Origin of the sequence: Rugosimonospora africana (genome assembly GCF_016862975.1) — a bacterium.
GTDB classification, from domain to species: Bacteria; Actinomycetota; Actinomycetes; order Mycobacteriales; family Micromonosporaceae; genus Rugosimonospora; species Rugosimonospora africana.
Window position 1 is genome coordinate 1 of the sequence record NZ_BONZ01000090.1, and the last position, 57,671, is coordinate 57,671.

At 68.9% G+C, this 57,671-nt stretch carries 51 protein-coding genes and 3 pseudogenes; 20 read left to right on the forward strand and 34 right to left on the reverse strand.

The genetic code is table 11. From position 1 onward, the window contains the following. Positions 1-123: 123 nt before the first annotated feature. Complete coding sequence (locus Raf01_RS41300; protein ID WP_203923592.1) at positions 124-2,808, reverse strand: M14 family zinc carboxypeptidase; 2,685 nt, start codon at positions 2,806-2,808, stop codon at positions 124-126. Between the two features lie 512 nt (positions 2,809-3,320). Between Raf01_RS41300 and Raf01_RS41305 the strand changes: the two genes are divergently transcribed. Further along, entirely contained in the window at positions 3,321-4,244 is a 924-nt protein-coding gene (locus tag Raf01_RS41305; protein WP_239134361.1) for a glycoside hydrolase family protein, read from the forward strand. Positions 4,245-4,267: 23 nt separating this feature from the next. Here Raf01_RS41305 and Raf01_RS41310 read toward each other — a convergent pair whose 3' ends face one another. The 5 genes from Raf01_RS41310 to Raf01_RS41330 all read right to left on the reverse strand — a co-directional run bounded on the left by Raf01_RS41310 (position 4,268) and on the right by Raf01_RS41330 (position 10,488). Then, positions 4,268-5,593 (reverse strand): FAD/NAD(P)-binding protein, encoded by a 1,326-nt coding sequence (locus tag Raf01_RS41310; protein ID WP_203923593.1) that lies wholly within the window; start codon positions 5,591-5,593, stop codon positions 4,268-4,270. Then, complete coding sequence (locus tag Raf01_RS41315; RefSeq protein ID WP_239134362.1) at positions 5,553-6,755, reverse strand: LLM class flavin-dependent oxidoreductase; 1,203 nt, start codon at positions 6,753-6,755, stop codon at positions 5,553-5,555. The genes Raf01_RS41310 and Raf01_RS41315 overlap by 41 nt, the downstream gene beginning before the upstream one ends. 8 nt (positions 6,756-6,763) lie before the next feature. Beyond that, positions 6,764-7,807: an LLM class flavin-dependent oxidoreductase gene (locus Raf01_RS41320; protein WP_239134363.1), complete on the reverse strand. Its 1,044-nt coding sequence runs from the start codon at positions 7,805-7,807 to the stop codon at positions 6,764-6,766. An 84-nt stretch (positions 7,808-7,891) separates the two neighbouring features. Beyond that, positions 7,892-9,268 carry an NtaA/DmoA family FMN-dependent monooxygenase gene (locus Raf01_RS41325; RefSeq protein ID WP_203923594.1) on the reverse strand — a complete coding sequence of 459 codons (1,377 nt, stop codon included), beginning with the start codon at positions 9,266-9,268 and terminating at the stop codon, positions 7,892-7,894. A 14-nt stretch (positions 9,269-9,282) separates the two neighbouring features. Next, positions 9,283-10,488 (reverse strand): LLM class flavin-dependent oxidoreductase, encoded by a 1,206-nt coding sequence (locus Raf01_RS41330; RefSeq protein ID WP_203923595.1) that lies wholly within the window; start codon positions 10,486-10,488, stop codon positions 9,283-9,285. Between the two features lie 243 nt (positions 10,489-10,731). On the opposite strand from Raf01_RS41330, the gene Raf01_RS51050 reads away from it, so the two are divergent. The 10 genes from Raf01_RS51050 (at position 10,732) to Raf01_RS41375 (ending at position 20,621) form a co-directional block, all read left to right on the forward strand. Beyond that, entirely contained in the window at positions 10,732-10,809 is a 78-nt protein-coding gene (locus Raf01_RS51050; RefSeq protein WP_373319741.1) for a putative leader peptide, read from the forward strand. Positions 10,810-10,971: 162 nt separating this feature from the next. Then, complete coding sequence (locus tag Raf01_RS41335; RefSeq protein WP_239134364.1) at positions 10,972-12,606, forward strand: ABC transporter substrate-binding protein; 1,635 nt, start codon at positions 10,972-10,974, stop codon at positions 12,604-12,606. 39 nt (positions 12,607-12,645) lie between these two features. Then, positions 12,646-13,602: an ABC transporter permease gene (locus tag Raf01_RS41340; protein ID WP_203923596.1), complete on the forward strand. Its 957-nt coding sequence runs from the start codon at positions 12,646-12,648 to the stop codon at positions 13,600-13,602. Then, positions 13,599-14,510, forward strand: coding sequence for an ABC transporter permease (locus Raf01_RS41345; protein ID WP_203923597.1), 912 nt, complete (start codon positions 13,599-13,601; stop codon positions 14,508-14,510). Before Raf01_RS41340 ends, Raf01_RS41345 begins: the two co-directional genes overlap by 4 nt. Further along, complete coding sequence (locus Raf01_RS41350) at positions 14,507-16,168, forward strand: dipeptide ABC transporter ATP-binding protein (protein ID WP_203923598.1); 1,662 nt, start codon at positions 14,507-14,509, stop codon at positions 16,166-16,168. The genes Raf01_RS41345 and Raf01_RS41350 overlap by 4 nt, the downstream gene beginning before the upstream one ends. After that, positions 16,165-16,665: a flavin reductase family protein gene (locus Raf01_RS41355; protein ID WP_203923599.1), complete on the forward strand. Its 501-nt coding sequence runs from the start codon at positions 16,165-16,167 to the stop codon at positions 16,663-16,665. Before Raf01_RS41350 ends, Raf01_RS41355 begins: the two co-directional genes overlap by 4 nt. A gap of 23 nt (positions 16,666-16,688) precedes the next feature. After that, positions 16,689-17,492 carry a DUF1684 domain-containing protein gene (locus Raf01_RS41360; protein ID WP_203923600.1) on the forward strand — a complete coding sequence of 268 codons (804 nt, stop codon included), beginning with the start codon at positions 16,689-16,691 and terminating at the stop codon, positions 17,490-17,492. A 51-nt stretch (positions 17,493-17,543) separates the two neighbouring features. Continuing rightward, a complete protein-coding gene (locus Raf01_RS41365; protein WP_203923601.1) occupies positions 17,544-18,089 on the forward strand; it encodes an NADPH-dependent FMN reductase in 546 nt (181 codons plus the stop codon). Beyond that, the gene (locus Raf01_RS41370) at positions 18,086-19,150 is read left to right on the forward strand and encodes a carbohydrate kinase family protein (protein ID WP_239134365.1); all 1,065 of its coding nucleotides are present in this window, start codon (positions 18,086-18,088) and stop codon (positions 19,148-19,150) included. Before Raf01_RS41365 ends, Raf01_RS41370 begins: the two co-directional genes overlap by 4 nt. A gap of 22 nt (positions 19,151-19,172) precedes the next feature. Continuing rightward, positions 19,173-20,621: a 6-phospho-beta-glucosidase gene (locus Raf01_RS41375; RefSeq protein WP_203923602.1), complete on the forward strand. Its 1,449-nt coding sequence runs from the start codon at positions 19,173-19,175 to the stop codon at positions 20,619-20,621. A gap of 121 nt (positions 20,622-20,742) precedes the next feature. Here the strand turns inward: Raf01_RS41375 and Raf01_RS41380 are convergent, their stop codons facing one another. The 11 genes from Raf01_RS41380 to Raf01_RS41430 all read right to left on the reverse strand — a co-directional run bounded on the left by Raf01_RS41380 (position 20,743) and on the right by Raf01_RS41430 (position 35,851). After that, positions 20,743-22,377, reverse strand: a complete 1,635-nt coding sequence (locus Raf01_RS41380) for an ABC transporter family substrate-binding protein (protein WP_203923603.1) — start codon at positions 22,375-22,377, stop codon at positions 20,743-20,745. Positions 22,378-22,545: 168 nt separating this feature from the next. Then, positions 22,546-24,591: a dipeptide ABC transporter ATP-binding protein gene (locus tag Raf01_RS41385; RefSeq protein ID WP_203923604.1), complete on the reverse strand. Its 2,046-nt coding sequence runs from the start codon at positions 24,589-24,591 to the stop codon at positions 22,546-22,548. Next, positions 24,588-25,526: an ABC transporter permease gene (locus tag Raf01_RS41390; protein WP_203923605.1), complete on the reverse strand. Its 939-nt coding sequence runs from the start codon at positions 25,524-25,526 to the stop codon at positions 24,588-24,590. Before Raf01_RS41390 ends, Raf01_RS41385 begins: the two co-directional genes overlap by 4 nt. A gap of 78 nt (positions 25,527-25,604) precedes the next feature. Next, positions 25,605-26,747, reverse strand: a complete 1,143-nt coding sequence (locus Raf01_RS41395; RefSeq protein ID WP_203923606.1) for an ABC transporter permease — start codon at positions 26,745-26,747, stop codon at positions 25,605-25,607. A gap of 63 nt (positions 26,748-26,810) precedes the next feature. After that, positions 26,811-28,019 (reverse strand): acyl-CoA dehydrogenase family protein, encoded by a 1,209-nt coding sequence (locus Raf01_RS41400; RefSeq protein ID WP_203923607.1) that lies wholly within the window; start codon positions 28,017-28,019, stop codon positions 26,811-26,813. 26 nt (positions 28,020-28,045) lie between these two features. Next, complete coding sequence (locus tag Raf01_RS41405; protein WP_239134366.1) at positions 28,046-29,422, reverse strand: LLM class flavin-dependent oxidoreductase; 1,377 nt, start codon at positions 29,420-29,422, stop codon at positions 28,046-28,048. 2 nt (positions 29,423-29,424) lie between these two features. Further along, positions 29,425-31,101 (reverse strand): dipeptide ABC transporter ATP-binding protein, encoded by a 1,677-nt coding sequence (locus tag Raf01_RS41410; protein ID WP_203923609.1) that lies wholly within the window; start codon positions 31,099-31,101, stop codon positions 29,425-29,427. After that, positions 31,098-31,961, reverse strand: coding sequence for an ABC transporter permease (locus Raf01_RS41415; protein WP_203923610.1), 864 nt, complete (start codon positions 31,959-31,961; stop codon positions 31,098-31,100). Before Raf01_RS41415 ends, Raf01_RS41410 begins: the two co-directional genes overlap by 4 nt. Further along, complete coding sequence (locus Raf01_RS41420; protein ID WP_203923611.1) at positions 31,958-32,899, reverse strand: ABC transporter permease; 942 nt, start codon at positions 32,897-32,899, stop codon at positions 31,958-31,960. The genes Raf01_RS41415 and Raf01_RS41420 overlap by 4 nt, the downstream gene beginning before the upstream one ends. Then, a complete protein-coding gene (locus Raf01_RS41425) occupies positions 32,896-34,533 on the reverse strand; it encodes an ABC transporter substrate-binding protein (RefSeq protein ID WP_203923612.1) in 1,638 nt (545 codons plus the stop codon). The genes Raf01_RS41420 and Raf01_RS41425 overlap by 4 nt, the downstream gene beginning before the upstream one ends. Positions 34,534-35,236: 703 nt before the next feature. After that, positions 35,237-35,851: an LUD domain-containing protein gene (locus tag Raf01_RS41430; protein WP_203923613.1), complete on the reverse strand. Its 615-nt coding sequence runs from the start codon at positions 35,849-35,851 to the stop codon at positions 35,237-35,239. 118 nt (positions 35,852-35,969) lie between these two features. On the opposite strand from Raf01_RS41430, the gene Raf01_RS41435 reads away from it, so the two are divergent. After that, entirely contained in the window at positions 35,970-36,350 is a 381-nt protein-coding gene (locus Raf01_RS41435) for a winged helix-turn-helix transcriptional regulator (RefSeq protein ID WP_239134367.1), read from the forward strand. A gap of 72 nt (positions 36,351-36,422) precedes the next feature. Here the strand turns inward: Raf01_RS41435 and Raf01_RS41440 are convergent, their stop codons facing one another. Then, positions 36,423-37,676, reverse strand: a complete 1,254-nt coding sequence (locus tag Raf01_RS41440) for an NAD(P)-binding domain-containing protein (RefSeq protein ID WP_203923614.1) — start codon at positions 37,674-37,676, stop codon at positions 36,423-36,425. A gap of 35 nt (positions 37,677-37,711) precedes the next feature. Further along, positions 37,712-38,260: an OsmC family protein gene (locus Raf01_RS41445; protein WP_203923615.1), complete on the reverse strand. Its 549-nt coding sequence runs from the start codon at positions 38,258-38,260 to the stop codon at positions 37,712-37,714. Positions 38,261-39,057: 797 nt separating this feature from the next. Here Raf01_RS41445 and Raf01_RS41450 point away from each other — a divergent pair. Then, positions 39,058-40,239 carry a sulfite oxidase gene (locus Raf01_RS41450; RefSeq protein ID WP_239134368.1) on the forward strand — a complete coding sequence of 394 codons (1,182 nt, stop codon included), beginning with the start codon at positions 39,058-39,060 and terminating at the stop codon, positions 40,237-40,239. Positions 40,240-40,368: 129 nt separating this feature from the next. Here the strand turns inward: Raf01_RS41450 and Raf01_RS41455 are convergent, their stop codons facing one another. Beyond that, positions 40,369-40,764, reverse strand: a complete 396-nt coding sequence (locus Raf01_RS41455; RefSeq protein WP_239134369.1) for a winged helix-turn-helix transcriptional regulator — start codon at positions 40,762-40,764, stop codon at positions 40,369-40,371. 60 nt (positions 40,765-40,824) lie between these two features. Here Raf01_RS41455 and Raf01_RS41460 point away from each other — a divergent pair, with 60 nt between their 5' ends. After that, complete coding sequence (locus tag Raf01_RS41460; protein ID WP_203923617.1) at positions 40,825-41,235, forward strand: NAD(P)H-binding protein; 411 nt, start codon at positions 40,825-40,827, stop codon at positions 41,233-41,235. Positions 41,236-41,735: 500 nt separating this feature from the next. Further along, complete coding sequence (locus tag Raf01_RS41465; RefSeq protein ID WP_203923618.1) at positions 41,736-41,915, forward strand: hypothetical protein; 180 nt, start codon at positions 41,736-41,738, stop codon at positions 41,913-41,915. Positions 41,916-41,998: 83 nt separating this feature from the next. Here the strand turns inward: Raf01_RS41465 and Raf01_RS41470 are convergent, their stop codons facing one another. Next, positions 41,999-43,267, reverse strand: a complete 1,269-nt coding sequence (locus tag Raf01_RS41470; RefSeq protein WP_203923619.1) for a low temperature requirement protein A — start codon at positions 43,265-43,267, stop codon at positions 41,999-42,001. A gap of 414 nt (positions 43,268-43,681) precedes the next feature. Continuing rightward, entirely contained in the window at positions 43,682-44,101 is a 420-nt protein-coding gene (locus Raf01_RS41475) for a hypothetical protein (RefSeq protein ID WP_203923620.1), read from the reverse strand. An 858-nt stretch (positions 44,102-44,959) separates the two neighbouring features. Here Raf01_RS41475 and Raf01_RS41480 point away from each other — a divergent pair. The 3 genes and pseudogenes from Raf01_RS41480 (at position 44,960) to Raf01_RS41490 (ending at position 47,322) form a co-directional block, all read left to right on the forward strand. Then, positions 44,960-45,756 (forward strand): annotated as a pseudogene (locus Raf01_RS41480) (permease). Beyond that, positions 45,753-46,355: pseudogene (locus Raf01_RS41485) on the forward strand (TIGR03943 family putative permease subunit); the annotation flags it as partial. The pseudogenes Raf01_RS41480 and Raf01_RS41485, both read left to right, overlap by 4 nt. Positions 46,356-46,566: 211 nt before the next feature. Continuing rightward, entirely contained in the window at positions 46,567-47,322 is a 756-nt protein-coding gene (locus tag Raf01_RS41490) for a hypothetical protein (protein WP_203923621.1), read from the forward strand. Positions 47,323-47,441: 119 nt separating this feature from the next. Here the strand turns inward: Raf01_RS41490 and Raf01_RS41495 are convergent, their stop codons facing one another. Further along, on the reverse strand, positions 47,442-48,020 hold the full coding sequence (locus Raf01_RS41495) for a polysaccharide deacetylase family protein (protein ID WP_203923622.1): 579 nt from the start codon (positions 48,018-48,020) through the stop codon (positions 47,442-47,444). Positions 48,021-48,326: 306 nt separating this feature from the next. Here Raf01_RS41495 and Raf01_RS50725 point away from each other — a divergent pair, with 306 nt between their 5' ends. Next, the gene (locus Raf01_RS50725; RefSeq protein ID WP_275413167.1) at positions 48,327-48,452 is read left to right on the forward strand and encodes a hypothetical protein; all 126 of its coding nucleotides are present in this window, start codon (positions 48,327-48,329) and stop codon (positions 48,450-48,452) included. Between the two features lie 15 nt (positions 48,453-48,467). On the opposite strand, the gene Raf01_RS41500 is transcribed toward Raf01_RS50725, so the two are convergent. The 5 genes from Raf01_RS41500 to Raf01_RS41520 form a co-directional block, all read right to left on the reverse strand. Then, complete coding sequence (locus tag Raf01_RS41500) at positions 48,468-49,373, reverse strand: metal ABC transporter permease (protein WP_203923623.1); 906 nt, start codon at positions 49,371-49,373, stop codon at positions 48,468-48,470. A 5-nt stretch (positions 49,374-49,378) separates the two neighbouring features. Beyond that, positions 49,379-50,272 (reverse strand): metal ABC transporter permease, encoded by an 894-nt coding sequence (locus Raf01_RS41505; RefSeq protein WP_203923624.1) that lies wholly within the window; start codon positions 50,270-50,272, stop codon positions 49,379-49,381. After that, positions 50,269-51,120 carry a metal ABC transporter ATP-binding protein gene (locus tag Raf01_RS41510; RefSeq protein ID WP_239134371.1) on the reverse strand — a complete coding sequence of 284 codons (852 nt, stop codon included), beginning with the start codon at positions 51,118-51,120 and terminating at the stop codon, positions 50,269-50,271. The genes Raf01_RS41505 and Raf01_RS41510 overlap by 4 nt, the downstream gene beginning before the upstream one ends. A 58-nt stretch (positions 51,121-51,178) precedes the next feature. Continuing rightward, the gene (locus Raf01_RS41515; RefSeq protein WP_203923626.1) at positions 51,179-52,129 is read right to left on the reverse strand and encodes a metal ABC transporter solute-binding protein, Zn/Mn family; all 951 of its coding nucleotides are present in this window, start codon (positions 52,127-52,129) and stop codon (positions 51,179-51,181) included. A 78-nt stretch (positions 52,130-52,207) separates the two neighbouring features. Next, entirely contained in the window at positions 52,208-52,366 is a 159-nt protein-coding gene (locus Raf01_RS41520; RefSeq protein WP_203923627.1) for a hypothetical protein, read from the reverse strand. Between the two features lie 110 nt (positions 52,367-52,476). Between Raf01_RS41520 and Raf01_RS41525 the strand changes: the two genes are divergently transcribed. Then, positions 52,477-53,946 (forward strand): RNA-guided endonuclease InsQ/TnpB family protein, encoded by a 1,470-nt coding sequence (locus tag Raf01_RS41525; protein ID WP_275413169.1) that lies wholly within the window; start codon positions 52,477-52,479, stop codon positions 53,944-53,946. 150 nt (positions 53,947-54,096) lie between these two features. Here the strand turns inward: Raf01_RS41525 and Raf01_RS50175 are convergent. The 6 genes and pseudogenes from Raf01_RS50175 to rpmG form a co-directional block, all read right to left on the reverse strand. Continuing rightward, positions 54,097-54,609: pseudogene (locus Raf01_RS50175) on the reverse strand (LLM class flavin-dependent oxidoreductase); the annotation flags it as partial. A gap of 230 nt (positions 54,610-54,839) precedes the next feature. Beyond that, positions 54,840-55,232: an SCO5389 family protein gene (locus Raf01_RS41535; RefSeq protein ID WP_203923630.1), complete on the reverse strand. Its 393-nt coding sequence runs from the start codon at positions 55,230-55,232 to the stop codon at positions 54,840-54,842. Between the two features lie 28 nt (positions 55,233-55,260). Further along, the gene (locus Raf01_RS41540) at positions 55,261-56,229 is read right to left on the reverse strand and encodes an ATP-binding protein (protein ID WP_203923631.1); all 969 of its coding nucleotides are present in this window, start codon (positions 56,227-56,229) and stop codon (positions 55,261-55,263) included. A 69-nt stretch (positions 56,230-56,298) separates the two neighbouring features. After that, complete coding sequence (locus Raf01_RS41545; RefSeq protein WP_203923632.1) at positions 56,299-56,784, reverse strand: Fur family transcriptional regulator; 486 nt, start codon at positions 56,782-56,784, stop codon at positions 56,299-56,301. A gap of 65 nt (positions 56,785-56,849) precedes the next feature. Continuing rightward, on the reverse strand, positions 56,850-57,257 hold the full coding sequence (locus Raf01_RS41550) for a Fur family transcriptional regulator (protein ID WP_203923633.1): 408 nt from the start codon (positions 57,255-57,257) through the stop codon (positions 56,850-56,852). A gap of 128 nt (positions 57,258-57,385) precedes the next feature. Continuing rightward, complete coding sequence (gene rpmG, locus Raf01_RS51280) at positions 57,386-57,658, reverse strand: 50S ribosomal protein L33 (RefSeq protein ID WP_203923634.1); 273 nt, start codon at positions 57,656-57,658, stop codon at positions 57,386-57,388. Between the last annotated feature and the right edge of the window lie 13 nt (positions 57,659-57,671).

Consider the following 57,671-nt stretch of genomic DNA (forward strand, 5'->3'; position numbering starts at 1 on the left):
GCCGTCGCTGGGACGGCGGCGGCGTCGACGTCCTGTAGTCCGGTCATCGCGATGGCTCCCTCTTCACATAGCGGCTGGGTCCGGCGCGGTGGGGACGGAACGATCCGCCCCCAACGCGGGGTCCTACTTGCCCAAGCGCTGGAACTGATCGGCGGTGAGCTTGGTCGACGGCCCGTAGTACGCGGCGTTGAACAGCACCCTTTGCTCGGAGCGGTTCCAGGTGCGGAACCCGATCTCGCTGCCGAACGTCACCACGTAGCCCTTGCCGACCGTCCAGGACAGGCCGTTGACGGCGCCGTTGAGGTACTGGCCGCCGATCAGCCAGCCACTCTGCAACTGGTCACCGCTGTCCGGGTACTTGGCCACCACCTCCACTGGGTACGTGGTGGTGGAGGTCAACCTGTACGCGTCGTCCGACACGAACCACACCGGGTTGTTCGCGGGCACGCCCCAGGCGGCCGGGTTGTTCGGGTCGAATTCCTGGCTCAGCAGCGATCCCGGGCAGTAGAAGTCCGAGGACGATCCGGTGGGCAGCGTCGAGGTGATGGGTAGGCCGAGAAGCGTCTGGGCGGTGGCGGTCCCGCTGCCGTAGGTGACCAGCGTTCCGCCGCTCGTGACGAAGTCGTGCAGCTGGTTCCAGCCGGTGGTGCCGACGCCGAACGCCCAGGCCCAGTCGGGCGGGTAGTTGGTCGCGCTGAGGCCGTTGACGATGCTGTTGCGACTGACCCCCTCCGGCAGGATGATCGCGTCGTACTTGCCAGCCAGGTCGGCGTAGTCGCTGGCCACGACGACGGAGTAGTTCACGCCGTACTGGTCGAACACCCACATCAGCCAGCCCGAGGGCATGTTGTCCGGCGGTTTGACCAGCCCGATCCTCGTACCCGGCTTCAGTTGGATGCCGGGCACGCTCGGCACGGAGCCGAGGGTCGCGACCGGGATCCCGGTGTCCTTCGATTGGGATGTCAGCAGTTGCCGGACCGCGGAGGACGGCGGGACGAGGAGGGTGCCGGCCGGGAACGTCCGTCCGCCGTCGGTGAACTGGGCGGCGGCGCGGAACGTGGGGATGTTCTGCTTCTGCAGCGCGGCGACGATCCGGAAGACGCCGTAGGACTCCGGGCCGATGGCGTACGCTCCGGTGCTCGGCGGTGTGACCGGCATCGCGACCGCCGGAGGTTTGATCGAACTGAGCAGCTTGGTGTTGGCCGAGAAGGATGCGGTGATGGTGTCGGCCTCGAAGCCGAGCAGCATCGGCAGCGTCTGCGCGGTGGTGTCGTAGGGCCGCTGCGGCGGGCCGCCGGGGTACTGCAGTAGTTGCGGGTAGTTCTGCACTTCCAGCAGCGTCTTGGCGAATCCGGCGTAGGGCTGCTGCGTGTAGATGACGTATGAGCCCGCTGGATACTGCTTGCCGCCCGCGGTGAAGGCGGCCTGGGCCTGGTGAATCTCTACCGCGGCTAGGTGGAAGATTTCCAACGCGTCAAGGACCGCCTGCGGGTCGCGCTGGCCGGAGGGGATGACGAAGGCGAACGGGCTGGTGCGGGTGACCGCCTTGAGACCGACGCGGTAGGAGTTGTAGAGCCAGTTGTAGGTGTCGTAGGCGACCGCCTCCAGGCCGGAGTAGAAGGCTTGGGAGACCCAGTCGATGATGTTGCGCAGCGTCCAGGTGTTCGAGTCATAGGGCTCGATGAAGTTGATGTCCACCGTCTGCTGCCCGAGCAGCTTGGTGCTCACCTGTGGGTAGGCGAGGTTTGCCGCGGCGGCGGCCTCGGTCAGGATGCGCGCCGAGCCGTGGTACACGCAGTACTGCCGGGACGGGGACCAGTAGTCGTACTCGGCGCCCCAGCCGTTGCCCTTCATGCCGGCGGCGGTCATGCCTCGCTGCATCGCCAGCCCGACGGTGTCCGTCTCCTGGACCAGGATTGTGTCAATGTTGGGGTCATACGGCGACAGGTACGGCGGCGTGAACAGGCGGGGAGAGCCGGTGCTGGCGCCGTGCGAGTCCTGGAAGACCTGGGGCCGGTACTTGTTCAGGATCGAGACGTTGTACTTGCTCTCGATCTGGGTCAGCATGATCCAGTCACGGTTGTCGTCGTGGCCGTTGTACTTGTTGTACAGGTCCGGGTAGGTGCGCGAGTACTTGGTGCCAGCGGTGGCGGCGAAGTAGTCGTTGACCAGCACGATGCCGTCCGGGTTCTGGCACGGCTGAAGGAGGATGACGAGGTTGTCCAGAATCTTCTCGATGTAGTCAGACTGCTCTGTGGCCAGCCGATAGGCCCACTCGATGGCGGCCTGGGAGTTTCCGACCTCGGTGGAGTGGATGCCGGCCTGCACGTAGTAGAACGGCTTGCCCTCGGTGGCCAGCTTCTTCGCCTCGGCCTCCGACAGGCCACGCGGGTCGGCCAGCCTGGTGTTCGTGGCGACGAGCTTGTCGAGGTTGGCCAGGTTCTTCGGCGAGCTGATGGTCAGCAGGACATACGGATAGCCCAGGGTGGTCTTGCCGATCTCCTCGTACCGGACGCGGTCGCTGCGGGCTCCGATCAGCTGGAAGTACGGCACCATCTTGTCCCACGTGGCCAGGAAGCCGTCGGTCCCGATCGGTGTTCCGAAGTACTGCGCCGGGGTCGGGATCGATCCCTTCTTCTTCGCCGGTACGGGAGGCTGGCTCTGGTCGGGCTGGGTCGGGGGTACCGGGGGCGTCGCCAGGGCGGCGCCCGGGTGGATCACCGTGGTCGCGGCTGCCGCGGCACCAGCCGCTGCCGTGGTGCGGAGAAGCGTTCGACGGGACAGTCCTGAATTCTCGCTGCTGGTCATCTGCCGACATCGCCTTTCACGATCCGCCTGAGCGGCGCCGTTGTCGTCGCGGAGATGGGGATGGGTCTCCGCTGTCCTGCGTGTGTCGTTGGAACGCCGGAAGTGGCGCCGCGCCACGATGAACATCGCGTCGGCGGGGTGCCGCGCACCGCGTTCAGAGGCACGCCGCGTGGTGCGCCCGGCACCGCGTAGACGTGAAAACCTTGCGTGCCAAAGTAATCTCGCAGTCGAAGGCACTCAAAGGCAACGGACCGCATTGGATTTAATGTTAAAACTCTGTTGCCGAACCGCTCGACTGGATGGGTGGTGCGGGCTCGGGCCGGCAGCACCGCTGTCGCCGACCTGTGCGGGCTCGTGCGCACGCCGGCGCGTTAACGGAGTTCGTAACCTGACCCGCGCGTCCGGCAACGGCACGCCGCAACCCGCGGTAACGGCACGCGGCCCGGATGACCGGCCGCTACCATAAGCCCCGATATTCCATCGGATGCGTAGAGATTAGGAGGTGTGGCGAGGTGACCGTCACGCTGGATGCCCTGCCGGTTCCCCGGATGCTCGGGCCCGACCTGGTCGTCGCGCCACCCGACGGCGGTTCCGGCGCGTGGGCCGGGGCGCCCAGCGCGGTGTGCGTGGACGGTCAGTTCTTTCTCGCCTACCGCCTGCGTCGTCCGATCGGCCACGGCCGCGGTTACGCCAATGTCGTCGCCCGGTCCACTGACGGGGTCGCCTTCCGTGCCGTCGCCGAGGTCGGCAAGGATCGCTTCGGCGCGGCCTCTCTGGAACGGCCGGCTCTGGTAGTCACGCCGCAGGGCCGGTGGCGACTCTATGTCAGTGTCGCGACGCCGGGTTCCAAACACTGGCGGGTCGATCTGCTGGAGGCCGACGAGCCGGCCGCCCTCGCGCACGCGCCGGCCCGCACCGTGCTGCCGGGTGACGACCGGTTCGGCGTCAAAGATCCGGTGGTGCGCTACGACGCCGGCCGGTGGCACCTGTGGGCCTCCGTCCATCCGCTGGAGTCTGACGAGCACGCCGACCGGATGAGCACCTGGTATGCGACCAGTCCGGACGGCGTCGAATGGACCTGGGTGGGCGAGGTACTGGCCGGACGAGCCGGGCACTGGGACGCGCGCGGCGTGCGGATCAGCACCGTTCTGACCGGTGGCGACCGGCTGGTGGCCGCATACGACGGGCGGGCCACCGCCGGCGAAAACTGGGAGGAGCGCACCGGCTGGGCATTCGGCAGCCGAGGATTGGACGACCTGTTCTCGCCGCTGGTCGCCGGCTCCGATCAGCCGCTGACCTCACCCCATCCACCGGGCGGTCTGCGGTACCTGGACGCGCTCCCGTTGGGTGGCGACCGGTACCGGCTGTACTACGAGATGACCCGCGCCGATGGCGCCCACGAGCTGCGCACCGAGGAGGTCACCGCATCCTGGTAGCGCGTCAGGGACCGCCCCGCGGCTCAGGCTGCGATGCGCGGATGCGGGGCCGCGACGCGCAGCAGCCCGCGGGCTTGCGCCCGGATCTCGGGTACGGCGTCCGTCTCCCACCACTGACCGCGCCGCAGCGCCCCGATCACCAGGATCCGGTCGTGGCCGCGCCCGGCAGCGGACACGAGACGGCCGTCGGCATCGACATCGACGCCCACACCGAGCGGGTCGGGCCGGGCCAGCCCGTCAGCCAGGAGCCGGCGGCCCAGTGCCGACCGTGCGGCGCTGCCCCGCCCGGTGCAGTTGACGACGGTGCCGACCCGCCAGCGGGTGCCCGACCGAGCCTCGACGAGCAACTGCTCGGCCTCGGCCGTCACGGTGGACAGGGTCGCGGCCTGTACCCGCAGGGCGCCGTCAGCCAGCATGCCCCGGACCACGACCGCGACCGAGGGTGCCATCCGGTGCCGGTGAATCTCCCAGTACCGGCAGGCATGGCGCAGGAAACGGCGACGATCCTCCAGGCTGAGCCCGGCCCACAACGCGTTGACGGTTGGACGGGTGCCGTCGACGATGTCGCGCCAGTCCGCGGCGCGGCGGGCGGTCTGACGGAGTTGGCGGATGACCGCCGCGAGGGAGTCGGCGGTCGGCGGCAGGCCGATCGGCGCTGTGGTGGGCTCGGCGGTGTGTACCAGCGGCAGCAGTCCGTGCCGGGAGATCGCGTGGATTGGCGCGCGCATGCCCCGGATCTGCAGTGCCAGGGCCACGTCCACGGCGGTCAGGCCCGTACCCAGCAGCAGGACGGGCCGCTCGAGCGGGATGGCGTCGAGCGCTCCCGGCCGCCACGGATCCGGCACGTAGCCGGGGTGGCCCGCCGCGGAGTCAGAAAGCTGGTGCGGCTGGCTCGGTGACGTGTGCCCGATCGCGAGCACCACCCGGTCGGCCCGCAGTGCGGTACCCCCGTCGGTGAGGATCTGAATGCCTGCGCCCAAGCCCAGCCCGGTGACCCGGGCACGCACGTGGGTGAACCGGCCGGGGTTGTCGACCGCCGCGGCGTCCAGCAGGTCATGCAGGTAGCGGCCGTAGTCACGGCGGACAGCGAATCCGGCCGCGCGCAGCGGGATTCCCCGCCGGCGCGTCCAGGCCAGGAAGTCGTCCGGATCCTCGGGATCGCCGCTCATTGTGGCGGCCCTGGAATTGAGCACGTGCGCGGCCACCGGCGTGCGGTAGGCCACCCCCGCGCCGAGAGTCGTGTCGGGTTCCACCATCGTCACCCGGCCGGTGCCGTGGCGCAGCAGTTGCACCGCCGCCAGGACCCCGCTACAGCCTCCGCCCACCACCACCGTGCTCGTGCGCCCCATCGCGTGCCTCCTCATCCGTCGGGGACGGCAGGAACCCCCGCCTCCGCCACTCCTTCGCGATCAGTTCGTAGGAACGGACCCGGTCCGCGTGGTCGTGCGTGATCGTGGTCAGGATCAGCTCGTCCGCGCCGGCCGCGTCGCGCAACAGCTCCAGCTGGTCGGCGACCTGCGCCGCGGTACCCACAAACTGGGTCTCCACCCGATCGGCGACCAGCGCCCGGTCGGCATCGGTCCAGGCAAGCGCGCGTGCCTGTGCCGGGGTCGGGAACGCGATGGCGCCCTCTCCGGTGCGGATGCTGCGCACCCACGGCCCGTACCCGGCGGCCAGCTCTCGCGCGGCGGTCTCCGTCTCGGCGACCACGACGTCCGCCGAGACGCTCACGTAGGGCCGGTCCAGCTCCGGCGACGGCCGGAACGCGGCCCGGTACCCGGCGGTCGCCTCCAGCACGGTCGCCGGGCTCACGTGGTAGTTGGCCGCGAACCGCAATCCGTTGGCGCCGGCCACCTCGGCGCTCTCCCCGCCGCTGCTGCCCAGGATCCACACCTGGATCCGGCCGCCCTCTCCCGGTACAGCGTGCGCTTGTTCGCCCTCCACCGACCGGTAGGTACCGGCGAGCAGGGCCAGCACGTCGGCGACCTGCTCGGCGTAGTTCTGCGGCTGCGACTGCGGCGGCATCAGCAGTCGTCTCTGCATAGCGAAGCGGGGCGAGTCGAGCAGGTGGCCGAAGGAGAAACGCGGAGGGATCCGCAGTCCGTTCGTCGACCGGCCGTCCACCACAGCTTCGCCGCCGACCAGCGCCGGCTGCCGGTCCCCCGGTGGTTTCCCGCCGGAGCGCCCCAGCCCGAGGTCGAGCCTGCCCGGGTGCAGCGCGTCGATCAGCCCGAACTCCTCCACGGCGGACAGCGCCGTGCGGTGGCCCATCTGCAACGCGCCCGAACCGAGCCGGATGCTCGACGTCGCGGCCGCGGTCAGCGCCAGCAGTACCGCCGGTGACGTGCCGGCCACCCCCGGGTTGAGATGGTGTTCGGCGAACCAGTACCGGGTGTAGCCGAACACCTCGGCCCGCCGGGCGAGGTCGGTACTGTTGCGCAGCGCCGCTGCGGCGGTGGAGCCCGAGGAGATGGGTACGAGGTCCAGCACGGCCAGCGGCGTGGTCACCATGATGGCTCCTATCTGGCCGGGGCCGGCTGCTCTGGCCGGTCCGGCTCGGCGCGAGGGGCGCCGGGCGACGACCCAGATCGGTTGGCGACCACGGCCGCCCAGTCCCAGGGCGGATCCGGGATGTCGCGACGCAGCGACGGTGCGATGTCGGACTGGAACAGCTCCAGCGACTCGCGGTGCTGGGCGTCGGTGAGACCTCCGGCGTCGGCGTGCAGGTGCAGCACGCTGTGCCCGAACTGGTCGTGGTAGCGGTGCACCTTGTCGATGATCTGCTGCGGGCTGCCGATCAGTGCGGAGCTGCGCGCGACGAAATCCTCCAGGGTGGGAAACACCGGCGTCACGCCGAGCCGCCGCTGGAAGGCGAGCTGTCCGGCGAACACCGGCCGGTACGCCTCGATGGCGTCCTGGGAACGGCGCGCGGCGTAGTAGCCGGCGCTACCGGCGCCGACCGCGATCGCGGCCGGGTCGTGTCCGTAGTCCGTCCACCGCCTGCGGTAGTAGCGGACGAGTTCGGCGTAGGGCTCGATCGGGTTGGTGACGTTGGCCGAGAACAGCGGGTCGCCGTGGCGGGCCGCGAGGTCGACGGATTCCTTGCTGGTGGCGCTGCCGTGCCAGACCCGGATCGGCTGCTGCAGCGGGCGCGGCCACACCTCGGCGTCGGCCAGCGGCGGGCGGAAACGCGGCGTGGCCGTGATCCGCTCGCTGCGCCAGATCTCCCGGAAGATCTCGTAGCTCTCCGCGTTGCGCTGCCACTGGTCCGCCGGTGTGACGTGGAACAGCTCACGCTGGCCGGCCCCGTTGCCCTTGCCGATGATGAGTTCCAGCCGGCCGCCGGAGAGGTGGTCGAGGGTGGCGTAGTCCTCATAAGCCCGGACCGGATCGAGCAGGCTCAGTGTGGTGACCGCGGTGAACAGCCGGATCCTGTGCGTCAGCGCGGCGATGTGACTGAGCACAACGGGCGGCGAGGAGGAGATGAAGGGCCGCTCATGCCGCTCCCCCACGCCGAACCCGTCGAATCCCAGCTCCTCGGCCAGCACCGCGTTATCGAGCACCTCCCGGAACCGGTCCGCGGTGGACTTTTGAGCGCCGGTGACCCGGATCGGGTGCGTGCACGATCAGCGTGATGAGCAGAAATCTCATGACGCCCCCTGTAGCTCACGCTGCAGCGGCTGCGGCCGGCCGAGCCCGAGGTGCTCGCGCAGCGTGGTCCCCTGGTACTCGGAGCGGAACACGCCGCGCTCCTGCAGCAGCGGCACCACCGTGTCGGCGAACTCCTCCAGCCCGCCGGGCGTGATGTGCGGTACCAGGATGAAACCGTCGCTGGCGTCGGCCTGGACGAGGTCGTTGATGGCCGCCGCCACGGTCGCCGGTGAGCCGACGAAGTTCTGCCGGCCGGTGATCTCGATGATCAGTTCGCGGATCGACAACTCGCCGGCGGCGGCTCGTTCTCGCCACTCCCGCGCGGTGGCCTGCGGGTCGCGGTGCATCCGTACACTGGCCCGGCCCCGGGCGACCGTGTGTTCACCGAGGTCGGGGTCGATGTCAGGCAGTGGGCCGTCCGGGTCGTAGCCGGACAGGTCCCGGTTCCACACCTGCTCCAGGAACCGGATCGCGGTCTGCCCGCTGACCTGCTGGCGCCGCACCTCGTGAGCGACTTCCCGCGCCTGCTCGTCGGTGTCGCCGAGCACGAACGTCGCGGCCGGCAGGATCAGCAGATCCTCCGGGCGCCGGCCGTAGCCGGGCAGGCGCCGCTTGACGTCGGCGTAGAAAGTCCTGCCTTCAGCGAGGGTCCCGTGGCGGCTGAAGATGGCGTCGGCCGATGAGGCGGCGAACTCTCGCCCCTCCTCGGAGTCGCCGGCCTGGAAGATGACCGGCCTGCCTTGCGGGGCGCGCGGCACGGTGAAGTGCCCGGCGATGTCGAAGTGCGCGTCGCGGTGGCGGAAGGCACCTGGGTACGGGTCGCGTAGGAAGGCTCCGGATTCCTTGTCCGCCAGGATTTCGTCGCCCCGCCAGGAGTCGAACAGCGTCCACGCCGCCTCCAGGAAGTTGCGTGCCCGCAGGTACCGCTCGTGCTGCGGCAGGTACCCGCCGCGCCGGAAGTTCTCGCCCGTGAACGCGTCCCAGGAGGTGACCACGTTCCAAGCGGACCGGCCGGCCGAGAGGTGGTCGAGGCTGGCGAACTGGCGGGCCACCTCGTAGGGCTCGTTGAAGGTGGAGTTGATGGTGCCGGCCAGCCCGAGCCGGTCAGTGACCGCGGCGAGTGCGGCCAGCACCGTGAACGTGTCCGGCCGTCCGACCACGTCCAGGTCGTAGATGAGCCCGTTCTGCTCCCGCAGCCGCAGTCCCTCGGCGAGGAACAGGAAATCGAACTTCGCCCGCTCCGCGGTGCGAGCGAAGTGAACGAAGGACGCGAACTCGATGTGGCTGCCGGCGCGGGGATCGCTCCAGACCGTGGTGTTGTTGACGCCCGGGAAGTGTGCCGCGAGGTGGATCTGCTTCAGCGGTCTGCTCATCTCATGCCTCTCCTTCACACGCTCGCGTACCGGCTGGCCGGGCGCGGCAGGCCGAGGCGAGTGCGCAGGGTGTCACCGTGGTACGCCGAGCGAAACGCGCCGCGGCGCTGGAGTTCCGGCACCAGCCCACGGGTGATCTGGGCGAGGTCGTGCGGCAATACGGCCGGCCGTAGCCGGAAACCAGCCAGGCCCACGGCCCGCCAGTCCCCGATCAGGTCGGCCAGTTGCGCCGGAGTACCGGTGAAAATCGCGGCGTCGCTGGCGTAGCCGGCCCCGGCCAGCTCGTCCAGCCGGTCCTTGCGGTCCTGCGCTGCGGTCGTGGTCTCGTCGAGAAACACGACGAGGTCGGCGACAACGCGCACCGGCTCGCCGCCGCGACCGGCATCGGCCTCCGCCCGCCGGATCTCGTCGATGATCCACCGGGCGTCGGCCACGCTGTGCGGCGTGACGAACGCGATGTCGGCGGCGCGAGCGGCCAACCGGTACGGCTCGGCCCGGTGTGCCAGGGCCGCGACAATGGGCTGTCCCTGAGGCGGCCGTGGTGTGATCGACGGTCCCCTGACGCTGAACCAGCGGCCGGTGAAGTCGATGTAGTGCAGCCGGTCACGGTCGATGAACCGGCCGGTCGCCGCGTCGCGGATCTCCGCGTCGTCTTCCCAACTGTCCCACAGCCGCCGCAGCACTTCGACGTAGTCGGCCGCCTCGTCGAACCGGTCGGTGATGGCCAGCCGCGACGCCGGCTCGTCGAGGTTGTCCGGGTGCATCTCGGGCGGGACCCGGCGGCCGAAGTGCGCCCACTCGTCGCGGCGCCCGGACACGCGCACCTGCACGCCGGCGCGTCCACCGGACACGTAGTCCAGCGTGGCAATCGCCTTGGACAGGTGGAACGGCTCGGTGTGCGTGACAACGGCGATGGGCAGCAGACCGATGTGGCTGGACAGCGGTGCGATCCGGGCGGCGATGAGCAGCGCGTCGAGCCGCCCCCGTACCCGGTCCACGCGCCCGTCCGGGCCGTCGAAGACCTCGGATTGCAGGCTCAGCGAGTCCTCGATGGTCACCAGGTCGAGCATGCCGCGCTCGGCCTCGGCCACCAGGTCGGCCCAGTAAGCGGCGGTCAACAGCCGGGCCGGCCGGGCGTCCGGCTCCCGCCAGGCGGCGGGGTGCCAGCCGGCACCGTCCAGCGCGGCGGCGAGGTGGAGAGGGGGTGACTGGTCGGGCATGCCGGGCTCCGCATCTGTGTAAGGGACCCGCCTGTCCGGCGTACCGTACTCCGATAGCCGGATACCATTCAATCCCTATCGGATTGGTCGGCTGGACGTCAAGCGTTCACGTAGGCGAGAGAGCAACCTCATCACCCGAGATTGCCTATCTACCCCATAGGGATTGACGGTTACACGAGGATCGCTCTAGCCTGGGTGCGGACACGTTCCGATGGAAGTCTCGACGCGAGCGGGAGGAGCACTGTGACACACCCGCTGCTGACCTTCTCCCGGCGCCACATCGATCTGCAGCGCGTCACCAGCGCCCTCTGTCCGCGGTAGACACTCCAAAGTAGACGGTTGACGGCGCCGGCCCGCATGGGTGGCGCACTACCGGCAGACCGTGCCACACGGCGTCCTTCTGGCTCGGCCTACCCGCGGTCCCGAGCCGAGCTGCCCCGATCAGACGTCATTCTCCGTGACTTCCGACAGGAGATCGCGCCCGTGAGCCACAGACCTTACCGTCGACAACTGCCCACCCGACCGGCGATGTGGACGCGGGCGGTCGTCACCGCCTCCGCGCTCCTGCTGCTCGCCGCGTGCGACTCCGGCCCCGGCCCGGCCTCTGCCGGCGCTGCCGCGCCCCGGTCCGGCGGCACGCTGACCTTCGCCGTCGGCTCCGACGCGGGGTGCGTCGATCCGCAGCAGGTCGGCAGCAACGACACCATCTACTCGCTACGCCAGATCGTCGACTCCCTGACCGACCAGGACCCGGCCACCGGGAAGGTGGTGCCGTGGCTCGCGAGCAGCTGGGACATCAGTCCGGACGCCACGACCTTCACGTTCCACCTGCGCCCCGGTGTGACGTTCAGCGACGGCACCCCGGTCAACGCGCAGGCCGTCAAGGACAACTTCGACGCCGCCCTCAAGCTCGGCGCCAAGGCCACGCTGGCCATCGGATACCTGAGCGGATACGCCGGTACCACGGTGGTGGACGAGCTCACCGCGGCGGTCAGGTTCCACCGGCCCAACGCCCAGTTCCTACAGGCCACGTCGACGTTCAGCCTCGGGCTGGTGTCCGAGTCGAGCCTGCGTAAGACCCCCGATCAGCGGTGCGCCGAAGGCGTGGTCGGCTCCGGCCCGTTCGTGCTGAGCAAGTACGTGGCCAACCAGTCCATCACCCTGCAACGGCGCTCCGGGTATGAGTGGGGCTCGTCGTTGTGGAAGAAGACCGGCGAGGCGTACCTCGACACCGTAGTGTTCACCGTCATACCCGAGTCCGGGGTACGCAGCGGCAGCCTCCAGTCCGGGCAGGTCGACGCGATCGGCTCGGTCGGCCTGGCCGACGAGAGCGCGCTGAAGGGCAGTGGCGTGCACCTGCAGGCACGGGCGAACCCGGGGGTGGTCTTCAACCTCGGACTCAACAACTCCCGGCCGCTGCTGCGGGATCCGGCGGTACGCCGGGCGATCCTGCTGGCCATCGACCGGCGGCAGATCGCCGACACGGTGTTCCCCACCACGAGCAAGCCGGCCACGAGCATCCTGGCCAGCACCACGCCCTACTACACCAATCTGAGCGCGCAGGTGCGGTTCGACGCGACCGAGGCGAAGTCCGCTCTAGACGGCGACGGCTGGCGTCCGGGCGACGACGGCATCCGGGTCAAGGACGGCAGCCGGCTCACGCTGACCGTGGACTGGTTCGCCAACGCGGCCACCAACCAGCCCTCCCTCGAGCTGATCCAGCAGCAACTCAAGGCGGTCGGCGTCGAGATCACGCTGCGGGAGCTGCCCATCGCGCAGGTCACCCAGGTGCAGCAGTCCGGGGACTTCGATGTGCTGTGGGGGAACCTGACCCGCGCCGACCCCGACATCCTGCGCACGCTGTACTCCACCCGGCTGGCCAACACCTACCGGCTGCCGGCCAGCACCCTCGACGCGGTCCTGGACGATCAGGCCGCCACGGCCGACACCGTCAAACGGCAGCAGCTCGTCACCCAGGCGCAGCAACTCATCGCGCAGAACGCCTACGCGATCCCGGTGGTGGAACTGACCACCGAACTCGGCGTGGCCAGGGATGTGCGCGACCTCGGCTTCGAGGCATCCAGCCGGATCCAGCTGCACGACACGTGGAAGAGCTGACCACGAGATCCGGTACGCCGAGAGGAAGGAGAGCGGAGGGTGCGGCGTTACCTGTTGCGGCGATTGGGGCAGGCGGTGGCGGTGCTGTGGGCCGCCTACACCGCGACGTTCCTGATCCTTGACGCCCTGCCCGGCGACCCGGTCTCCGCGATGGCCGGCGCCGGACTCGATCAGGCACCGGTTGACCCGACCCAACTCGCCGCGCTGAAGAAGGAGTACGGCTTCGACAAACCGCTGATCCTGCAGTACGTGGAGTATCTGGGCCGAGCGGTACGGGGTGACTTCGGCAACTCGGTGGCCACCGGCCGCCCGGTCACCGCGACGATCGCCGAGGCGCTGCCGCAGACACTCGCCCTGACCGCCGCCGCGGCTGTACTGGCCGTGCTATTCGGTACCGGCCTCGCGGTGCTCGCCACCTACCCGCGTCACCGCTTCCTGCGGCAGCTGCTGATGTCGCTGCCCGGGCTCGGCGTCTCCCTGCCGACCTTCTGGATCGGCCTGATGCTCGTGCAGCTGTTGTCGTTCCGGGTGCACCTGTTTCCCGCGTTCGGCAACGACGGCCTGCGCGGGCTGGTACTGCCGGCCGTGACGCTGGCCGTACCCACCGGGGCTCAACTGGCCCAGGTGCTGGCCAAGAGCCTCTCCACCACGCTGGACGAACCCTACATCCAGACTGCGCGGGCCAAGGGCGCCGGCCCACTGCGCGTCCACATCGGACACGCACTGCGCAACGCGGGTCTGCCGGCGCTGACCATGCTCGGTCTGGTGGTCGGCAACCTGCTGGCCGGCTCGGTGGTGGTCGAGTCGGTGTTCTCCCGCAACGGCATCGGCCGCGCCACCGTCGGCGCGGTCACCGTTCAGGACATCCCGGTCGTCCAGGGCGTGGTAGTGCTCGGCGCCACCGCCTTCATCCTGGCCAATCTCGTCGTCGACCTGATCTACCCGCTGCTCGACCCGCGCATCGTGGTCGCTACCGACCGGAGGACGCCGGCATGAGCCTGCTCGACCTGACCGTGGAGCCGGTCGATCCGTCGTTGGCCCAGCCCGAACCCGACGTACCCGCCGCCCGGTGGTACCGCCAGCGCCGACTGGCGAGGTTCTTCTCGCGTCGTCCAGGACTGGTGCTGTCCGTGCTCGTGGTCGTCCTGGTGGTGCTGGCCGCGTTCCGGCCCAGCCTGTTCACCGCGCGCGATCCGTTGCTGGGGATACCGGCGGACCGGTTCGCGCCGCCCGGTCCGCACCACTGGTTCGGCACCGACGAACTGGGACGCGACCTGTTCACCCGGGTGGTCTACGGGGCCGAGCTGTCGCTGAAGGCGACGCTGATCGCGGTCGCTGTCGCGTTCGTGGTCGGCGGTGCGATCGGGCTGACCGCCGGGTTCGTGGGACGGTGGGTCGAGGAGGGCCTGATGCGTCTGGTCGACGTGCTACTGGCCATCCCCGCGCTGTTTCTGTCGCTGGCGCTGGTGACCGCGCTCGGGTACGGCACGGTCAAGGTGGCGGTCGCGGTCGGCGTCGCGAGTGTCGCCGTCTTCGCCCGGATCATGCGCGCCGACGTCCTACGCGTGCGGACCATGGCGTACGTGGAGGCGGCACGGTCGTCGGGATGCCGCTGGTACTCGATCCTGCTGCGGCACGTGCTGCCCAACGCCATCGGCCCGGTCATGGTACTGGCGACGCTCGACTTCGGTACCGCCATCCTCGCCGTCTCCTCGTTGAGCTTCCTCGGCTACGGCGCGGCGCCGCCGGCACCGGAATGGGGGACGCTCATCTCCAGCGGCCGCAACTACCTCGCCAACGCCTGGTGGCTGTCGACCCTGCCGGGGCTGGCCGTGGCCGTCACGGTGCTGGCCACCAACCGCATCGCCCGGGCCCTGGACGGCGAGTGGGCGAAGCAGCGATGAGCGACCAGCCGCTGCTGGCCATCGAAGGTCTGAGGGTCAGCTACCACATCCGGTCCGGGCTCGTGCCCGCCTTGGACGGTGCCGACCTGACGGTGCACCGGGGTGAGGTGGTGGCACTGGTCGGCGAGTCCGGTTCCGGGAAGAGCACTGTGGCGCACGCGATCGTCGGGCTGCTGCCGGCCAATGGGCAGGTCGAGGGCGGCACCATCCGGCTCGCCGGGCAGCAGCTCACCGGCCTGTCCGAACGGCGGCTGCGCGGGATCCGCGGCGTCAAGGTCGGACTCGTGCCCCAGGACCCGACCGTCTCGCTCAATCCCGTCAAACGCGTCGGCGAACAGGTGGCCGAGGTGCTGCGCCTGCACGGCCTGGCCGACCGGCGCAAGGCCGCCCTCGACGCGGTGGATCTGCTGGACGCGGCCGGGCTGCCCCAACCGGCGACCAGAGCCCGGCAGTACCCCCACGAGTTGTCCGGCGGCATGCGCCAGCGGGCGCTGATCGCCATCGCGATCGCCGGCCGGCCCAAGCTCATCGTCGCCGATGAGCCAACCAGCTCCCTTGACGTGACGGTGCAACGCGTGATCCTCGACCACCTGGAGTCCTTGACCCGGCAGCTGGGCACCGCACTGTTGCTGGTCACTCACGACCTGGCGGTGGCGGCGGACCGTGCCGGGCGGATCGCGGTGATGTCCCGCGGTCGCATCGTGGAGGCCGGCCCGGCCGCCGAACTGCTCAGCCATCCCTCCACCGCGTACACCCGCCGGCTGCTCGCCAGCGCGCCGAGCCTTGCGCTGCGCCGAGGCACCGCGACCGCAGCGCCACGCCGCGAACCGGCCAGCGCCGGCGAGCGACCGCTGGTGTCGGTGTCGGGTCTGGTCAAGGAGTTCCCGCTGCCCCGGGTCGGGGCCGGCCCGCACTCGGTGCGCGCCGTCGACAGCGTGGACCTGTCCATCGATCGCGGCCAGACTCTCGCCCTGGTCGGCGAGTCGGGGTCAGGGAAGTCGACTACCGGCCGGCTGATCCTGCGGCTGACCACCCCGACCGCCGGAACGATCGTGTTCAACGGCGCGGAGGTGACGCACGCGAAGGGCGCGGCACTGCGCACCCTGCGCCGCCGCGCGCAGATGATCTATCAGAACCCGTACGCCTCGCTGGACCCCCGTTTCTCCGTCGCCGAAATCATCACAGAGCCGCTACGGGCCTTCCGCGACGGCGACCGCGCCAGCCGCCGCCATCGAGCCCGAGAGCTGCTCGACCGGGTCGCGCTGCCCGCCTCGACGCTGCACCGCCGCCCGGCCGAACTGTCCGGCGGTCAGCGTCAGCGGGTCGCCATCGCCCGCACCCTGGCCCTGTCGCCGGATCTGGTGGTGTGCGACGAGCCGGTGTCCGCGCTCGACGTCTCGGTGCAGGCGCAGGTGCTGGAGCTGCTCGCCCAGCTGCAGGCCGACAGCGACGTGGCGTACCTGTTCATCTCCCACGACCTCGCCGTGGTCCAGCAGATCGCCCACCGCGTCGCGGTCATGCGCGCCGGACGCGTGGTGGAGGTCGGCACCACCGCCGACATCTTCCAGCGCGCCACCCACCCGTACACGCGCGACCTGCTCGCCGCCATCCCCGGCGGCCGGGCGCTCCCCCTGGCCGTCGAGAGGAATCCCGCATGACCCTCGAACCGGAACATCTGCGCCGGGTGTTCGGCGCGTTCCCCACCGGCGTGACCGCCATCGCCGCTGTCGTCGATCAGGCACCGGTCGGATTGGCGGCCAACTCGTTCACCTCGGTGTCGCTGAACCCGCCCATGGTCTCCGTCTGCCTGGCACGCGCATCGACCACCTGGCCGGTGCTGCGCCGCGCGACCCGGCTCGGGGTCAGCGTGCTCGGCGAACATCAGGAGTGGTTGTCCCGCCAACTCAGCGCGCGCGGCGTGGACCGGTTCGCCGGCGCGCGGTGGCGGATCCTCACCGGCGGTGGTGTGCTGTTCGAGGATTGCAGCGCCTGGCTGGACTGCAGCATCGACCAGGTGATCCCGGCCGGCGACCACGACATCGTGCTGTTGCGGGTGCACGACCTGGACGCGAACCCGCTGGTTTCACCGCTGGTGTTCCACGCCAGCGGGTACCCCCGGCTCGGGGGCACCGTCAATCCGCTACGCGCCGCGTGAGTGTAGGAGTCGAGGAGTCTGAGATGAGCATTCAGAATACGGTGGATCTCGAGGCGTTCCGGCGGGACTGGGACAACTGGCACCGGTGGCACGAGACGGTCCGCGCGGACCGGCACGGTTTCCTGGCCATCACCGGCCTGCACTTCCTGTCCGGGAGTCCGGAAAGGTTCGTGGACGCGCCGGGCGCGTGGAGCGCCGGCCCGGACGGGGTCGTGGTGGAGCTGGCCGACGGCGAGGAACTGGCGGTAGGCGGCGCGACGGTTCGCGGCCGGTACGCCTTCGGGGTCATTCCCGAACGCGGGGGCGTCAACGCCGTGGCCGGCGACGCGGTCATCGAGGTCGCCAGGCGCGGCGGCCACCACATCGTCCGGCCCCGCCACCCGGAGTACGCGACCCGCCTGAACTACCGGGGCACCCCGGCATTTCCACCAGACCCCCGGTGGGCGGTGCCCGGACGGTACGTGCCGTTCGCGCAACCCCGGCCGACCACGGTCGGGTCGGTCGTCGAGGAGTTGCGGCACGTGTACGAAGCGCCCGGTCGCATCGAGTTCGACATCGATGGACAGCCGCTGAGCCTGACTGCGTTCGACGGCCACCGCCCCGGCACGCTGACGATCCTGTTCACCGACGCCACATCCGGGGTGACGACCTACGCCGCCAACCGCTCGTTGCAGGTCGACGCGCCGGCCGCCGACGGCACCGTGATCCTGGACTTCAACCGCGCCACGAACCTGCCGTGCGCCTACACCGATTTCGCCACCTGCCCGCTGCCGCCCGCCGAGAACCGGCTGCCGGTAGCCGTCGAGGCCGGCGAAAGGATTCCGTAGCCCCACCGGCAACAGCCATGTCCGAATTGACTTATCCATTCAGGAGTCCGCATGTCCGACGTCGTCGCGCTCATCGGCAACCCACGTCCCGGGTCGAGAACCCGGACACTGGCCGAGGCGACCGCCACGAGCATCGTCTCGTCCCTGGCCGCAGCCGGGGGGCCCGCGCTTTTCGGGGTACGGGTGCTGGAACTCGCTGAGATCTCGGCCGTCTCGTTCGGTCCCGGACCGGCCCAGCCGACCGCCGTGATCGACGATCCGCACGCCGTGGTCCGGCAGGCCCGACTGCTCTTCGCCGCCACTCCCACGTACAAGGGCACATACACCGGGCTGCTGAAGGTGTTCCTGGACCAGTACGGGCACCGAGAGCTGGCCGGCACCGTCGCTATACCGGTCGCGATTGCCGCCGCCGAACCCCACCGAGCGGCCGTCGCCGCCGCGCTGGAGGCCTTGCTGGCCGAACTCGGCGCGACGGTACCGGCGCCGGCACTGACGGTCCTCGAGACGGCGCTCGCCGACCCCAAACAGCTCGCCGCGCAGTGGGCGGCCGAGCACGCACCCGCCATCGCCGACGCGCTCGGTTCGGCGGCGCGGTGACCTCGAACGGCGGGGAACTGGACCTCTTCGTCTCCGGGGCGGTGTTCCTCGACATCATCTTCACCGGACTGCGCGAGATGCCGGCGCCGGGCACCGAGGCGTGGGCTCCCGGGATGGGCTCGTGTCCGGGCGGCATCGCCAACCTCGCCGTGGCGGCCGGGCGGCTCGGCGTACGCACCGGCCTCAGCACCGCGTTCAGCACCGACGCCTACGGAGACTTCTGCTGGCAGATCCTCAGCCGCCAGGAGGGGCTGGACCTGTCGTCGTCACGCCGGTTCGACAACTGGCACACGCCGGTCACGGTCTCGCTGGCGTACGACCGGGACCGCTGCATGATCACGCACGGCCATCCCGTGCCGGTGAACCCCACCGGCCTCGTCGCCGGGCTGCCGGCGGCACGCGCCGCCTCCGTCAGCCTCACCACGCAACGCCCCGCCTGGCTGCGCAAGGCCAGGGACGCCGGCACACTCGTCTTCGCCGACGTCGGCTGGGACGACAGCGCCGCCTGGCCCGCCACCGCACTGGAAGTCCTCGACGACTGTCACGCGTTCCTGCCCAACGCGGCCGAGGCGATGCAATACACCCGCACTGACACCCCGCGCGACGCGCTGCGGCGGCTGGCCGACCGGGTTCCGGTCGCCGTCGTGACGTGCGGATCCGATGGCGCGCTGGCCGTCGACTCGGGCACCGGCGCGGAGGTCAGCGTACCGGCGGTCCCCGTCGAGGCGCTGGACCCGACCGGCGCCGGCGACGTGTTCACCGCCGGCTTCATCGCCGGCACGCTGTGGGAACTGCCGCTGAGCCAGCGACTCGCCTTCGCCACCCTAGTGGCGGCGCTGTCCGTTCAACACTTCGGCGGCTCCCTGTCCGCGCCCGGATGGGGCGACATCACCGACTGGTGGAGCACGACCCACACCCGGGCCACGCGCCACCACAAGGAGTCGAGCGAGGCCGCACTGGCCGCCCGGTACGGATTCCTCGACGACCTGATCCCGGTCGAGGTGCGCCAGGCGCCGCGGCGGGCGCCGGCGACCATCACCCGGCTGCCGGACGCCGCCTGATGAGCGCCGCGGCATCGATCGCATGCGACTGACCATCCTCGGCGGCGGCGGCTTCCGGGTGCCACTCATCTACCGGGCGCTGCTGGCCGACCGCGCCGAGGGCCGGGTCACCGACGTCACGCTGTACGACCTGGACGCCACCCGACTGGCCGCGATCGGGCGGGTCCTCGCGGAACAGGCCCGCGACGTCCCCGACGCGCCGCGGGTGACGGCGACCACCGATCTCGTCGAGGCGCTGACCGGAGCCGACTTCGTCTTCGTCGCCATCCGGGTGGCCGGCCTGGAGGGTCGGGCCATCGACGAACGGATCGCCGCGGCGGAGGGGGTTCTCGGCCAGGAGACCGTCGGTGCGGGGGGCATCTCGTACGGGCTGCGTACCGTCCCGGTCGCCACCGCCATCGCCCGGCGGATCGCCGAGTCCGCCCCGGACGCGTGGGTCATCAACTTCACCAACCCGGCCGGCCTGGTGACCGAGGCGATGTCGCGCCACCTCGGTGACCGGGTGGTCGGCATCTGCGACACACCAGCCGCACTCGGCCGCCGTGTCGCCACGGCGCTCGGAGCGGACCCGCATCGGTTACGCCTGGACTACGCGGGCCTCAACCACCTGGGCTGGCTGCGAGCGGTGTACCTCGACGGCAGGGACCTCCTTCCCGCGCTGCTGGCCGACGACGGCGCGCTCGAGTCCTTCGACGAGGGCCGGCTGTTCGGCGCCGAATGGCTGCGCGCACTCGGCGCGATCCCCAACGAGTACCTGCACTACTACTACAGCAACCGGGAGCTGGTCGCCGCGGCGCGCGATGCCGCGGCCACCCGCGCGGAGTTCCTCATCGATCAGCAGCGACGCTGCTACGCGCTGCTGGCCACCACGGCCGAGCCACTGTCCACGTGGAGCGTGATCCGGGCGGAGCGCGACGGCACCTACATGGCGGAGAACCGTGCGGCCGCGGGCCTCGCCCCGACCGGGCGCGACCACCCCACCAGCGGCGGGTACGAGGACGTGGCGCTCGCGCTCATGCGGGCGATCGCCCGCGACGAGCCGGCGACGCTGATCCTCAATGTCCGCAACCGCGGCACGCTCGGCTTCCTGGACGACGACGCGGTCGTCGAGGTGCCCTGCACCGTCGACGCGCGAGGCGTCCGTCCCGAGCTGGTCGGGCCGCTGCCGGACCACGCGGCCGCCCTGGTCTGCTCCGTCAAAGCAAGCGAGCGGGCCGTTCTCGACGCGGCGGAGCACGGCTCGCGGGCCTCGGCACTGCGGGCACTGGCCACACATCCACTGGTCGACTCGGTCGCGGTGGCCGGACGACTGCTTGAGGTGTACCGGCAGCGCTTCCCCGAGCTGGCGTACCTCAAGGCGACGGTGCCACGGCGGTCACCGCCACCGGGAGTCACCGGCGCCTCACCGACTCGCCCAGTCGCCCAGTCGCCCAGTCGCCCAATGATCGGCCCCGCCACCTTCTCCAGTTGACAGAGCCCACGGCCCGCGCGAGCGACGTCAACGGCTCGTCACGGCGAAAGCCCCGGTCGGCGGGGCCGGGACACGTCATCGTGACCGACCCCCGCCGACCGGGCCGAGCAGTTCGCGTCTGCTACTTCTCCCAGCCGATCGTCTCCGGCAAGGGAGTGCCGAAGATGGTCGCGCCGATGTTGGCAAGCCCCTTGGGCACCCCGTAGATCGACGGACCGCTGAAAAGCGGGATGAAGCCGTACTGCGCCAGCCCTTCCCGTTCCAGCTCGTTGGCCTGTGCGATCTGCTGGTCCGGGTCGGCGATCTCGGCGGCGGCCTTGATCTTCTGATCCAACTCGGGGGTGCCGACACCGGTGAGGTTGTCGTTGTTCGTACTGCCGTAGAAGCTGTCAAGGTAGCGGGCACCGAACGGGTCCAGCGACCGGTTGCCGGCGAGGAACAGGTCGAACTTGCGGCCGCTGGTGATGGAGTCGAAGTCGTTCTCTGAGACCACCTTGATGTCGACCTTGACCCCGATGGGCTTCAGCTGCGCGGCGAACGCGTTCGCGGTCGCCTTCCCGAGCGGGTCGTCACCGGTGAGGGTGTAGCCCAGTTCCAGCTTCTTGCCGTCCTTGCTCCTGATGCCGTCGTTGCCGACCGCCCAACCGGCGGCATCGAGCTCCTTCTTGGCCGCCCCGGGATCGTGCTTGATGACCTCCGAGACGTTGTCGTGGTAGCCCTTCTGGAAGGAGTAGAGAATCGCCGATCCAGGCAGAGGCTCGCTGTAGTCCAGGCCCTGCAGGTTGATCGCGGCGATCTGCTTGCGGTCGACGCTTTCCAGGATCGCCTTGCGCACCGCGGTGTCGGTCAGCAGCGGCGCCTTGGCGTTGAGGAACAGGAAGTACTCGAACGGGCTCCCGCCGCGACGGACCTCGGTGCCGTTGACTCCCGAGATCTGTTTGAGGCCCTCGGCGTCGCCGGCGGAGGCGTAGTCGAGTTCGCCATTGCGGAATGCGTTGATGGCGGCCTGGGACTCGAGGCCGACCAAAATTCGCTTGTCGAGCTTGCCTTTTTTGCCCCACCACTTCGGGTTGCGCTCGAAGGTGGCGTCGCCGGTCTCGGGATCATACTTCGTCACGACGTAGGGACCGGCACCCCACTGCGGCTGCACCTTTTTGAGGTAGGCGGTGTTGAAGGTCGTCGCGTCCGCAGCCGCCTTCGGGTTCAACAAGGTGGTGAACAGGGCCGTCCACCACGCGTTCACCCCGTTGAACTCGATGATCGCCTGCTTGTCGTTCGTCCCGGCGTGCACGGCGGTGATCCGGGAGTAGGGGATCGTGTCGCTGGCGTAGTAGTCCTTGTTGGAGCCGTTGTTGGCCTTCCAGGTCGCCTCGACGGACCGGTAGTCGATCGGGGTGCCGTCGTTGAAGGTCGCCTTCGGGTTGATCGTGATCGTCACCCGCTGGTTGCCACCCACCACCGCCGTCTTCACGGCGGTGAAGTAGTCGGGGTTGTACTGCACCTCGCCTGTCGGCGAGTAGGTGATCGCGTCGGCGTTGTACCAGAACCAGAATCTGGCCGCGGACAGGTTCGCATCGGCGTGGAAGGGGTTGCCCTGTTCGATGACCGAACCGGGGACGCGGAGCGTACCCCCGTCCTTGACGTTGTCGTAGGGCTGCGGGTTGTAGTCTACGTTGGCCGGTGCCGCGCTGGCAGTCGTGTGGGGCTCGTTCGAGCGTGCGTCGGCGCCACAACCGGCCAGCCCCAAGGCGAGCACGGCGAGCAACGCTACGGTCCGTGTGTCGGCTCTGCCTCGCAGACGGGTCAGTCTCCCGAGATTGGTGCGCATGATCGTCCTTCCCTTTACGTGACGCCAGGCGGCGCCTGATGGGATCCGGTGGCGCTGTGCGCCGGGAGTCTCCGGCCCGGTGTGCTGGGTTCCGGGTCAGACCGCATGACAGGCCACCGTGGTGCCGCCCGACTGCTCGAGGAGCGGCCTGCGGGTACCACACAACTCCTGTAGGTCTGTGGCGAGCGTCGGACGCAGTTGACATCGGTCGGCGAACACGCAACCCGCCGGGAGGTTCGCCGCACTGCGCTGTTCACCACGCAGCACGATGCGCTCGCGTGACCGTTCCCGTTCGGGGTCGGGAATGGGGACCGCCGACAGCAGCGCCCGGGTATATGGGTGTCGCGGCTGCGCGAACAGTTCCTCGGCGCCGCCGGTCTCGACGATGTGGCCGAGGTACATCACGGCGATCCGGTCGGCGATGTGTCGCACGACGGCGAGGTCGTGCGCGACCACGAGGTAGGCCAGGCCGAGCTGCGACTTCAGCCGCGCGAGCAGGTTCAGGACACTGGCCTGTACCGAGACGTCGAGCGCCGAGACGGGCTCGTCGAGCACGAGCAGCCGAGGTTTGGTCGCCAGCGCGCGGGCGATCGTCAGCCGCTGCCGCTGACCACCGGAGAACGCCGCCGGGAAGCGGTCGAGGCTGTCCCGGGGAAGCCCGACGAGGTCCAGCACCTCGACCACCCGGTCGCGGGTCGCCTCGGCGGCGTACCCCGCCGCGCGCAGCGGCTCGGCGAGCAGCTCGAAGACCGGCAGTCGCGGGTCGAGGGCGCCTTGGGGGTCCTGCATGACGATCTGAACCGCCTGTCGCAGCCGGCGCCGCTCCGGCGCCGGAAGCAAGCCGGCCACGTCGACCCCGAGGACCTCCACGGTCCCGGACTCCGGCGGGCGCAGCCGCAGGATCTCCAGCAGGGTCGTGGTCTTGCCGCTGCCGGACTCACCGACCAGACAGAACGTCTCCCCGGCGCGGATGGAGAAACTCACGCCGCTGACCGCCTGCAGCGTCCCGACCCGACGCCGCAGGACCGCCCCTTTCGTGACGGGGAACGTGCGCCCGAGCCCGTTGACCCGCAAGACCGGCCCGGCCGCGGGCGCCGGGGCGACCGCGGGCTCCTCAGCTCTGGCAAACACGTCCTCGGGCCGGCGCCCGAGAACGTCCGCGGCCCGCACGCAGGCGACGTCGTGTCGCTGCCGGATCTCGGTGAGGGCCGGCTCCTTGTCGCGGCAGTCGTCTCGAACCAGAGGGCAGCGCGGCGCGAACGGGCACCCCGCGGGCCGCTGCGACGGCGCGGGCGGCTCCCCCTCGATCGGTACCAGCGGCAGCCGGCGGGTCGCCTCCGGCGACGGCACCGAGCCCAGCAGCCCGAGGGTGTAGGGCATCGCCGGCGTCGCGAACAGCTCCCCGACCTCGGCGCGCTCGACGACGCGGCCGGCGTACATGACAGCGACCTCATCGGCGTGACCGGCCACGACCCCCAGGTCGTGGGTGATGAGCAGTACAGCGGCACCGGTCTCGGCCTTGGCGACCTCCAGCACCTCGAGGATCTGGGCCTGTACCGTCACGTCCAGCGCCGTGGTGGGCTCGTCGGCGATGATGAGGTCGGGGTCGTTCGCGATCGCCAGCGCGATGACCACCCGCTGGCGCATGCCCCCCGAGAACTGATGCGGGAAGTCCCGGGCGCGCAGTTGCGGGCGTGGGATGCCGACCAGGTCGAGTAGTTCGACCGCCCGGCGCCAGGCCGCCTGCTTCGACACCTTCGAGTGGACCCGGACCGCGTCGGCGACCTGACGACCCACCGCGAAGATCGGGGTCAGCGCCGAGAGCGGGTCCTGGAACACCATTCCGACCCGGCGTCCACGTACCGCCGACATCCGCCGGTCATCAAGGCCCAGCAGTTCCTGCCCGTCGAGCAAGACTTCGCCCCGCGCCCGCGCGCCCGGCGGAAGCAGCCCGATGATGCTCGTGGCGGTGGCCGACTTCCCCGATCCCGACTCTCCCACCAACGCGAGCGTGCGCCCGGCGTACAGGTCGAGGTCGACACCGCGTACCGCCTCGACCGGGCCCCGCTCGGACTGGAACGTCACGGTCAGGTCGCGCACGGACAGCACCCGCTTGCCGGCCGGTGTCGTCGGGCTCGTCATGCCCGGCCCCCCACCATCGAGGTCGGATCCAGCGCGTCACGCAGGCCGTCTCCGATAAGGGTCACCGACACCGTCAGCAGCACCAGCAGCCCGGCCGGAAAGGCGAACAGCCACGGCGCCGAGGTGATCGTGCCAGAGCCGTCGGCCAGCAGCGAGCCCAGCGAGACGTCGGGCGTCTTCACCCCGAAACCCAGAAAGCTCAGCGAGGTCTCGGCCAGCACCGTCGACACGATGCCCAGCGTGAAATTGACGATGAGCAGGGCACCCAGGTGAGGGATGATGTGGCGCAGCACAATCCGCCAGCGGGAAACGCCCATGAACTCGGCCAGCAGCACGTAGTCCCGCTCACGCAGTGACGTGGAGACCGACCAGATCACGCGCGCGGTGAACATCCAGCCGAAGACGGTCAGCAGCGGAATCAGAACCCGCCAATCACCGCTGACCCGGTTGGACACCAGAGCGAGGATCAGGAAGGACGGCACCACCAGCAGGAAATGGATCAGCGCGAGGGCCCAGCGCTCCACACGGCCGCCCAGATACGCGGCACCCGCGCCGACCACGGCCGCGATGACGATCGTCAGGACCGACACGCTCAACGCGATCACCAACGAACGCTGCAAACCGTGAACGGACTGCGCGTAGATGTCATTGCCGCCCTGGTTGGTCCCGAACCAGTGACTGCCGCTCGGCGGCTGCGTCAGCGCGAGGAAGTCCTGCCGGGACCAGTCCCAGGGGGTGAACAGCCCGCCGAGCACGGAGTACGCGACCAGCAGCACAAAGATGATCACGCCCACGACGGCCGAACGGTTGCGGGCGAACCGGCGGGCGTACAGCCGCAGACGCCCCAGGCGTAGCGGCGGAGGTACGTCGACCCGTGCGCCGGGGGGCGCATCGAGCGGACCATCCAGGGACCCGGTCGGAAGCGTCGCGGTCATCTGCAGAACTCCCGTCTGTATCGCCGTGAGGCCGGCAAACGATGGACGTGTGCCCAGCTCGAACCGATCATCTTCGGATCAGCTCACCCTCACGCGCGGATCGAGGACAACGGTGGCGACGTCGGAGAGAATCGCGCCGACCGCCGTCGCCACCGCGCCGAAGGCAGCGACGGCCACCACGCCGTCGACGTCGTTCTTCGCGATGGTCTCGGTGAAGTAGCGCCCCATCCCCTCCCAGCCGAAGACCGTCTCGGTGATGATGGCGCCGGTGAACACCGCCGGGATGGTGAAGGCGACCGAGGTAGCCGTCGGGATCAGCGAGGCCCGCAGCGCGTGCCGCCTGATCGCCTGGGTACGCGTCAGCCCGGTTGCCCGAGCGGTCCGCACGAAATCCGCGCCGAGGGCGTCAAGAAGCAGTGACCGCTGAGTCAGATGCCAGCCGACGTACCCGAGCAGGGTGAGGTTGACCGTCGGCAGGATCAGATGATTGGCGCGGTCGAGGATGGTCGCCCAGGTACCGTCCACGCCGGCGGTGTTGGCGCCGGCGACATGTAGCACCGTCGTTCCGACGCGTTGGTTGAGCCACACGGCCGCCAGCACCAGCCCGAGGGCGCTGACGACGGTCGGAACGTTGAACAGCACGACCGAAAGCGTCTGGGTGGCACGATCGGCCAGACTGTACTGGCGGCTGGCGGTGTAGACCCCCAGCGCGACCCCGATCACGACCGAGGCCACCACGCCGAGGAGGATCAGCTGACCGCTGACCAGCGCGCGCCGCGGGATCTCGGAGTTGACCGGCACCCCGGTCGGAGAGTGACCCCAGTCGAAGTGGAGCACGACGCCCGAGAGCCAGTACCACCACCGGTGGACGACCGACCACCGCGGCGAGAGACCGTACGGCGCGAGCGCGTGGGCGATCTGATCCTCGGTGCGCACCGGCCGCAGCTCCCGGTAGTTGGACCGCGGGTCGAGGAACCAACTGGCGAGGAAGAAGGTCGCATTGGTAGCCACGATGATCATCGCTAACCACCCGATCGCCTTACGCGCCACATAACGGACCACAGTCACTCCGTCCCGGCGATGCCCTATCTTCAACCATAGATTCACATTATTAACTGCTTCGTGGTCAAAGTCGATCAAGGTTTCCGCAGTGTGGCAATTCGCCGAAACCTCACCAGCCTTGGCAACACGGTGGTGATCCTGGCCGCCCGTGAACGACAATGACCTCCGCCCGACGCGGGCTCGCTGGGCGGCCGAGCCACCCGGATCGCCTCTGCGACGCCGTCAGAACAGGCCACTGGTGGGTGGCTCGGCCCCGCTGAGTCGGTACACGCCCACGACGGCCGCCTTCCAGGATCGCGGGTTGTGGCTGGCCACGGTTCGGGCGTTGCGCCAATGCCGGTCGAGCCCGTGTCCGCTCGCCGTGGCCGAACCTCCGCCGACGTCGAAGACCAGCTCGGCGGCCCGCAGCGCCGCGTTGACGGCGACGAACTGCGCCTGCGCGACCTCGACGGACGCGGCCGTGAGCAGATCGGGTCGTAGGTCGGCGTCCCAGGCACGGTCGATGGTGGCCGCCGCCCGGTCCACAGCGGCCTCGGCCACGTAGGCGTGCGCGGAGATCTCGCCGACCGCGTGCTGGACGTACGGGTCATCGACGGCCCGCTCTGCCGTGCTGTGCGCGATCGGGCGCGCGTACCGGCGTGCGAAGGCCACCGCGTCGGTCAGGGCATTGCGGGCGATCCCGGCCTCGACGGCTCCCAGGTAGAGCTGCAGGAACGCGGTGACCGGCGAGCGACGGTTGCGTGTCGGCCCTCGCCGTAGCTCGTCGGAGTGCACGACGACGTTGTCGAATCTGGTGGTGCCGCTCGCGGTGAACCGCTGTCCCATCCCGTCGAAGTCGTCGACCAGCCGCAACCCGTCTCGACCACGCGGCAGGATGAAGGAGACCCGTTGGGCGCTCTCGTCCAGTGCCGTGGCGCCGATCCAGTCGGCGTACAACGCGCCGGTTCTGTAGAACTTGCTGCCCTCGACAATGAAGTGGTCGCCCTGGCGCGTGATTCGAGTGCGGATCTCCCCGTTGGGTACACCGATCTCCCAGCCCGCGTTCGCGACGATGTCGCCGGCCAGCAGGCGCGGAAACCACGTATCGCGCTCGTCGGCCGAGCCGTTCGCGAGAAGGGACTCCACAAAGCCGAAGCTGGACCGCAGCGCCTGGGCGATGTTCGAGTCGATCGCCGCGAGGTCCACGACGAACCGCATCACGTCCCGCACGGCCGAGCCCGGGCCGGCGTGGCTGGTGGGGATGCGGAAGGTGACCAACTGCGACCGGGCAATCTGCCGGATCTGCGCGTACGGCAGCTCCCGCGACCGTTCACGGGCGGCGGCCCCGGCGCCGACGGCAGGCAGCAGCTCGGCCGCGCGGTCGCGCAACCGTGCCACACCCGCCATCGCCGCGCCCGGTGATCCCGTGGTGTCCCTGGTGTCTGTGGTCATGCCGGACGGCCGTCTCCTCGCCGCGTTCAGGCGACGAGCGCCGTGGGGTCGCGGTAGCGCGCACCGGGGTGTACGTCGAACAGGCGCGGATTGCCGGCGCCGAACAGCCGCTCGCGCAGCGTTTCGCCATCGGTGTAGGACTCCCGGTAACGGCCGCGCCGCCGCAGCTCGGGTACGACCAGCTCGATGAAGTCTTCCGCGGTGCCGGGGGTGAGGAACTGGCGCAGGTTGATCCCGTCGATGCCCCCCTCGTCGACCCACTTCTCCAGCTCATCGGCGACCACGCGGGGCGTGCCCACGACGAAGAACGGGCCGCGCCGGTACCCGCCGACCCGGTCCAGTACCTCCCCGACCGTCTGTTCCGGCTTGTATCGGTACCCGAGCCGCTGGTACCCGGGGTCCTTGCGCGCCACGACGTCCGCGATGCGCTCCTGCCGCGCGTAGCGGGTCCAGTCCAGTCCGGCGCCTGAGTGGGCGAGGTGCCCCTCGACGCTGCGTAGCCGCTGGAACTCGGCGTACTTGGCCTCCGCCTCCCGCTCGGTGCGGCCCACGATGACCGCGGCGCCGGCCAGGAACTTGATGTGGTCCGGATCGCGCCCGTGCAATTTGGCCCGGGCCCGGGTGTCTTCGATGTTGCCGCGAACGTCGTCGAGTGAGAAGCCGCCGACGAACACCGCCTCGGCGTGCTTGCTGGCGAATTCCCTACCGGCGACCGAGCTGCCGGCCTGGTAGATGACCGGGGTGCGCTGCCGCGAGGGTTCCGACAGGTGCGGTCCGGCGACCCGGTAGTACTCGCCGACGTGGTTGATGTAGCGGACCTTAGCGGGGTCGGTGTAGGTCCGGTTGGCGCGGTCCCTGATGACCGCGTCGTCATCCCACGAGCCTTCCCACAGCTTGTAGAGCACGTCCAGGTACTCGTCCGCGATCTCATACCGGTGGTCGTGCTCAACCTCGTCCTCGTGTCCGAAGTTGCGCGCTGCGTTCGGAAGGTAGGAGGTGACCACGTTCCACGCCACCCGGCCCTTGGTGAGATGGTCCAGTGTGGACATCCGGCGGGCAAAGGCGAACGGCGGCTCGTAGGTGGTGGAAAAGGTGGACGCGAAGCCCAGATTGCGAGTCACCGCGGCCATCGCGGGGATGACCAGCAGCGGATCGTTGTTCGGAATCTGCACGGCCTCGCGCAGCGCGGTCTGCGGGCCGCCGCGGAAGCCGTCGTACGCGCCGATCACGTCGGCCAGGAAGACCGCGTCGAAGCACCCGTACTCCAGCAGCTTGGCCAACTCCGTCCAGAACTCGATGTCGTTGAAGCGGTGGCGGTTGTTGTCCTCGTGCACCCACAGTCCGTGTGAGATGTGGCCGACGCAGTTCATCTCGAACAGGTTGACATGGATCTGCTTGGGCATGCTCACACTCCAGCGCTTTCTCGGTTGTCTGCCGGCTGTGCCGCGGATTGGTCCGCGGGCCGACGGTGCGCGGTCTCCAGGCGAGGGATGGCCGCCAGCAGTGCCTTGGTGTACTTGTGCTGCGGATGGGCGAAGACCTCCGACACGCTGTTGGATTCGACCACCGCCCCGTCCTTCATCACCAGCACGCGGTCGCTGACGTGGTAGATCACGCCGAGGTCGTGAGAGATGAACAGGTAGGCCAGCCCGAGGCTCTGCTGCAGGTCGGTGAGCAGGTCGAGGATCTGCGCCTGTACGGAGACATCCAGTGCCGATACCGGTTCATCGCAGACGATGACCTCCGGACGTGCCGCCAACGCCCGGGCGATCGCGACCCGCTGCCGCTGCCCTCCGGACAGCTCCAGCGGCCTGCGGCGCAGCACGCCCGGGTCCAGCGCGACGAGTTCCAGCAGTTCCAGTGTTCGGGGCCGGCGTTCGCCGCGGGGATGGCCGGCCGCGCGCAGCGCCTCGCCGATCACGCGCCGCACGGTGAAGCGCGGGTCGAAAGAGCTCAGCGGATCCTGGTAGATGAACTGCAGGCGCCGACGTGCGGCGCGAGGCAGCTGCGCCAGCGGTTGTCCGTCGACGCGTACCTCACCGGCGTCCGGGTTTTCCAGGCCGAGCAGCATCCGCGCGGTTGTCGTCTTCCCGGAGCCGGATTCGCCGACGATGCCAAGTGTCTCTGCCTGGTTCAGGGTCAGTGAGACGTCGGTGACGGCGGATCGGGCGTCCCCGTCCGGCCCCGGGAAGCTTTTGAAAAGCCCGCGCGCCTCGATGACCGGGCCGGTACCGGCCGTACGCGGGCTGCCGGCCAGAACCGCGGCGAGCGCGGGAGCGGGTCCGGCGCTCAGACGCGCACCCTTGGCATGCGCGACCGGCACCGCCGCGAGAAGGGCCTTCGTGTACGAGTGCCGCGGATCGTGGAGGACACGCTCGGTCGGGCCCTCCTCGACGATCCGGCCGGCCCGCAGCACCGCCACCCGGTCGGCGAGCCGGGCCACCACGGACAGGTCGTGGGAGACCATCAGCAGCCCCGTCTCGCTGCCCTTCAACCGTTCGAGCAACGCGAGTACCTGCACCGCAACGGTCGCATCCAGCGCGGTGGTCGGCTCGTCCGCGATCAACAGCGCCGGGTCGCAGGCGATCGCGGACGCGATCAGTGCCCGTTGCCGCAGTCCGCCGGAGAGTTGGTGCGGGTACTGGCGGGCCCGCACCTCCGGCTCCGGCACGCCGACCGAGGCGAGCAGCTCGCGCACCTTCTCGTCGCGCTGCTGCCGGTTCAGCGTGGTGTGCAGCCTCAACGGTTCGGCGATTTCCCGGCCCACCGGCCGCAGCGAGTCCAGCGAGGCGAGGGCGTCCTGGAGGATGAACCCGACCTGGGCGCCCCGGACGCGCCGCCAGTTCCGTTCGGTGAAGCCGGTGACATCGGCACCGTCGAAGGCGAGCCGGTCCGCGCTGACCCTGGACCGGTACCCGGTGAGCCCGATCAGCGTGCGGGCCGTGACGCTCTTGCCGGACCCGGACTCACCCACCAGGGCCAGGCACTGACCCCGGTGCAGCGTGAAGGATATGCCGTCGACCACCGGTCCGTCGGCGAACGCCACCCGGAGGTCGGCGACCTCGACCAGAGGTACTGTCATCGCCCGGTCCTTCCCTCGGAGCGGCGGCGCAGCTCCCGGCCGAGCACCGTGACGGACAGCACGGTCAAGGTGACCGCGGCGCCGGGGATCGCAGCCAGCAACCAGTCGTTGGAGATGTACTGCATGCCGATCGAGAGCATGTCGCCCCATTCGGCGGCCGGGGGCTTCGCGCCCAGGCCGAGGAAGCTGAGCGACGCGCCGGCGCCGATCGCTCCCCCGATGCCGATGGTGGCCAGCACGAGCACCGGCCTGACCGCGTTGGGCAGCACGTGCCGCCAGATCACGGTGACGCGGCGGATGCCCAGGGTGCCGGCGGCCTCCACGTAGGTGGCGCGGCGCACGATGTGGGCCTGTGCGCGGACGATCCGGGCGTAGGCCGGGATCGCGGCGAACCCCACGGCGAACAGTGCGTTGCTGACCCCGGTACCGAGCAGGGTGATGACGACCAGGGCGAGCAGCAGCTCCGGGACCGAGAGCACCACGTCGATCAGGCGCATCACCGCGCCTTCGGTGATCCGGTTGCCCAATCCGGCGATCAGGCCGAGCAGGGTGCCGCCGGCCACCCCGATCGCGGTCGCGCCCAGTCCCATGATCAGCGATGGGCGGGCACCGTAGATCATGCGGCTGAGGGTGTCCCGGCCAGACTCGTCCGTGCCGAGCAGGTGCGCCGCCCCGGGGTGCAGGAACGCGCCGTCGGTGCTGATCGCCAACGGATCCTGAGGAGCGAGCAGCGCCGGCACCAGTGCCGCCACCACGATCGCGGTGAGAAACAGGCCAGCCAGGATCCGCCCGGGGCGCAGCGTGACCCGCCGCGCCACCGTCCCCGGTACCGCCGCGGCGGTCTCGGCGAGCGCGCTCACCGCGTCACCAGCCTGGGGTCGATGACCGTGTATCCGATGTCGACCAGCAGGTTGACCACCACGTACACGACCGAGGCGAACACCACGATGCCGAGCACCATCGGGATGTCTTTGTTGGTGACCCCGTTGAGCATGAGCTGCCCGACGCCCTGGCGGACGAACAGCGTCTCGGTGATGACCGCGCCGCCCAGCAGGCTGCCGATGACGTACCCCGACATCGTCACCACCTGTACCAGCGAGTGCCGAAGCGCGTGCCGGACGCGCACCGCGACGTCGCGCATCCCACGGGACCGGACCGTGACGATGAACGGCTGCTCCAGCACCTCCTCCAACTCCGTGCGCAGCACCTGGGCGAGGACCGCCGCGATCGGCAGCGCCAGGGTGAACGTCGGCAGGATCAGCGAGGCGAGGCCCTGGTTGCCGGAGACCGGCAGCAACCGGGTTTTGAAGGAAAAGACGATCAGCAGGAGAAGACCGAGCACGAAGGTGGGCGTGGAGGTGAGCACGAGCTCGACTCCGGACGACAGCGAACCGATCCACGGCCGGCGCCGGGCGGTCAGCAGCGCCACGCCGACCGCGAGCAGCACCGCCACCAGCGCGGCGGCCACCGCCAGTTGCACCGTCGGTCCCAGTTGCTCCGCGATGGCCTTCGCCACCGGGATCCGTTGCTGGTACGACTGGCCGAGATCACCCCGGACCAGTCGTCCGAGGTACCTCAGGTACTGCACGTAGATCGGCTGGTCCAGGCCGTAGTCGTGGCGCACGGCGCGCAGCACCGCCTCGGTCGGGTTGGCACCCTGCCCGGCCACGGTGGCCAGGGCAGCGTCTCCGGCCGTGACGTGCAGCGCGATGAAGCTGAGCGTCGCCGCACCCCACAGCACGCCCACCCCGGCCAGCAGCCGGAACCCGATACGCCTCAGCAGCGAACCTGTCCTCATTCCTTGATCCAGGCGTAGGTGAAGACCGGAGTGCCGTGCGAGGTGTCGGTGATGACGCCGTGCACCGACTTGCTGACTGCCCAGAGCACCGAGTTGTCGTAGATGGGCACGCCGGGGGCGAGGTCGATCAGCCGGTGCTGCGCCTGGCCGTAGAGCTTCTTCAGTGTCGCCGGGTCGGTGGTCTCCCGGGCCTGCTCCAACCAGGTGTCCAGCTGGGGGTCCGACAGGTGCGCCGCGTTTTGGCCCAAGCGGTTGGGTGTCGGGATGCTGAAGGTCGCGTACTTGATGTAGAGGACGTCCGGGGTGTTGGTGTGCCACACGCCGGAAGACAGGTCGTAGTCGCCTCCGTAGCGAACCGTGGTCATCTGGGCCAGGGGCAGCGGCTTGACGTCGACATGGAAACCGGCCTGCTTCGCCTGTGCCTGCACCAGGTCGTAGACCGGACTGATCGTCGCGGTCTGGGTCACCGGGAACTCGACCAGCAACTCCTTACCGTCCTTCGTGCGGTACCCCGCCGCGTCCCGGCCGGTCCAGCCGGCCTGGTCGAGCAGCCGGTTGGCGAGTGCGCGATCGAAGCCGGGCATCTTCGCGGTCGGGTCGTAGTACTGCGTCGTGCGGTCCAGGAATCCGGTGGCCTGCTGGCGCTGCCCGAAACCGATGGTCTGCACGATCGCGGGTACGTTGAGCGACGCGGTGAAGGCCCGGCGGAGGTCGATGTCGTTGAACGGCGCTCGTGAGGTGTTGTAGTCCAGCGCGAACGGCCAGCCGATGCGGTCGATGTTGGAAAAGCTCAGGTTCGGGTTGGCCTTGACCGCGGCGGCGTTCTGCGCCGGTACGTAGCCGGTCGCCTGGTACTGGCCGCTGGCCAGGGAGTTGTAGCGCACCGAGTCCTGACCGACCCAGGACACGTTGATCCCTGCCAGGTACGCGGCGCCCGAGTGGTTGAACGTCGACGGTGCCCAGTCGTATCCTTGCCGTTTGGTGAAGGTGACACTTTGGTTCTTGGTGTAGTTCGTCAGCACGAACGGACCGGAGCCGATCGGCTTTTCGCACAACTGTGCCGGGGTGTCCTGCTGGATCGCCTTCGGCGACTCCATGCCCAGCCAACCCTGAGCCAGCACGTTCAAGAACGGACTGTACGGGCGGGACAGGTGTACCTCGAGCGTGTCGTCGTCGATGACCTTGCTGTATTGGTAGGGCGCGATGTACGGGCCGGCCAGCGGCGAGCGTGTCGCCGGGTTGAGCATCTGCTGAAAGTTGACCTTGACAGCGTCGGCGTTGAACGCGACGCCGTCGCTGAACGTCACCCCCTTCCGGAGCCGAAAGGTGTACGTCTTGCCGTCCGGCGAGATCTGCCACGAGGTGGCCAGCCACGGCGATGGATTGCCCTTGCTGTCCAGGTAGATCAGGTTGTCGAACTGGATTCGCCCGAAAATCTGCTCGACATCCGAGGAAATCGCGTGCGGATCAAGGCAGAGCGGGTCCTGTGACATCGAAAGGTTGAGGATCCCGCCCGACACCGGTGGACCGGCCGCCGCAGCCGCGCCGCCTGCGCCGCCGCCGCCGCACGCGCTGAGCAGGAGCAACGCCGCTGAGGCGGTAAAAACGGCGTGCAATCGCAGGGAAAGTCTCACACAGACTCCTTCTTCGGGTACGCCGGTGACGCGCCGCAGCCACATCGCGGATGTGGCCAGGCGGGAAGACCAGACACGGACACCGGGTGCTGCCGGCGCGGGCCGGCAGCACCGGCGGGTGTGACGTTGGCAGGCATGGCCGATGGTCGCCGCGTCATTGCGGACGACCAGAGCGACCAACGAACTCCGACCAGGGGCCGGATCTACACAGATTCCGCGGCGAGCTGGATCTGTTCCGGTGGAAGACGACGCGGATCGGACAGAGCTTGTGGTGCCCCGGTCGACCTCAACAGCCGGCGCTGCACACCCTCAGGAAGTCGACGAAGCGGCGTCGCACCAGACGCAGGCTTCGATTCATGCCGCGACGCTAACGGGCGACCCTGGGCGGTGTCCATCGGTCTGTGTCCCGCGCCACACAGTTTGCACATCTGCCCCATCTGTTAGGTAGGAGTTCGGTGACACCCGTTGACCGCCGAACCGGAGCGTGTTTCCATGATTCGAGCGCTCTGAGACCGACCGGACGCGGCGTGCTCCGGGGCGATTGCCGTGTCACGCAACTCATCCGCCAGCTCCACCCCGACATCGACGCCGACTTCTTCGCCCGCATGCTGCTTGGCTCATTCGACGGCGAGCGCGGGTCGACCTCGCCCACCGATGCGTCGGCATAGACGAGGTCGACCCGCGCTCGAAGAAGCCGTGGCGGTTAGAATCCGATCGTCTCGCGGACCAGGACAACGGTGCCCCGGTCCGGGAAGGCTTCCCGCTCTAGGATCAGGATCCGGCCGAGGAACGACGACTGGCCAGACAGGTCGTGGATGCGCTGGTGCTCCTTGGGCAGGCTGTAGGACCGGATCCGACTCAGCGCGGTTTCCAGGTCCGGCACCACCTTCTGCGCACCGACCACCCAGACCGCCTTACGAGCACCGGAGGCGTACGGCGCGAACTGGCTGCCGGTGGCCGAGCCGACGACCAAGTGGCCCTCCTCGGTGACGGCGTGCACGCTGCCGACCACGATGTCCGGCAGGGCACCGAGGCGAATCTGGTCGTAGACGTCGCCGGACAGGTCGCCTGCCTTCGCGCGTACCGACTGGAAGTCGCCGGACTCGTCGAGGTCGGCGGCGATCCCCGACAGCCGCAACGTCTCGCTGGAGGCCGTGAACACGCTCTGGTCCCGCGGCACCAGCGCGGCCACCAGCTTGCGAGCCTCCGCAGCACTGTCCATCACATGGACGGTGTATCCGTTTGCCCGCAGCGCCTCCGCCGCACGATCCAGCTGCGCCCCGCCGGCCGACACGCCAAACCGCTCGTCAATGCTCACCTTCACCAAATCCCCATCTCGCCCATCGGTTCCATTCGGTAGCGCAACCCATTCTGAGCAACCATGATGGGGCACGGAAGACGGCAGCTTTTTCTGCCTCAGTTACCTGGAGGTCACCGTGGTCGCGAACAGGGTGTCGGAGGTGTTGTCCGCTCGCGACTCGGCCGCCTGCCGTGTCCGGGAGATCCTGGACCGGGTCGGCGACAAGTGGTCGTTGACTGTGGTCGGTGAGCTGGGCCGGGGTTCCCGACGCTTCACCGAGCTGAAGAACGTGATTCCCGGCATCAGCCAACGCATGCTGACCGCTACCCTGCGCGGGCTGGAGCGCGACGGTCTGGTCAACCGCACGGTGCACCCGGTGGTGCCCCCGCGGGTTGACTATGAGCTGACCCCGCTCGGGCTGACGCTGCTAGACACCGCGTGGGCATTGATGAACTGGGCGTTAGATCACATCGAGGAGGTCGACCAGGCTCGCATCGCCTACGACAAGGCCGGCTGACCCCCGCTCACCTGATCAGCAGGCGGAGGACTGCGTGGGTCCCCGCGACCGCACGCGGTCGGGCTGCGGTAGCTATGGCGCCGACGCCGCGCCTCTCGCCGCGCCGACCGGGCGTGTGGCCAGGTACCGCGCGAGATGGTCGACCACATCCCGCGCGTCGTCCTCGATGCCGTGGATGAAGGTGGACTTACGGCGGCGCAGCACCGGCAAGCCCAACGCGTAGAGTCCCGGGCTGTCGACCACCCCGCCGTCGTGGCGCAGCCGGCCCTTCTGATCGACGACGGGTACCTTCAGCCACCCGTAGTCGGGCCGGAAACCCGTCGCCCACACGACAACGCGGATCTCGCCACTGGCCAGGTCGAGCCGCAGCCGCGGCGACGCGGGAACCCGGGTGGCCGCAAAGCGCTCGGGCGCGTCGACCTCGGCATCGCGACCGTGCGTTCGGGCCCACTCGTCGAACGTGGCCAGCAGACGACCCATCTTGAGGTCGGCGAGCGAGAACACATTGCGCAGGCCGCCGGAGAACAACGCCTCGCCGTCGCGTACCCCCGCCCAGCGGCCCACCAGCTCTACGCCCAGCGCGGCGAGCGCGTTGAGGTCGAGCGTCGTCCGCTCGGGAGTCCCGACGAGTTGCGGTGAGGGCAGGCGCCGGGCCCGGGTGAGGTCGTCGACCTCGTCGTGGCGCTGGTCCCACATGCCGGACTCCTCCATCCACCACAACACGTCGCGTCCGCGGTACGTGCGCGGCAGCCGCACGTGCTCCCCCACCGCGAGGGTCACCGGCCTACCCGAGCGCCTCAGCTCAGCCGCCAACTGCACGCCGGTCGCCGACGCCCCCACGACGAGCACACCGCCGTCGGGCAGCCGCGCGGGTTCGCGGTAATCGAAGGGCGTCAACTGCTCGACACCGGGCGGCACCGCCGCGCCGAATTCCGGCACGGACGGGCGGTTGAAGGCGCCGCTCGCGATGACCACCGCCCGGCAGCCAATCTCCCCCAGGTCGGTCGTCACCCGGTACCCGTCGTCGGTGCGCCGCACCGCCGTCACATTCGTGCCGGTCTCCACGGGAGCCCGGCAGACGGCAGCGAAGCGCGCGATGAGACCGACCACCTCGCCCATGGTCATGTAGCCGTCGGGATCCAGGCCCTCGTAGCGAAGGCCCGGTAGGCGGCTCTGCCAGTTGGGGGTGAGCAGTCGCAGGGAATCCCAACGCTCGCGCCGCCAGGAGTTGGCCACCTCACCGCGTTCGAGTACGACGTGGTCGATCCCCCGGCCGCTCAGGAAGTGGCTCGCGGCCAGCCCCGCGTGTCCGGCGCCGATCACCACGACCGTGACGGCGCACTCGATGGCTCGGCCCTCCCTCAGGCCAGCTCGACCGTGACGTTCGTCGGGTTCGTCAGCGCGTCGAACACGGCGGAGCGCTTCTGGGACTGAGCCACCAACGCCTCGATGTCCTCCTTCGAGGCATCCGCGTCAATGGCGAACTTCACCGTGATATCCGTGTAGCCGTTGCGGACGTCGCTGTCCACCCCCAGGATCCCCCGGATGTCATGCTTACCCTCGACGGTCGACTCCACCGAGCGCAGCTGGATTCCCCGGTTCTGCGCGACGGACGCCACCCCCGCCGTCAGGCAGCTCGCCAGGCCGACGAGAAGGTACTCGATCGGGGTGATGCCATTGTCCTCCGCCGCGAAGACCGCGGGATGGTCGGCGGAGAACACCGACTCGGTCTTGTGGCTCTGCTCCTGTCCGAGGCCGAAGAAGTCGCGGACCGTTGTCGTGCTGCGTACGCCGTTCTCCCACTTGGCCGATGCCCGCCAGGTGAACTGGGCGGCCTCGGGCGCACCGGTCAACACGTCACGCGCGTCGAGCAGCGCCTGGACGTTGACCCCATTGTCGACGGCAATCATGTCGCCCCAACCTCTCCCTCGCCTCTTTTCCATAATCCCTATCGGACCCATCAACAATACACGGATACCCGCGGTCGCGAGAAGCCGGAAATCACGGCGCGGCGTACACCTACCGGCGGACGCGGCGGCCGCCGCTGCGCTCCGCCGACTGATCAGCCGCCCCTCGCAACCCCTACGCCTGGTCCGTGGTTGACCCGCAGCCGGGACCGCCGCGTCTTCACGAGAACCGCAGCGACCGGATTCCCTCAAACTCCTACTAACCCGATTGACATTATCGTGAAGGTGACGCATCATCGATGGATGACGTGTTTCGATTTATTCGTCACGCGCCGCTACGTTGATTTATGCCGGCAGGCGAGTGCAAAGTGTCGCTGCTACGCAGTTGTCCTGGCCGCCTCACGGTAGGCAACCGCGTCCCGCGTCGTCGCGCTCGCGCTGCGGCACCGCCGCGGCCACACTCTCCCAGGCCGATCCGCCTTGCCGGCCGATCAGCTACCCCTGCCCTGCTGCGCAGGCGTTCCAATTCCTCCCCGGCCCGAAGGCCGGAGTATCCACGGAAGGAATCCGATGACGACACCCATGCCTGCATCCGCGCTGCTGCCCGGTGACGCCACGGGAATGCCCGCCCGTGCGAGTACCCTCGCCGGGCACACCGGCTTGAGAAAGGTTATGCGCTCTTCGATGATGCTCATTCGGCCTGGCGAACCAGGGATGGCGCGATGGGTCTGATCGACGAGGCAACCTACGATCGGATGCGGTTCGCGCAGTGGCTGGCTGGCCGTGCCCATGATCCGCGAATGTCTCGACGCGCGTTGATGCGACTGCTCGCATCGGCCGGCGTGGGCTCGATACTCACCGGAGCCACCGCCCGGCCAGCCGCCGCGGACCCTCCACCGATCGTCAAGCCCACACCGCCGGACCTGTTCTACGTGTACGGGTCAAACGCGGAGATGCGCTGGGAAGCGATGGCCGGGCAGGGATACCTCACCCCGACCGACCGATTCTTCGTGCGTGACCACACCTCAACTCCCAGCATTGACGCGGACAAGTGGCGGCTGCAACTGTTCGGCACCGGGCTACATCATGCACCGACCGCGGACAATCCAATCGAATTCAGCTACCGGGACCTGCTCCGTCTGCCCACCGAATCGCGGGTCGCGTTCGTCGAGTGCACAGGCAACGGACGCAGCTTCTTCACCACCCAGCAGGGCCAGACCGTCAGCGGCACCGCCTGGAAACTGGGCGCCGTCGGCGTCGCGTCCTGGCGCGGAGTCCGCCTGTCGACCGTGTTACGGGCGGCCGGCCTACGCCACGACGCCGTCGATGTCATGCCAGAGGGCCTGGATCCGGACTACGTCGTCAACGGCGTCGACCTTGGCCACGTCCGTCGTCCCCTACCCATCGACAAGGCACTGCGCGACGTGTTACTGGCCTACGAGATGAACGGTCGGCCGCTGCCCGTCGACCACGGCTTTCCCGTCCGGGTGCTCGTACCGTCCTGGGCCGGCATCTCCTCGATAAAGTGGGTCGGTCGCATCGAGGTGTCCACCTTTCCCCTGTTCTCGGCCTGGAACACGCAGTACTACCGGCTGTTCGGGCCCACCTACCCCGCCGAGGGCACAGCGGTCTCCCGCCAAGTCGTCAAAAGCGCGTTCGAGCTGCCCTGGCCGGCGCAGTTCCAGACGGGCCGCACTCACCTGCTCAGCGGCCGATCCTGGTCGGGCAACGGTCGGATCGGCCGGGTCGAGGTCAGCACGGACGGCGGGCACACCTGGAGGCGCGCCAGCTTCGTCGGCGGCAGCGCCGAGGCTGGCTGGCAACGGTGGCGGGTCGCCTGGCGGCCGACCGCAACCGGCAGCCATACTCTCAAGGCCCGCGCGACCGATGTCATCGGCATCCGCCAGCTCGACCAGACGCCGTTCAACACCCTCGGCTATCTGTTCGACGCTGTTGTAGATCATCCGGTCACGGTCGTGTAGCCAGCATCGCACCGATCGGAACCGATCCATACCCGAGACCAGCCTGTCAATGTCACCGAGCGCATGAATCAGAGCCCGAGTCAGACCGTGCAGTGCAGGCGCACCCTCGATGTTCCCTCGCTTTGGGCTCTACACCGCCCTGGTTTCGTCGAGCACTGTTGTCGACGGGCGGCGGACCGGTCGAATGCGTCTCGCGCGCACGAGCTCGCCGAGATGGTTACGTGCCCACGCGCGGGTGTGCTCGATAACGTCGAGCAGGGTGCGGCCGAGCAGTGTCAACTCATACTCCACGCCGCCATCGCCGATGCCCGCGACCGGACAGCGCCGCACCAGGCCGTCACGTCCCATCGCGGTCAGCGTCTCGACGAGCACCTTGGTGCTGATCGGTCGCAGACGGCGGCGTAGCGGGCCGCCCTCCAGACACAGCACGACCATCGCGGTCCACTTCCCGCCGACCTGGATCGGGAACGAACTCATCGGACGGGCCGGATCGAACGAGGGCAACGCCGCGACGGTCGAAGTCACCTACTCAGCGTACGTGGTTACGTTGCGGTGATCAGCCATGCGGCGTCTACGGTCGTGCCCATGCTCATTGCATCCGACACCCGTCTGCGGCAGGTCGCGGTCCTCGGCGCCGCCGGCCGCGTGGGCCGTGCGGTCACGGCCGCGCTTCTCCAGCGCGACCTCCATGTCGACGCCGTGCTCCGCGAACCAACCCGGCACGACCTGTCGCACCATCCAAGGCTGCGCGTGGTTTCAGGGAGACGCTCAGCACCCCGAGGACCTGTCGGAGAGGCTTCGCTCCGTCGATGCCATGGCGCTGTGCGTCACACCGTTCACCGCTCCACCTACCTCGTTCGACGGTTTCGACCTCGACTACTATGTCAATATCATCGCCGGCATCGACGCCCACTGGCACAACGCACATCGACGCCTCGTCGCGGTCGGTCTCACAGCCACTCTGCGGCTCGACTCGGGCAGCATGTTCATGGATGACCCGATACTGTTTCCGCCCGAGCTCACACCGCTCGCCCAGGCTCAGGGCCCGCGCGACCCAGCAGACGAAAGTTCTAACCCGGCTACGGCGAACAACGCATCAGCGTGATGCACGGCCCGCTCCTGGAGGACCTCGCCCAGCACCACGGCAAGACCCCCGCGCAGATCATGCTGCGCTGGCACCTCTAACAGGGCCGCTCCGCGATCCCGAGGTCCACCAACCCGCAGCGCATCGCGACCTGACCCGTACACCACCCGCGTGGACTCAACCGCCTCCTCCACGTTCAGGACACACCAAGAGACAGATGTACGGCCGGGCCAGCTTCCCCTTACTCCGCAAGCGAATACTCATCCGCTACCATCGAGACACGTCGACCACCACATGAGTGCCAGAGCCAGAGATCACTGGCCGTTGACACAGCATCGTCATCACTCTTTCCTCACTGATCTCGCATCGAGGCCGACCTACGGCCGGTCCATCGATGCGGAGGTGGGAAGAGATGACCGAGTCTGAGAGCGCCGAAGACGGCCTGACGTTGTCCTGGCGCAAGGCGCGTTCGCGGATGCGCCAAGTTGGTCGGCTGTCGTCGCGCAGTTGCTGGCGGCAGGTCCTGGACGTGCGGGCGGCGACTGGCAACCTTGTTGCGACGCTCAAACCTGGCGTTGTCCAGGCAGGATAGTGGTCACTCGATGTCGCAATCCTGTGCCCCGGGAGGAGTCGCCGACGAACAACAGTCGAGCCCAGGGGTTCACTCGGCGTCGGCTAATGGCTCCGCTGGTGGTACCGGTCACCATGCCGGACTGGACGGTCGGGCATGCCCGGATCGCCGGTATCGGATCTGCCGGCACCAGCCCGGGAGAGCGTCTCGAAAACGGTCAGGGCCAGCAGGAAGCTGGCGAGCAGGCCGAGGGCTGCCAGGCCAGGTAGGAACCGGCCGGCGGGAAGCAGCAGCAGCGCCGCGCACGGGGCGAGGAGCATTTCCAGCGTGACGGTTCGGACGGTGATGCGCAGGAACGCCACCCTTCCCGCGAGGTACACGGCGGCGCCGCCGAACAGCGCGACGGTCGAGGCCCAACTCAGGCGGGTCTGGATATTGTCGTGGGAGTGGTCATGCGCCAGGTGGGCCAGCACCTGCTCGATGCCCAGTGCGATGTACATCGTGCCGGCGATCAGGGGGAAGTGGACCACGCTGTAGGCGTTGGCCGCGAGCCGATCTCGCTGGGGGCCGGACTGCCTGCTTAGCGCTGCACGGGCGGCGGTTGCGACGTTCTCGTAGTACAACCGCCACAGGCACACCGTGACGGCGAAGGCGAGTAGCGTCGCCACAATGGCCGGGGGGTGAGTCATCTCGACTCCGGCGCCTGCATTGACCGAGATCAGGGACTCGCCGAGCGCGATGATCAGCACGAGGCTGTGTCGCTCGGCGAAGTGCCTCAGGCTGCGCACGTGCCATCCGCTGAGGACGGAAGCGAGGAAGCCTCCAAAGAAGTCGACGGCGAGCGCCACCGTCCAGAGCACGATCTGCGCGGTGCTGCCGAACATCGCGCCGAGGATGAGCGGGATCCAGGACAGCGCGGTGGAGATCGTAAACAGGATCAGGGTGGTACGCAGCCGCCGGTTGCCCGCAGCGGCCCAAAAGTACATGGCCAGGTGGAGCACTCGTACGACGATGTAGGCCACGGCCAGGATGAGCTGCGGGTCCAGAATGGTCGCCGTGCCGGTTCCCCAGGCGTCGGGGATGACCACGGCGGCCACAAATATGGCCGCCATTGCGACGGTGGTACCGGCGCGGATCAGGCCGATGTCGGCCCGGGCCTGGTTGCCCAACCAGGAGTAGATCAACCAGGAGATCCACAGCAGTAGAAGGACGAGGAGCCCCTGCGCCATGGTCAACCAGGAGGGCCGGTGGCTCATGAAGGCGGTGACCCGTGTCAGGGCGAAGACGAACACCAGATCGAAGAAGATCTCGAACAGAGTGGGCCGGTGCTTCTCCTCGGTCACCACCGGTCGCGACCGAAGGATCTGCGCCACGACCCAATTCTGCTCGTTCACCGGCATGCGTTCCCCGTGTTTCGATGATCCACAGCCGGAGATCCCCGGGCAGCCGGTACCCAAGCCTGACGAGGTGCTGTGCGTCGATTGATCAGATGCACGCTCACGCCGCCGGTCGTGCGCGCGACCGGAGGGTCGCAGCTACGGCCTCACTGGTGTCCGTGCCGGCCGCATTGCCGCCCGGGCCGGTCAGCCCGACCCGCGCCGACAACACTGGTTTGGGACTGTCGCCCCAGGGAAACTGATCACCTGAGACCGCGCGTCCGTGTGTGCCTCCCGGACCTCAGAGGCTCGCCATCACTGCACATCTCGGCGTGAGGGTGAATCGAACCTGCACCCTCGTGACCTGCGCAAATGCCTTGTTGCCAGTGACCGCTAACGACGTTGCGACTCTCAAACCCGGCGTTGACCAGGTGGGATAGTTGCCGCTCGATGTCGCAATTTTGTTCCGCCGGCAGGAGCCAGAACAGACCTGCACCGGACGATTCGGCTGTGCCGGCGTATCGAACCAGGGCAAGCTGCGTAGCCGGCGGCGACCGTGAGGGCGGTGGTGTAGCCGCCGGCCGCGGTGAACGCCGCCGATGTCGCCGCGACACCGAACGCCACACCCACCTGCCGGACGGTGCTGAGCAGACCCGATGCGGTGCCGATATCGGCTGGCTCGACCGAGCCGACTGCCGTTTTGGTCAGTGCGGGCACGGCCAAGGTGAAGCCGATGGCGCCGATTGCCATCGGCGCTGCCATTCCCGAATACCAGAGCCCCGAGTGTGAGAACGCCGCAAGGAGCACTATGCCCGCCGTTTGCAGCGTCATGCCGGTCGCGACCATCGGACGCGTGCCCAGCGGTCGGTGTAGCCGCCCGACCACGGCCGAGTACCAGCGGCACCAGCCCTACCGCGGGCAGATGGAGCCCGCTCCCAATGGACTGTTGCTCTGCGCGCACTGAAAAGAACTGGACGGTGAAGAACACCACGGCTGAACACCACGGCGGTCAGCGACACCGACTGGGGGAAGATTTCGGCGATGCCCGAAGTGAAGGTGCTGTCGGGTGAACAGCCGCAACGGGATCATCGAACGGTGCGCTCGACGCTGCCAGGCGACCAGGGCGACCAAGGCGGCACCGCCGAGCACGAGTATCCAGACCACTCCACGGTCACCCCAGCCGTCGGCTGCGGCTCGAACTACACCCCCAGACCAGTGCCATAATCGAGGCGCCGCTGAGCAGCAAGCCCAGCGGGTCGAGCGCACGCTGTCGGCCCGGTCCGTCCCCAACGTCGCGAATACGGCGGAGTTCACCCGGTCGTCCTCGTGCCGGCCACCACCGTGTCGGCGGGGACCAGCGGAGGACTACGATCAGATCGGGGTAGCCCGACGACGGGCGCTCACGTTCAGCGGAATGTCAAACTCGTAATTCCTCGTTGTGGATAACCGCACCGTCACCTTTTGACCGCTTTAGACTGTGCCCGTGACGGTGACCCGACCACCGGTGGCAACCGAGGAACCACCTGTTCGGGCGCGGTGGGGCCGGCTGGGCAGCGTCGAGGTTTTCGTCGTCGTCCTCGTGCTGGCCTGCTCGGCCGCGGCTGGCTGGTGGGGGCGACCGCGTCACAGCGAGCACAGACCTGGCTGACCATCTTCGTGTCCATCGTGATCCAGGCGTCGCCGTTCGTCGTGCTCGGCACGGTCGTGTCGGCGACCATCGCGGCCGTGGTGCCGCCGTCGTTCTTCGCCAGGGTGTTGCCGCGTCGACCAGGTTTGGCGGTACCGGTCGCGGGCGCGGCTGGCGTGCTGATGCCGGGATGCGAGTGTGGCTCGGTGGTGGTGTCCGGAGCGCTCATGCGCCGGGGGTGACCCCGGCGGCGGCGCTGGCGTTCCTGCTGTCCGCGCCGGCGATCAATCCGGTGGTGCTGGTCTCCACCTCGGTCGCCTTCGCGGGGCGGCCGATGGTGGTCGTGGCCCGACTGGTCGCCAGCCTGTTCACCGCGACGGTGATGGGTTGGCTGTGGCTACGCCTCGGGCGCGGCGAGTGGCTGCGTCCGCCGGCCCGCCCCGAACTGGACGGCATGCCCCGCACGGCCGCGCTGCTGGCCGCGTTCCGGACCGACATGACCCAGGCAGGCGGGTTCTTGGTGATCGGCGCCGCGGCCGCGGCAACGATGAACGTGCTGGCACCGCCGCACTGGTTGCGGATCGTCGCCGGTCATCGGGGGCTGTCCGTGGTCGCCATGGCCGGCCTCGCCGTGATGCTGTCGATCTGCTCCGAAGCTGACGCGTTCGTCGCCGCGTCGCTGACCCAGTTCTCGCTCACCGCCCGGCTAGCGTTCCTCGTTGTCGGGCCGATGGTGGACAGCAAGTTGATCGCTATGCAGGTGGGCGCGTTTGGCCGCAGGTTCGCGGCACGGTTCGCGCCGACCACATTCGTCGTTGGCATTCTGTTCGCCACCGTCGTCGGTTTGGTGATGTGGTGAGGCGTGACCTGCACGGGCTGGTTCTCGCCCTCCTCGGCGTCACGCTGGTCAAACTTACGGTCACCGGCCAGTACGAGCGGTACGTGAAGGCCGCGATGCGCCCGTACCTGTTCGTGGCCGGGCTCGTCCTGCTCGGTGTCGCGGCGACGGCGCTGTGGCCGGTGGTGTTCGGGCGGCGTACGGCGGAAGTCGATGATCACGACGGGTCCGTCGGCGACACCGGCGACGGCCACGGCCACGGCCACAGCCACGGGCACCGGCACCGGCACCGGCGAGCGGACCTGGCCTGGCTGCTGGTCGTTCCCGCGGCGGTGGTGCTGCTGATTGCCCCGCCAGCGATCGGCTCGTACTCCGCCGAACGGTCGGGAACAGCGCTGAGAGCGGCCTCCTCCTCGGATTACCCACCCCTGTCGGTCGGAGACCCGGTCAAAGTGTCGGTGCTGGACTACGCGTCACGCGCCGTTTTCGACGGCCGGTCGTTGGCCGGACGCCGCGTGGAACTGTCCGGATTCCTGCTCAGCAACGGCTCCGGAGGCTGGTATCTGACCCGGATGGTGATCATCTGCTGCGCGGCCGACGCACAACCGATCAAGGTCGGGCTGACCGGATCGTACCCGCGGACGCGCGGGCCAGCGAATGGCTGCAGGTCACGGGCGGATACACCACCCGGCTGGGCAAGGATCCGGTCAACAGCGAAAGCATCCCGTACCTATCGGTCGTGTCCAGCACACCGATCCCGGCGCCGGCCCAGCAGTACGACTCGTGAAACCGCACCAACCACGACACGGCGGCTCGGACGAGGGTTACACCGTGACCGGCGGGCGCCTGTTCTGGATGCACTCAGCGGACAACGCCAGCGGAGCCGTGCAGTCGAGCCTGTGGAGCGCCTCGATCTCCAGCGGCTCGGCCACGATGCTCACCTCCGACGTCGGCCAGCCGCTGTTGTCCGGCTCCCGCTACGACCTCGAACCGACCACCGACCGCCTCTACTGGATCTCGGCCGATGGCGATCGAACAGATGTGACCCAGCTACGAGCGGTCGCGCTGATCGGCGGCCCGGTGAGCATCCGTACGCTCACTGGAGCGTGGCAGCTGATCGGTTGGCCATGGCTGGTCACGGCGCCCAGCGACCCGCACGCGCCGCTGCAGTTCTTCAATCTCCAGACCGACGTCGTCACGCGCATCACAGTGCTGGCGAACAAGTTGGTCGCCCGCGACCGCGTGTGGTGCCGGCTGCTCCCTGATCACCGGGTCCGCCACGAGGGCACCGATCTCGTGCGTCCCGACGGCATGGATCGGCAGCACGTCGCCGACAAGTACAGCACTCCGATCGCGAACGACCCTGCGCTGCTCGACCGGTTCGAGCCGCTACTCGCTCCGGTCTCCCAGACCCTTGCCGGCACGTCACTGTTCCGGCTGTCCCTCTACGACACCCACCGGCGGACGCAGGTTCAGATCGATTCCGCCGTCTCGAAGGCCGGCGCGCAGGGCGACTACGTGTGGGGGGCGACCGGCGACAACGAGACCCTCACTTGGCACGCCCTGGACCTGCGAACGCTGGACTGACCCAACGCGGCCAGGTAGATCGTGCGGGGTGATCGATCTGGCGCTGTATCGCCGCCGCCAAGGGCGGCAGGTGTAGCGGTGCAGTCGGTCGGCGATGCTCGCCACGACACCTCTGAGTTCTACAGCGACACGAACGTGTACCCTTTGGCCAGCAGGGCCGGGATCACTGTCTGCAGCGCGGCGTAGGTCTGTGACCGGTCGCCACCGCCGTCGTGGCAGAGCAGAATCTGCCCTGGCTTGGCAGCGAGCAGGTGCGAAACGATCGACGCGACACCGGGCCGGGACCAATCCCGCGGGTCATCGCTCCAGTCGATCGGAACCAGCCCGGCCTGCGCGGTCTTGGCGAAAAGCTCCGACGACCAACTCCCACCCGGCGAACGAAACAACCGCGGGGTAAAGCCGGTCGCGGTATGGATCTTGTCCTGCGCCCAGCCGATCTCCTTGTTCATCTCCGGCGAAGACAGAGTGGGCAGATCGGTCAGGTGACTGTAGGTATGGTTGGCCACATTGTGCCCGGCCGCCACCACCGACCGGGCCACGCTCTCATGCCCCCGCACCTGGTTACCGATCAGGCAGAACGTCGCCGGCACATGGTACTTGTCCAGCAGCTTGAGCATCTTGGGCGTCCACACCGGGTGCGGACCATCGTCCAGCGTCAGAGCCACCGCGTGCGAGGGGAACGCCGGGCCGCCCAGCACGGCCCGATACTCGGCCAGCGTGTAGATCGGCCGCGACTGCACCGGCAGCCCGGCCGGTGACGGCCTGGTCGCCCGCGCAGCGACGGGCTGACCGGTCGGTCGCGCGGATCCGGCCGCCCTCGGCGTCACATCCCGTTTCATGATCGGCTCAGCGTTACCGCCGACGGCGGCGTCCGCTGCCAGTACAGCGGCGGAGCCAGCAAGCACCGCGGTCCTGACCAGACCACGCCGCGAGACACGAGAGGTGTGAGTCACTGCGCTCCCTCGGACACGTGATGGAAAGCTCCAACATCCAACCACACGGACATGACCACGATTCACTTCCACCCGTACTACGTGATGAGGAAGTGGCTGTTCGAGCCCGTGCAGCCGGCAATGTTCATGCGCCGCCTCACCCAGCCCGATGGTGACCGCGCACGAGGCCACGGGTGACAAGACGGACCGCAGCTACCCCTCGTCGAGTGCTGTCGATGACGCCAGAGCGGCAATGCGGGGCTGTTGCGGATTCGCCGGATCCGTTTCCCGGCGCTCGACGTGCCGGCGGTGGCGTAGTTGGCCGACGGCGATCGTCACCAGGTAGGTCAGGGCGGCGACAGCGAGGATGGCAAAGCTGGGCGGCACCTTCGGGATCGCGTAACCGGCGGCCAAGCCGATCCAGACACTGGCCACGGCGATGGCCGCGGACAGGCCGAGCGCCCACAGCGGTCGGGTGGTCATCCGGATGGCCGCGCCGGCCGGTGCGGCGAGCAGCCCGAGGATCAGCAGCGCCCCGACGACCTGAGTGGATTCGGCAGCGGTGCCGGCGACCAGGACGAGGAATCCGAAGCCGAGCAGCCGGACCGGTACGCCTCGGGCAGCCGCGACATTCTCGTCGAGGCTGGCGAACAGCAGTGGTCGAGCAATCGCCAGGAGCACGGCGCCGATGACCAAGGCGATGACCGCGGTAACCACCGCTCGGGAGCCGGACAGGCCGAGGATGGAGCCGAACAGCACGGTGACGCTGGCCGAGCCGTTGCCGGATCCGCTGCGGGTCGTGGTGTAGAGGGTCAGGAAGAACACTCCGAGGCCGAGGATCCAGGCGAACACTCCCCCAATGACGACATCGTCGGGGCGGCCTCGGCGGCCGAGGGCGCCCATGCCGAGGGCGACGAAGATGGTGACGGCGAACAGCCCGATGCGGGCGTCCAGTCCCGCAGCCAGCGCGGCCAGCGCCCCGGTGAAGGCGACGTGCGACAGCGCGTCGGCAGTGAACACCTGGGCACGCAGTACCAGAAAGTAACCGACGAGGCCAGCGGCGAGTGCGACAGCAGTGCCGGCGAGGAAGGCGTGCTGCATGAAGGGGTGGCTGAACATGTGGGTCAGGCTCCTGCCGGCGTGTGCACGGTCGCGCGGGTACCTGTCCGGGCGCGGACCGTAGTGCCGATGTAGGTGAGGGCGTAGAGGCCGAAGGCGACGGTGGTCAGCCAGAACCCGATCGGGTACGGCGAGTAATAGGCGATGAACAGTCCCACCCAGACCGTGATCAGGGCCAGCCCGATCGACAGGGCCAGACTGCGCGCAGGTCGTGGGGTAAGCAGTTGTGCGGTGGCCGGTGGCAGGACCAGCAGCGCGAAGATCAGCAGGGCGCCCGTGATCTGGCTGACCTCGGCGGCGGTCGCGCCGAGCAGGGCCAGGAAAACCGCGCCGAGGGGTCGCCCGGGTACACCGTGTGCCCGGGCGACGTCGGCGTCGATGGAGGCGAACAGCAGGGGCCGGCCGATGACCGCCAGCGCGATCAGCGCTACCAGGGCGACGAGGGCCAAGGTGACGACCTGATCGGTGGTGATGCCGAGGAAGCTACCGAACAGCAGTGCGTTGGTGCCGTTGAGGAACCCTTGGTACAGAGCGATGAACAGCATCCCGGCGGCCAGAGCGAACGCCTGCACGGTCCCGATGATCGCGGGCTCTTCGGTGTAGCCGCGCCGCCCGTCGCGTTGCGGCAGAGCGGCGATGATCAGCGCCGCCAGGACGCAGAACGTGAAGTAGCCGAGCGTCACGCCCAAGCCGAGCAGCACAGCGCCGGCAGCCCCGGGGAACCCGGCGACGGCCAGGGTGTGCCCGGCGAAACTCTGCCGGCGCAGCACCATGAACCAGCCGACCGCCGCGGCCAGGACGGCGACAACGGTGCCGGCCCGGAAGGCGTTGAGGATACCGAGGTAGGACCACATGTCCTGGATGTCGGCGAGCAGGTTCGGAGAGAAGCCGCCGGTCATGCGGAGCCGCCATGGCGATCGGTGTGGCGGGCGGGCGCCTCCGGTTGTCCGACCACCACGAGGCGTCCGTCGGATGTGGACAGCACTTCGATCGGGGTGCCGTACAGGGCTGTGAGGGTCTCGGAGGTGATGACCTCGGCCGGGGTTCCGGAGACCGCGCCGCCCTGGCCGAGGTAGATGACCCGATCGAGGTAGGTCAGGATCGGATTGACGTCGTGAGCGACGATCATCACGGACACGTTCTCGGTGCGGGCGATCCGGCTGATCAGCGCGGCAATCGCGGCCTGGTTGGGCAGGTCGAGGCTGTCCAGCGGCTCATCGAGCATGAGCAGTTTAGGGCGGCGAGCCAGTGCTTGAGCGATCAGCAGCCGCTGTTGTTCACCGCCGGACAGCTGTCCGATCGGCCGGTGCGCGTAGTCGCTGGCGCCGACCAGCTCGACCAGTTCGCCGACCCGCTCGGTAACCGCGCGGGAGCGCCGGCCGCGTACCGGCAGACCCCACCGGTCGCCGTCGAGGCCGAGACGGACCACGTCCAGGCCGCGTACCCGCAGAGAGGCATCGAAGCTGCGCCTCTGCGGCAGGTAGCCGATCTCGTGGTTGGCCTGCCCGGGCGGTCGGCCGAGCAGGCGCACCGTGCCTGCGGCCAGTGGCACCAGGCCCAGGATCACCTTGAGGAGTGTGGACTTACCGACGCCGTTGGGGCCGAGGATGGCCACGAACTCGCCGGCGGTCACGGTCGCGTCGGCGTGTGACCAGATGGTGCGTCGGCCCAGCACGGCGGTGGCCCCGCGGACGTCGACCAGTGCCGGGCGATCCGATAGGCCACCCGGCACTGTCGCCCCCGTCACGCTTGCCGGCTGTGGAGACCCGGTGACATCAACCTGGATCGGGGTGGAGGGCATGACGTTACCGCTTTCCGCCGGCCTGGCTCAGTGCCTGGCTCAGCGCGTTGAGCTGGGCGACCTGCCAGTCCTGGAAGGACGCGCCGGCCGGGGTCAGCGTCTCGGTGATGGTGCTGACCGGGATCCCCGCCACCTTGGCCTCGTTGACCTGCGCCTGCACGTCCGGGGTGGCGTTCTGGCTGTTGTACACGTAGACCTTGATCTGCTTGGTCTTGATCTGGTTGTCGATCGTCGCCTTGTCCTGTGCGCTGGGGTCGCTGCCCTCGCTGATGTCGGTCAGGAACGCCGGCGGCGTGAGCAGGTTCAGGCCCAGCCCCGGGGACAGCATCGCGAAGATCGACTCTGAGGCGCCGACCGGGGTGCCGGAGTAGGTCGCCTTGATCGACGCGATTGTGTCGAAGTAGGTCTTCAGGTTGGTGTTGATGACGGTGTCGTGCTGGGTGGTGAAAAACGACGCGTCGGCCGGGTCGATCTTCTTGTAGTCGGCGGTGATCTGCTCGATGACCTGCCGCACGTTGTCCGGGTTGTACCAGCGGTGCGGGTTGTCACTGTCCTTCGCCCCGACCAGGTCACCCACGGTCAGCGTGGTCCGGGACGAGGACGGGTTGGCCTCGGCGAGCTTGGTCGCCCAGGCGTCGTACCCGACCCCGTTGATGATGGCCAGCTTCGCCGAGGCGACGTTCCGCCCGTCGGCGGCGGTGGGCTCGTAGTCATGCGGGTCGGCGTCCGGGTTGTCGATGATGCTGCTGACCTTGACGTGCGACCCGCCCAACTGCGCGGCGAGGCTGCCCCAGAAGTTCTCCGCTGCCACCACGGCGATGACGTCGGAGCCGCTGGTTGATACCTTGGATGAGGTGGAGCAGCCAGCGAGTGCGACGACCGCCAGAGCGGCGGCGCCGGCCGCCAGTCCGACGCGAGGGCTCCAGACCCGCTTCGGCGTAGATATCGAGAACACGGCGAGCCTCCGTGAGATGTGTCAACCGGTCAGCTCGACGTTAACGAAAACAGAAGTCGTTTTCAAATGCAGGTGTCGCTATGCGACTGGCCCGCCCACCTCGCGTAACGGGGGAAGGACTTCGGTACCGAGGCGGGCGATGTTGGCGAGGGTCCGGGTCGCATCGCCGGCACCCGCGACCATGAGCAGCAGTCGCCGGACCCCGGCGGTGGCGATCGCGTCGGCCAGTCGCTGCACGCACAGCGATGGTGGCCCGACCGGGTGGATGTCGAGCGGATATCTCAGCTCAGTGCCCGTTGAATAAGGGTCCTCCAAAAGTGTCGGGGGTGGGTTGATACTCATCGGCTGTGGGCAGATTTACCGCGTTTCGGTTCACGGTTGATCCGTTGCCGGAGCAGGTGGTGGTGTTGGCGCGGCATACGGGTGCGTCACGGTTTGCCTACAACCAGTCGTTACGCCTGGTCAAGGACGCGCTGACCGCCCAGGCGAAAGACCCCGCGGTGGAGGTGCCGTGGTCCCGGTTCGATCTAATCAACGTCTTCAACGGGTGGAAGGTGTCCGCGGCGGCGGGTCGGCTGCTGGTCGCTGACCCGTCCGGTGAGGTGGCGGTGGTGGCCACCGGTCTGGCCTGGCGCACCGAGATCAGCTCTCAGGTGTTCGAGGAGGCCGTCGTCGACCTGAGCCGGGCCCTAGCCGCCTATAGTGCCTCCCGTCGGGGTCAGCGTGCCGGACGGCGGATGGGCTTTGCCCGGTTCAAGCGCAAGAGTCGGGACCGGCGCTCGTTTCGGATCCGGCAGAAGACCAGCGGTGGTCGTGGCTGCATCCGGGTCGGTGACGAGGCTGCCCGCACGGTGTCCCTGCCCCGCATCGGTGTACTCAAGGTCCGGGAGGACACCCGCAAACTCCGGCGGATGCTGCGCACCGGGCGGGCCACGATCACCTCCGCCACAGTGTCCTGGCGGGCCGGGCGGTGGACGATCGCGTTGACCGTGAAAGCAGCCGACCTGCACCCGGACCGGCAACACCCGCCACACTCCGACGGTGACCCGACAGGTTGGGTGGGGGTGGACCGGGGACTTGCCTCCTACGTGGTCTCCGCTACCGCCACCGGCCGTGAGGTGTTCCGGGAGGATGACCCGCCCAGGCCGTTGCGGGCCGCGCAGGACCGGTTGCGGCGACTGTCCCGGCAGGTCAGTCGTAACAAGAAGGGCTCGGAGAACAGGGCCCGGGCGGTGGCCCGGCTGGGTCGGGCCCACGCCCGGGTACGTGATGTGCGGGAACACTTTCTGCATGAGGTTGCCAACGAGTTGGTCCAGACTCACGACCGGCTGGCGTTGGAGACCTTGAACATCACCGGCATGATGGGCAATCACCGGTTGGCTGGGGCGATCGGGGATGCCGCCTGGGGCGAGCTGGGCCGGATCATCGCCTACAAGCAGGCATGGCGCGGCGGGCAATGGGTGCCGGTGGACCGGTGGTTCCCGTCCACGAAGACCTGCTCCCGCTGCCACACCATCGCCGCGGACATGCCGCTATCGGCCCGTACCTTCGCATGCGGAGCGTGCGGGTACCGGGCCGACCGCGATCTGAACGCGGCGGTCAACCTCGCTGTCTGGACCGAGCAGCACCACGCCCAGACCCGGGACCCCGAAGCACGAGGCCCGGTTATCAACGCTTCCGGAGGGGACGGCTCTGGCCCACACCACTGTGCGGGTGAAACCAGCCCCGATGAAGGAAGAACCCCACCACCACGCACGGTTCGGTGGCGGGGACGCCCGAGGAGGGCCGTGTTTTATGAACCCATCAGGAGTTATTAAAGACGCTGTCAGAAAGGAGTGCGGGTCGCGGGCCGGTCCGGTGCTGCCGTCGACTCGCACGTACCCGGCGGTCGCAGCCAGCCAGTCGGGCATCGCTGCACGTAGGGCGTCCTGCGCTTCGGCACGGTTGTCAGCGACGTACGCGAGGTGCGCGCTGGCGTGCGGTAGGTCGAGTGCCTTGTACGCCTTCAGCAGACGCCGCTTCTCCTCGACGCTGGCGTGCATACCCAGCAGCAGCGGCAGCCCCCTCGCTGCCGCGAGGGCGGCGGTGGCCTCACTGGTAGCGCCGACCCAGACCGGTACCGGCCGACGCGGCACCGGAACCACGGCCACCGGCGGGAAGCGGAACATCGCGCCATCGGCGCCGACCTTCTCGGCGCCGGACAGCCACGCCGGCAGCAGGTCGAGGCTTTCCGGGAAGCCGTGCTCGTAGCGGTCCAGGCCGGTGCCGAACACCTCCAGGTCGATCCACGGGCCGCCGCGCGCGACCCCGAGATCCAGCCGGCCGCCGGACAGCTCGTCGAGCAGCACCGCCTCCTCCGCCAGCGCCACCGGGTGGCGGTTGGACAGAATGCACGCCGCGGTACCTACCCGCAGCCGATGGGTGCGGCCGAGCAGATGGCCGGCGAACGTCAGCGCGGACGGGCACGATCCGTATGAGATGAAGTGGTGCTAGGCAATCCACACACCGTCGAAGCCGGCCCGCTCGGCGGCCAGGCCGTAGGACACGGCGTCGCGCAGCGCCTGCGCGTGGCTGGTACCGGGAAACTGCCCGGCCAACAGAAACAGGTCGACCCGAAGCCGGCATTCCTGGAGATGTTCGCCTGCACCGCGCCGGCTCGGGCCGCGCTCTATGCAGGGGGACCGGCCGCGGCCGGTCCCCCTGTGTCCGGTCAGCAGTCACGCAGTTCAGGTGACTGGTTGAGCAGCTGTCCGCAGGCAGAGATGAACGCCTGGTACCGGTCGCCTCCCACGGCTGCGAGGCGGAAAGCGGCGACCCGGTGGCAGTTCTGGAAGGCCAGCTTCACCCCGAAGTGGCGCTCCAGCCCACCTCGAATGGCATCACTGGCAAGTGCCCGCAGCAACTGCCCGCGCTCGACCTCGCTCGGCGGCGGTACCGCGTGATCGGCGAACTCTGCTTCGCCAGCGGTCAGGTCCGCGGCGACCTGACTGACGATGCTCCAGGCATACGGCAGGGACTGGCGTACGCAGTCGACGAACTCTGCGTCGGATACCTCGCCGGCTTCGGCGCGCTCCAACAGGGCGGTGGAGACATCCAGTGACATGTGCTTCTCCCAACGGGTGCAGCGGTCATTACCGGGATAGGGCAGAAAGCATTGCGGGCCCGAGAATGAACTCGGGGTCGATCTGGACGGCGAGGTCCTCGCCGGTCTTGGTGTTGGCCCACGCCTGCGCGTTGCGGAGGTGGAACTGTGCCGCCTGCCGGCTGAACCGGGCCCAGTCCCTCGGCGTGGCATCGGCCGCCTCGCGCATGGTGTCGAGCACCGCACGGCCTTCCGACTCCAGTTCTTCGATCGGACCGGGCCGGCCCTGCTCCGCAGCGCGCACGTGCCGGGAGACTCCGAAGCAGGCCAACAGGTCCGCACCGACCTGCTCGCGCAGGAACGCCTCGTCGGTCTCGTCGGCCACCTTGTTGCCCACCACGGACACCGCGACCTGGTAGTCGGCCGCGTAGTCCAGGTACTGGCGGTACACACCGACCGACCGGACGGTCGGTTCGCACACCACGAACGTGCGGTCGAACCGGGTGAACAGGCCGGAGGCGAAAGCGTCGGCACCGGCGGTCATGTCGACCACCACGTACTCGTCGTCCACGTCGACCAGATGGTTGAGCAGCAACTCCACGGCGCCCACTTTGGAGTGGTAGCAGGCCACCCCGAGATCCGACTCGGCGAACCCACCAGTGGCGGCCAACCGCACCCCGTCCACCGTGCGCACGCAACGCCGGTAGATCGGATTGTCGTCGACCACCCGCAGCAGCCGCGAGCCGCGCCCGGGTGGGGTGGTCTTCACCATCGCCGCCGCCGACGAGATCCGCGGATTCTCTCCGCGCAGATACTCCTTGATCTCATCCAGGTGCTCGCCCAGCGTGGGGTGCAGCACCGCCTCGTCGGCGTCCTCCCCCAGTGCCGCGGCGAGATTCTGATTGATGTCTGCGTCGATAGCCAACACGGTCCGGCCTTGTGCGGCCAGGCGCTGGCTGAACAACGCGGTCAGGGTGGTCTTGCCCGCGCCACCCTTGCCGACAAAAGCAATCTTCATGATTGGTGTCTTTCCGTCAAAACCTTCGGACAAGACACTGATACTCATTTTCGATAACCGTGTCAAGGCTCAGGGCGTGTCGCCGACAGTCGAGGCCGATGGGGTCGGGCCGACATGAGAGCCGGGGCGGCAGCGGCCGCACAGCCCGTAGACGTCGCTGCGCTCGACGTTGGCCACGAAGTCCGCGTCGTGACGGGCGGCGGACAACCACTGGCGTACGGTGTCGGCCGGGCGCTCGATCACCCGTCCGCACTCCTCGCACACCAGATGCGCGTGCGGTACCGGATCGCAGATCCGGTACCGCTGCTCCTCACCCGCGAACACGTGCACCAGCCCCGCCCCGGCGAACGAGTGCAGCACCCGGTAGACGCTGGTGATGCCCAGCCGCGACCCGTCGGCACGCAGCAGGTCGAAGACTTCACCCGCACCGACCGGCCGTTCCCGCCCGAAAAGCAGCCGATACACCGCCCGGCGGGGCGCGGTGATGGTCAGCCCGGCGGCACGCAGCACCTGTGCGATCCCGTCGCCGTCGGCGTGCGCCTGCCCTCCGCCCACGCCACCATCACAGCGCTACTGATAACGATTGTCAACTCCGACAGGCTGGGGCCCGGTCGTCGGAATTACCGGGCCGCGCAGTCCGCGCAGGTACCCACGATCTCGATGGTGTGGTCCACGTCGACGAAGCCGTGCGCGACCGCCTGCGCCTGCGCCCAGCGCTCGACCGCCGGGCCTTCTACCTCGATCGCCCGGCCACACTCGCGGCAGACCAGGTGATGGTGGTGGCGGCTACCGCCACAGCGCCGGTAGAGCTGCTCGCCGTCCGGCAGTCGCATCTGGTCGACCTCACCGGCGTCGGCGAGCAGCTGCAGAGTCCGGTACACGGTGGTCAACCCGACCTGCGCGCCCCCATCACGCAGACTCGCGTGCAGCTGCTGCGCACTGCGGAAACCATCCGTGGCCTCCAGCAACCCCAACACCTGCGCCCGCTGCCGGGTGTTGCGTGTGGCGCCAGGCACAACACTCGTCACCGCGAACTCCGATCCTTCACCGTCTCCGAACGCCAACCGCCGAAACGGGGCAGGCCAGAAGGGCAATCCTACGTCGGATCGACCAGCGGCGACGAGTTTGCCCGGCGATCCGAACAACCCGGACGCGGCTACCAGCTGGCCTTGCGTACCCCGGGCAACTCCCCGCGTAGGGCCATGTTCCGCATCCGGACCCTGGACAGCCCGAAGACCCGTAGATGGCCCCGCGGCCGCCCGTCGACCAGATCGCGGTTGCGCAGCCGGGTCGCGCTGGCATCCCGCGGCTGCCGGGCGCACCACCGATCGAACTTGCGCAGCACCAACCGATCCGGGTCGTTGCGCCGATTCTTGCGGGTCACATACGTGTAGCCGGCACGTCGAGTTCCGTGAGGAGCGCTGAGCATGGCCGAGAAGAGC

Coding starts and splice junctions, on each gene's coding strand:
- Raf01_RS41310 (WP_203923593.1), bottom strand. CDS start 5,593: ATGGGGCGCACGAGCACGGTGGTGGTGGGCGGAGGCTGTAGCGGGGTC.
- Raf01_RS41330 (WP_203923595.1), bottom strand. CDS start 10,488: ATGCCCGACCAGTCACCCCCTCTCCACCTCGCCGCCGCGCTGGACGGT.
- Raf01_RS41405 (WP_239134366.1), bottom strand. CDS start 29,422: ATGCCCAAGCAGATCCATGTCAACCTGTTCGAGATGAACTGCGTCGGC.
- Raf01_RS41385 (WP_203923604.1), bottom strand. CDS start 24,591: ATGACGAGCCCGACGACACCGGCCGGCAAGCGGGTGCTGTCCGTGCGC.
- Raf01_RS41355 (WP_203923599.1), top strand. CDS start 16,165: ATGACCCTCGAACCGGAACATCTGCGCCGGGTGTTCGGCGCGTTCCCC.
- Raf01_RS41445 (WP_203923615.1), bottom strand. CDS start 38,260: ATGATTGCCGTCGACAATGGGGTCAACGTCCAGGCGCTGCTCGACGCG.
- rpmG (WP_203923634.1), bottom strand. CDS start 57,658: ATGCTCAGCGCTCCTCACGGAACTCGACGTGCCGGCTACACGTATGTG.
- Raf01_RS41375 (WP_203923602.1), top strand. CDS start 19,173: ATGCGACTGACCATCCTCGGCGGCGGCGGCTTCCGGGTGCCACTCATC.
- Raf01_RS41540 (WP_203923631.1), bottom strand. CDS start 56,229: ATGAAGATTGCTTTTGTCGGCAAGGGTGGCGCGGGCAAGACCACCCTG.
- Raf01_RS41325 (WP_203923594.1), bottom strand. CDS start 9,268: ATGAGCAGACCGCTGAAGCAGATCCACCTCGCGGCACACTTCCCGGGC.
- Raf01_RS41300 (WP_203923592.1), bottom strand. CDS start 2,808: ATGACCAGCAGCGAGAATTCAGGACTGTCCCGTCGAACGCTTCTCCGC.
- Raf01_RS41365 (WP_203923601.1), top strand. CDS start 17,544: ATGTCCGACGTCGTCGCGCTCATCGGCAACCCACGTCCCGGGTCGAGA.
- Raf01_RS41420 (WP_203923611.1), bottom strand. CDS start 32,899: ATGAGGACAGGTTCGCTGCTGAGGCGTATCGGGTTCCGGCTGCTGGCC.
- Raf01_RS41465 (WP_203923618.1), top strand. CDS start 41,736: ATGACCGAGTCTGAGAGCGCCGAAGACGGCCTGACGTTGTCCTGGCGC.
- Raf01_RS41500 (WP_203923623.1), bottom strand. CDS start 49,373: ATGTTCAGCCACCCCTTCATGCAGCACGCCTTCCTCGCCGGCACTGCT.
- Raf01_RS41390 (WP_203923605.1), bottom strand. CDS start 25,526: ATGACCGCGACGCTTCCGACCGGGTCCCTGGATGGTCCGCTCGATGCG.
- Raf01_RS41535 (WP_203923630.1), bottom strand. CDS start 55,232: ATGTCACTGGATGTCTCCACCGCCCTGTTGGAGCGCGCCGAAGCCGGC.
- Raf01_RS41475 (WP_203923620.1), bottom strand. CDS start 44,101: ATGACGCTGCAAACGGCGGGCATAGTGCTCCTTGCGGCGTTCTCACAC.
- Raf01_RS41350 (WP_203923598.1), top strand. CDS start 14,507: ATGAGCGACCAGCCGCTGCTGGCCATCGAAGGTCTGAGGGTCAGCTAC.
- Raf01_RS41460 (WP_203923617.1), top strand. CDS start 40,825: ATGCTCATTGCATCCGACACCCGTCTGCGGCAGGTCGCGGTCCTCGGC.
- Raf01_RS41450 (WP_239134368.1), top strand. CDS start 39,058: ATGTCTCGACGCGCGTTGATGCGACTGCTCGCATCGGCCGGCGTGGGC.
- Raf01_RS41410 (WP_203923609.1), bottom strand. CDS start 31,101: ATGACAGTACCTCTGGTCGAGGTCGCCGACCTCCGGGTGGCGTTCGCC.
- Raf01_RS41505 (WP_203923624.1), bottom strand. CDS start 50,272: ATGACCGGCGGCTTCTCTCCGAACCTGCTCGCCGACATCCAGGACATG.
- Raf01_RS41315 (WP_239134362.1), bottom strand. CDS start 6,755: ATGGTGACCACGCCGCTGGCCGTGCTGGACCTCGTACCCATCTCCTCG.
- Raf01_RS41360 (WP_203923600.1), top strand. CDS start 16,689: ATGAGCATTCAGAATACGGTGGATCTCGAGGCGTTCCGGCGGGACTGG.
- Raf01_RS41400 (WP_203923607.1), bottom strand. CDS start 28,019: ATGACCACAGACACCAGGGACACCACGGGATCACCGGGCGCGGCGATG.
- Raf01_RS41345 (WP_203923597.1), top strand. CDS start 13,599: ATGAGCCTGCTCGACCTGACCGTGGAGCCGGTCGATCCGTCGTTGGCC.
- Raf01_RS50725 (WP_275413167.1), top strand. CDS start 48,327: ATGACCACGATTCACTTCCACCCGTACTACGTGATGAGGAAGTGGCTG.